The sequence below is a fragment of the Caulobacter sp. FG7 genome (genome assembly GCF_057808875.1).
The window spans coordinates 1-57671 of record NZ_JBMDIW010000004.1 but is presented as its reverse complement, the minus strand read 5'-3'; the positions used below and the strand labels follow the sequence as shown (position 1 = coordinate 57671).

Genomic DNA, 57671 nt, shown 5'->3' with positions numbered 1-57671 from the left:
AGGATTCCATCCTGGCCTGCGCCAAGCACTTCGGGGCCTATGGCGCGGCGGCCGGGGGCCGCGACTACGACAGCGCCGAGCTGTCGGATCGCACGCTGAACGAGGTCTACCTGCCGCCTTTTCATGCGGCGGCGAAGGCGGGCTCCGGTACGATGATGACCGCCTTCAACGACCTGAACGGCGAGCCCACCACCGCCAACGCCGCCCTGGTGCGCGGCGTGCTGAAGACCCAGTGGGCCTGGCCGGGCCTGGTTGTCAGCGACTGGAACGCCATCCTCGAACTGATCAATCACGGCATCGCCGAGACCCCCGTCCAGGCCGCCGCCCTGGCGCTGAAGGCCGGGGTCGACATGGACATGGCCAGCGGCGTCTACGCCGCCCACCTGAAGACCGCGATCGGGCAGGATCCCTCCCTGCTGCCGCTCCTCGACCAGGCAGTGACCCGGATCCTGACCGCCAAGATGCGCCTTGGCCTGTTCGACGATCCCTACCGCTTCGGCGACGTCGAGCGCGAGAAGACCATCTTCGTCGGTCCCGAGCATCGCGCCATCGCCCGCGAGGCGGCGCGCAAGGCCGTGGTGCTGCTGAAGAACGACGGCGGCCTGCTGCCGATCGCGCCCGCCGCCAGGAAGATCGCCGTCATCGGCGCCCTGGCGACCGACAACCTCTCCCAGTTGGGCTCATGGAAGGCGCGCGGCCAGGTCGCCGACGTCGCCCCGCTTCTCCCCGCCCTGAAAGCCGCCGCTCCGGCCGGAACCGAGATCGTCCACGTCGCCGGCGCCGGCCCACGCAGCGACGACGAAACGGGGATCCCCGCCGCCGTCGAGGCCGCCAAGGGCGCGGACCTCGTCCTGCTTATGGTCGGCGAGGACTTCGACCACAGCGGCGAGTCGCGCAGCCGCTCCGACCTCTCCCTGCCTGGCGCCCAAAGCGCCCTGGCCCGCGCCGTCCTGGCGACCGGCAAGCCTGTCGTCGTGCTGCTGCCGTCGGGCCGTCCGCTCGTCGCGCCCGAGGTGCTGGAAAAGGCCCCGGCGGTGCTGGCCACCTGGTTCCTCGGCGTCGAGGCGGGGCCGGCCCTGGCCGACATCCTGTTCGGCAAGGCCGCGCCGGGCGGCCGCCTGCCCGTCGGCTTCCCGCGCGCCACCGGCCAGTCGCCGACCTACTATGCCCATGTCCCCACCGGCCGCCCGGCCGATCCGGACCTGGCCAAGGACACTGTCCGCTACCACGACATCGACATCGGCCCGCTGTTCCCGTTCGGCCATGGCCTGAGCTACGCCAGCTTCGCCTATTCCGACCTTGCGCTGGATCGCGACAGCATCGCCCCGACCGGGACGGTGAAGGTGTCGTTGACCGTCGCCAACACCGGCGCCGTCGCCGCCGACGAGGTGGTGCAGCTCTATGTCCGCGACCCGGTCGCCAGCGTCGCTCGACCGGTCAAGGAACTGCGCGGCTTCGTACGCGTGACCCTCAAGCCCGGCGAGCGCCGGCGCGTGACCTTCACCCTCTCCGCCGCTCAGCTGGCGATCTGGAGCCCGGAAGGCTGGCGGGTCGAGGCCGGCAAGGTCGAGGTCATGATCGGTTCGTCCTCGGCCGACATCCGCCTGCGCGCCGCCTTCGCCATCGCCGCGCCCGGCAAGGCCCGCGAACCGGCCACCGCCATCCCGACACCGGTCAGCGTGGTTTAGGGACCGATCGAGCGGTGGGTGATCCTCGTCCTTCGACAAGCTCAGGATGAGGATCATTCATAGGCTCAGGCGGAAGAAAAACCTCATCCTGAGCCCGTCGAAGGACGAGGTTTTTCTTCCGAGAGCTTACCCCTCCCCCGCCCAGGCGGCCCGCCGCTTCAGCTCCGCCTCGCTGGGTTCCTGCACCATGAACGAGCCGGTGCGCACCGGCCCGTCGCGGCGGTAGCGGTTCACGACGACGCCGGTGTCGGCCAGGATCGAGCCGGTCAGGGTCCAGGCCCCGGGCGCGGCGCCCTCGTCGAACAGGCGGCGGCCGGGTCCCAGCAGCAGCGGGAAGACCATCAGCTGCATCTCGTCGACCAGGTCGGCCGCCAGCAGGGCGTGGACCAGCTGCGCGGAGCCCTGGGTCAGCAGGTCCGGGCCCGCCTCGCCCTTCAGCTCCCGCACGCCCCGCACCGCGTCCGGCCCGACGAGGCGGCTGTTCTCCCACGGCAGGGCCAGGCCCGGATCATGGGAAGCGACATGCTTGGTCGTGGCGTTGAAGCGCTCGGCGATCGGGTTCTTCGGATCCTGGTAGGGCCAGTGGGCGGCGAAGATCTCGTAGGTGCGGCGGCCCAGCAGCAGTTCGAACGGCGCCTCGAACAGCGACATCACCGCCTGGCCGGTGACCGGGTCCGAATAGGGCGCCACCCAGCCGCCGTGGGCGAAGCCGCCGCGCCGGTCCTCGTCCGGTCCGCCCGGCCCCTGCATCACCCCGTCCAGGCTGACGAAGGCGGCGACGATCAGCTTTCTCATGACCCTGCTCCCTGGTGGTTCGCGGCAAGGACGAGTGGAGACGGCGCGATCCTACATCAGGGACGACCTCCCTTCCCCCTTTGATGGGGGAAAGGGCCGGGGATGGGGGTGACAGCGGGTCAGGAACAAGCGCGGCATCCAACGCCGCACTCACCCCCACCCCTGCCCCTCCCCCATCAAGGGGGAGGGGTTATGCGACCCGACGCCGATAGAGGTAGTCGTCCGGCAGTCCCATGCGCCGGGTGGACTCCACGGCCGGCGAGCCCTTGATCGGCACCTTGTCGGCGCTCGCTCCGGCCAGCCGCACCAGCCGTCGCTCGACGCCGTTGAGGTCGAAGGCCTCGCCCAGGCCCAGCCGCGCGCGCACCTCCACCGGCGTGATCGCCACCGCCGCCCGCACCAGCGGCTTCTGGATCAGCCGCAGCGGCCCCGGCAGCAGCGGGGTGCTGGTCATGATGTCCAGGAATTCGAAGACGATCTCCGAGGGCTCCAGATTGGGCAGCATCAGCGCCAGCTGCTGCTTCCACGCAGCCTCCGAGGTCGGTGCGCCGGTCGCGCCATAGAGTCGCGCGCCCGGGGCCGCCTCGGCGAAGGCCGCGTCGCGCTCGACCTGGCTCAGGGCGTGGGCATAGGCGTGATAGGCCTCGATGAAGCCGAAGCTGGCGGTGGCCTGCACCCAGTCCAGCAGCGCCGGGTCGTTGGCCTGGTAGGCGACGCCGGCCGGTGTCTGGCCGGTCACGTGGCCATGCATGCGCACCACGCCGGCGATCATCTTCTCGGCCGTCTCGCGTGGGCCGTAGACCGTGACCATCGCCGCCAGCCCCGTACGCTTGAGACGCTTGAGGGGCTGGGCCTTGAAGCTGGAATGGTCCCAGACGCCCGAGCGCACGCGCGGCTCGGCCAGTTCCAGGATCACCGCCGTGATGCCGCCGACGAACAGCGACACCGGGTTCTTGAACACCCGCCACGACACAGAGTCCGGCGAGGTCAGCGCCGCCGCGCCGAGCGGCGCGGAAAAGTCGATCCTGGGCCCCTCGTCGGGCGCCAGCAGTCGCGCCGCGGCTCGCGAAAGGGGATCGGCCATCAGTTCACCCGTCGCTCTCGCCCCGCCCAGTACGGTTCGCGCAGCTGGCGGCGCAGGATCTTGCCCGAGGCGTTGCGCGGCAAGGCCTCGACGAAATCCACGCTCTTGGGCGCCTTGAAGTGCGCGATCCGCGTGCGGGCGAAGGCGATGATGTCGTCGGGATCGGGCGTGACGCCGGGCCTGGGGGCCACCACCGCCTTGACCGCCTCGCCCCACTTGTCGTCGGGCACGCCGATCACCGCCACCTCGGCCACGTGCGGATGGCCGTAGACGGCGCTCTCCACCTCGGCCGGATAGATGTTCTCGCCACCGGAGACGATCATGTCCTTCACCCGGTCGTGGATGAACAGATAGCCGTCCTCGTCGAGATAGCCGGCGTCGCCGGTGCGCAGCCAGCCGTCGGCGTCGATGGTCGCGGCGGTGGCCGCGTCCAGCTTCCAGTACCCGGCCATGTTGGACCCGCTGCGCACGGCGATCTCTCCCACGGTGTTCGCGGGTAGAACGCCCCCGGCCTCGTCGAGGATGCGCAGCTCGACGCCCGGCATCGGCAGGCCGGCCGAGCGCATGCGCTTGTTGCCGGCCGGATCGTGGTCCTCGGGCGGCAGGTAGACCACCGTGCCGGTGGTTTCGGTCATACCGTACTGCTGGACGAAGCCGCAGCCGAACACCTCGATGCTCTCGCGCAGCAGGTCCAGCGGAATGGGGGCCGCGCCATAGAGGATGTAGCTGAGGCGCGAATAGTCGATCTCGCGCGCTCTGGGCAGCCGCACGACGATCTGCAGGGCCGCGGGCACCAGGAACATCTTCGACACCCGGTCGTGCTCGATGAAGTCGAGCACCTTGGTCGGATCGAACTCGCGCGCCACCACGCCCTTGGCGCCGTTGAACAGGCCCACCAGGCCCCAGCCGGTGCCGCCGATATGGGCCACGGGCATGGCCACCAGGCTGACGTCGTCGGGCCCCCAGACGTTCCAGTCCATCGGCGCGCGCTCGGCGGCGGCCTTGCGCATGGCCAGCAGGTTGTCGTGGGTCAGCATCGCGCCCTTGGGCTTGCCCGTCGTGCCCGAGGTGTAGAGCTGCAGCACCACGTCCGACGACCTCAGCGGCGTGGCCGGGTCGGCGTCGTCCTGGGCGTCGCGCCAGGCGGTGAACAGCGGCAGGTCGGCCGGGCCGCCCGGCTCCATGGCCACCACCGACGGCGCCGGCCCGTCCAGCAGCCTGGCCACCTCGCCCACGTGATCGACCAGTTCGGGGCCGACGAACACCATCTTCGCCTCGGTGTCGGCGACGATGTAGGCGATCTCGGCGGGCGCCAGGCGCCAGCCGATCGGGGCGGTGACGATCCCGGCCTTGGCCGCGCCCAGCAGCATCTCGAAATAGAGGTCGCTGTTCTTGCCGACATAGGCGATGCGGTCGCCCGGCTTCAGCCCCTGCGCGACCAGGGCCCGGGCCACTTGGTTGGTGTGCCGGTCCAGGTCGGAGAAGCGGGTGTCGCGCCCCTCGAACGAGAAGGCCACGGCGTCGGGCCGCTCCTGCGCGTGGTAGCGGGCGACGTCTCCCAGCGTGGGCATGCGGGCGAAGTCGACGGCGGCGGCCTCAGTCATCCGAACCTCCCTGCGCGCCGTCTGTCGCGGCCGCTCGGATAACATGGTTTTCGTCGTGACCCGGGGTAAGTCAACGGTAGCGGGAAACCCGCGTTTGGTCGCGCCGCCGACCGGCTCTAAGCTGTCGACTCGAACGCCCCCGAGGAAACCTCCGCCCATGACCAGCTTCCTCCTGCGCCGCGAGCAACGCGGCCTGCTGATCTCGGTGATCCTGGGGCTGATCGTCGCCCCGCTGCTGCTGCTGCTGACCACCTGGGAGATCCAGCGCGAGTTCACCCGCGGGCGCGTGCTGCGCGAGGCCGTCGACCACTCCTACGAGCAGCGCATGCAGCTTCAAACGCTGTTCTCCCTGCTGCAGGACGCCGAGACCGGCCAGCGCGGTTTCGTCATCACCGGCCAGCAGCGCTTCCTCGAGCCCTACGACGCCGCCCTGCGACGGCTGCCCAGCCACCTGGCGTCGCTGCGCGCCCTGCGCCAGCGCGACGTCGGCGACCTGACCGCGGGCGACGATCCCGTGTTCGACCGCCTCGTGGCCCTGATCGAGCGCAAGCAAGGCACCATGGCCGAGGGCATCCGCCTGCGCCGGGACGAAGGCCCCGACGCCGCCCGCACCCTGGTCTCCAGCGGCCAGGGCAAGGTGATCATGGACGAGATCCGCGTCGTCACCGGCGAATTGCAGGCCGCCGACAAGGCCGCCCTCGATCGGCGTATCGCGGCCAACGACGCCCTGACCAAGCGCACCGAGCGCCTGACCCAGACGCTGTTCATCGTGCTGGTGGTGTTCCTGCTGGCCGCCTTCCTGCTGCTGTCGCGCCAGATCCGCGCCCGCCAGCAGCTGTTCACCGTCGCCCAGGCCACGGCCGGACGCCTGGACGCCATTCTCGACAACGCCCAGGACGCCATCGTCACCCTCAATCCCAGCGGCACGATCGAGACGGTCAACAAGGCCGCCGAGGAGATGTTCGGCCAGCCGCGCGAAAGCCTGCTGCGCAAGGCCCTGGCCCAGTTCATCGACCTGCCCGACCGGGGCGAGCTGTTCATCCGCCAGCTGGCGGGCGCCGATGACCTGACCAAGGGCGTGCTGCGCGAACTGACCGGCCGCCGCGCGGATGGGACCACTTTCCCCATCGAGGCCTCGATCGGCCTCGTGCGCCTGCCCGAGGGCGAGCGCATCGCCGCCTCGATCCGCGACATCTCCGAGCGCCGCCGGGTCGAGAAGCTGAAGGCCGAGTTCGTCTCCACCGTCAGCCATGAACTGCGCACGCCGCTGACCTCGATCGCCGGGTCGCTGGGCCTGCTGGTCGGCGGCGCGGCCGGCGCCCTGCCCGAGCGCGCCGCGCGCCTGCTGGGCATCGCCCACTCCAACTGCCAGCGCCTGGTGCGCCTGATCAACGACATCCTCGACATCGAGAAGATCGAGTCAGGCCAGATGGAGTTCGACCTGCAGCCGCTGGACCTGGGCGAACTGGCCCGGCGGGCGGTCGACGGCATGGGGGGTCTCGGCGGCCAGATGAACGTCGCCTTCGAGCTCGACGTGACGCCCGGCCTGCCGCTGGTGCGCGGTGACTCCGACCGCCTGACCCAGGTAGCCGCCAACCTGCTGTCCAACGCCGCCAAGTTCTCGCCGGCCGGCGGGAAGGTTGAGGTCAAGGTCTCGGCCCCACGGCCCGACATCCTGCGCTTCTGCGTGCGCGACCACGGTCCCGGCGTGCCGGAAGCCTTCCGCGACCGCATCTTCTCGAAGTTCGCCCAGGCCGACGCCTCCGACACCCGGGCCAAGGGCGGCACCGGCCTTGGCCTGGCCATCTCGCGCGAGATCGTCCAGCGCCACGGCGGCCGGCTGTGGTTCGAGTCCGAGCCCGGCCAGGGCGCGACCTTCATGTTCGAGCTGGCGACGATCGAGACCCGCGCCCGCCAGCCCGAACCGTCCGACGGCGCGGCCCGCGTGCTGCTGTGCGAGGACGATCCCGACATCGCCGAGATCCTGTCGCAGGCTCTGCGCGAGGCCGGGGTGCGGGTGCACACGGTCGGCGACGTGGCCTCGGCCAGCGCCGTGATCGAGATCGGGGGTTTCGACGCCTTCGTCACCGACGTGCGCCTGCCCGACGGCAGCGGCCTGGATCTGCTGCGCCGCCTGCGCGCCGACGCCGCCACCCGCGACATCCCCGCCCTGGTGATCTCGGCCGAGGCCGCAGAGGGCCGTGGCGAGGCGCTGGACGTCGTCGACTGGCTGCAGAAGCCCATCGACCTGGACCGCCTGCGCACCGCCGTGCACCGCGCCGTCAACGGCCACGCCGACGCCCGCCGCATCGAGGTGCTGCACGTCGAGGACGACCTCGACGTCCACGCCGTGGTCCGCGACGCTCTGCAGGAACGCTGCGCCGTCCGCCACGCCGACAGCGTCCGCGCCGGCCGCGCCGCCCTGCAGGACGCCCGGCCCGACGTCGTCATCCTCGACCTTGGCCTCGGCGACGGCAACGGCGTCGAGCTCCTGGGCGACCTGCACGACGGCGGCGAGGAGCCCGTGCCGGTGATCGTCTTCTCGGCTCAGCCGCTGGAGGACAAGGCGCTCGCCGCCTCGGTAGACGCGGTGCTGACCAAGTCCAAGACCACGCTGGACCAGCTGGCCCGAACTGTGCGCAAGCTCGCCGCGGACGCCGATTCCAAGAGACGCCGATGACCGACCTGAAGCTCCTGTACGTCGACGACGAGGCCGACATCCGCGAGGTGGCGACCTTCTCGCTGGAGCTCGATCCCGGCATCGAAGTGCGTTCGGCCGGCGGCGGCGTGGAGGCCTTCGCCATGCTCGACGGCGACGCCTGGCGCCCCGACGTGGTGCTGCTCGACGTGATGATGCCCGACATGGACGGTCCGGCCGTGCTCGAGCGCCTGCGCGAGCGCGGCGACCTGGACGGCGCGCCGGTGATCTTCATCACCGCCCGCGCCCAGGCCGAGGAGCGCGCCCGCCTGCTGGGCTTCGGCGCCGCCGACGTCATCACCAAGCCGTTCGACCCGATGACCCTGGCCCAGGACGTCCGCGCCATCCTCGCCCGATGACCACCGCCGATCCCCTCGCCCCGCTGCGGGCCAAGTTCCTGGTCCGCGTCGCTGACGACCTGGCCAGGCTGCGCGCGGCCGACACCTCGATGAAGGACCGGCACTACATCGTCCACCGCCTGGCCGGCGCGGCCGGCGTGTTCGGCTACGGCAAGGTCACCGACCTCGCCCGCGACCTCGACGACCTGCTCATCGACCAGGGCGAGGCGCCGCCCGAAGCCTTCGCCGAACTGATCGCGGCGCTGGAGGGGCTGGGCTAGAGGCGGGACTTCCGCCCCTCGCCGCTGCGGGCCGCCCCATTCGGCTTCCATGCCCTCGGCCCGCCCGCCACCACAGCGGTCATGGAACAGCTCTTCGCCCCCACCCTCGCCCTGCACATCGCCTGCGGCCTGGCCGCCGCCGCCGTGGGCCTGGCCCCGATCCTCACTCGCAAGGGCTCGCGCCTGCACCGGCTGTCGGGGCGAGCGTTCGTCGTCCTGATGGGGGTGATGCTGGCGGCCGCCTGGATGATGACGGCGCTGCATTTCAACGCCTATTTCACCGCCCTGTCGGCGACGGCCAGCCTTGGCCTGTTCTCGGGCTATCGGGTGCTGCGCCGCAAGCGGCCCGACCGCGATCGGGCCCAGCGGACGACCGCCCTCGACTGGGTCGCCACCCTGGCCGTCGTGGCGATCGGCGCCTGGGTGCTGGTCCTGCTGCTGGCCGGCGACAGCGACGCGCCGCGCGCCCCGGCCGTCGCCCTGGTCTGGGGCGCCTTCCTGATGGGCGGCTGGGACCTGTGGCGCTTCGCGCGGCCGACGGACTGGCCGTTTTCGCCCGACCTCTGGACCTACGAGCATCTTGTGAAGATGCTGGGCGCCTATGGCGCGGTGCTCAGCGCCTTTTCGGGCAACTTCCTGACCTTCCTGCCGACGCCGTGGAGCCAGCTCTGGCCGACCTTGCTGTTCCAACCGATGGCCGTGATCTGGATCGCGGCCCTGGCCGTCCGGCGGCGGCGCGCATGGTCGCCCGCCTGAAGGCCGCGCCGACCGCCGCCTGGGTCTGGGCCTTCACCGCCTACAGCTGGACGGTCACCACGATCAGCGCCGCCTGGTTCGCCCGCCGGCTGGCGGCGGCGCGCGGCGAGAGCCTGTCCGTGGCCGCCTCCCTCGCCTGGCAGGGCGGGATCTACGCCGCCTGGCTGCCGGCGGCGGGGATCGTCTGGCTGGTCCTGCGCCGGTTCGGGGCCGGGGCGCGCGGGATCGCGGCGAACTTCCTGGCCGGCCTCGCCGTCGTGCCGCTGGAGGCCCTGGCCGCCAGCCTGATCGACCGCGCCTTCGTCGGCGGCGAGGCCCCTCTCGGCGTCCGGGTGCTGGAACGGACGCCGGTCTGCCTGCTGCTCTATTCGGCCGTCGTCGCGGTCGGCCTGGCCGCCGCCCACCACCGCCGCGCCCGTGAGGCACGGGAGCGCAACGCCCTGCTGGAGACCGCGCTAGCCGAGGCCCGCGCCGTCGCCGCGCCGGCTGAGGCGGCCGAACGGCTGATGGTGATGTCGGGCGCGCGCCGCATCCCGGTCGAGGTCTCGGCCGTCGAGTGGTTCGGCGCGGCCGACAACTACGTCGTCGTCCATTGGGCCGGCCGCGAGGGCCTGCTGCGCGCGACGCTGCAGAGCCTCGAGGCGCGCCTGGACCCCCGCCTCTTCGCCCGCGCCCACCGCTCGTCTCTGGTCAACCTGGCGCATGTGCGCGAGGCCAGGCCACTGTCGGACGGCTCCTGGCGGCTGACCATGGCCAGCGGCGACGAGGTGGTCACCAGCCGGACGTATCGCGATGCGCTGCTGGAGCGGCTGGGAGCTCCCCTCACCCCGTCATCCCGGCCGTAGCGAAGCGAAGAGCCGGCTACGCGCTTCCGGGATGACGAACATCGGGACCAGACCGATCAACTTCCCGGGCAGTTCACATGCGCCTCGGTCGGCTCCAGGCGGATCTCGCGGAAGGCCAGCTTGAAGCCGGCCCCAGCCGACAGCACCACCGGCGAGGAGATGCGGCTCATGTCGGCGCCGGCGGCCTTCAGGCACGACAGCTTGATCTGGGTCTTGCGCCATTCGCCCACGGGCGCGTCGGCGAAGATCTTGGTCACATCCACGCCCCCGGCGCAGCCCTCGCCGCACGAGATCGAGAAGCCCACCGGCCCCGGCGTGCGCTCGTCGACGCGATAGGTGAAGGCGATCGACAGATCGCCGGTGGTTTGGCGGGTGAGATCGGCCGGCGGGCCGTTGACCAGCAGGGCGCCGGGTCCCGTCCAGGTCGCCAGGCGCGCGTCCTCCTGGGCGGCGGCGTCGATGGCGGTCAGCTTCACCCCGCCGGCGGTCGACAGCAGCCACGGCGCCGGCGTGCGGCCCGAGACGAAGTATTTGTCGACATTGACGCTGGCGCCGGAGACGCCCGACACCTCGCCCAGCGTCGCCACCTTGCCCGGCTTGGCGTAGCTGAGGCCATAGCCATAGGCGAACTGCGGGTCGTAGCCCTTGTCACCCTTGTTCAGCGGCCCCTGGTCGGCGGTCTTGGGCCAGCTGAACGACAGCTTGCCGGTGAAATCGCGCCTGGACTTGCCGTCCTTGCCGGCGACCAGAACGTCGGCGACGCCGCCGCCTTCCGAGCCCGGCAGCCACGCGGCGACGAAGGCGTCGGAAGCATTGATCTCGGGGTTCACCCACAGCGGACGCCCCGACAGGAACACCGCCACCACCGGCACGCCCTGGGCCTTCAGCTTCTTGAGCAGGGCCAGGTCGGTCTTGTCGCCGGGCTGGTATTCCAGGTGCTGCAGGTCGCCCTGGAACTCGGCATAGGGCGTTTCACCGAACACAACCACGGCCACGTCGGGCTTGTCGGTGAAGGCGCCGTCCTTCGACAGCGTCGCCTTGCCGCCCGAGGCCTCGACCGCCTCCTTCAGGCCGCTCCAGATCGACTGGGCGCCGGGGAAGTCGGCATTGGTGTTGCCCGTGCCCTGCCAAGACAGGGTCCAACCGCCGGCCGCCTTGCCGATGTCGTCGGCGTCGCCGGCCACCAGCACCTTCGCGCCGGCCTTGATCGGCAGCACGCCGTCGTTCTTCAGCAGCACCAGCGACTTGGCCACCGCCTCGCGGGCCAGGGCGCGATGGTCGGGCGCGCCGACCCGCTCGTAGCGACCCTGCACCGGCGGGGCGACGCGGTCGAACAGGCCCGACTTGACCTTCACCCGCAGGATGCGACGCACGGCGTCGTCCAGGCGCGTCATGCCGATCTCGCCGCTCTCGACCTGCTTGAGGGTATTGTCGAACAGGCCCTGCCAACTGTCGGGCGCCATATACATGTCCAGGCCCGCGTTCAGGGCCTGCGGACACGAGACGTTGGAGCAGCCGTCGACCTGGCCGTGGGCGTTCCAGTCGCCGACCACGAAGCCGGTAAAGCCCATGCGGTCCTTCAGCACGTTCGTCAGCAAGGTCTTGTTGCCGGTGTGCTTGACGCCGTTCCAACTGGAGAACGAGGCCATCACCGTCAGGATGCCGGCCTCGATGCTGGGCGGATAACCCTGGGCGTGCAGGCGGACGAGATCGGCCTCCGACACCGGGGCGTCGCCCTGGTCCTTGCCGTTCAGCGTGCCGCCGTCCGCGAGAAAGTGCTTGGCGCTGCCGGCGATGCGGCCGGCCTCCAGCGCCTTTCCAGACACGAGCTTGCCCTGCAGGCCCAGCGTCATGCGACCAGCATAGCTTTTGACGATCTCCGGATCCTCGCCATAGCCCTCGTAGGCGCGACCCCAGCGGTCGTCGCGCGGCACGGCCACCGTGGGCCCGAAGGTCCAGTCGCCGCCGGCCACGGCCACCTCTTCGGCGGTCGCCTTGCCGATGCGCTCGATCAGGTCGGGATCGCGGGCCGCGCCCAGGCCGACATTGTGCGGAAAGAGCGTGGCGCCGACCACGTTGTTGTGGCCGTGCACGGCGTCGATGCCGAACATCAGCGGGATCGGCACGTGGCCGTCGCGGGTCTCCAGCGACACGGCGCGGAACAGGTCGACAAACTCGGCCCACGCCTTGGGACCGGCCTTGTCGTCGCCATTGGGGCCCGAGCTGCCGCCGGCAAGGATCGAACCCAACGGGTACTCGCGCAGTTGCTCGGGACGGATCGAGCCGATGTCGGCCTGGATCGTCTGGCCGACCTTCTCGCGCACCGACATCTTCGCCATCAGCGCGGTGATCTTCGCCTCGGTCGCCGCGTCGGTCAGGGCCGCGGGACTCTTGACCACAGGCCAGGCGGCGACGTTCGCCGCAGCCTTGCCGGCGGGGGCAAGCACCTGCGCGCTCGCGACGCTCGTCAGGCTGGTGGCGGCCAGAAGGGCCAGGGCGGAAAGGCGGAACGGCGTCACGGGCGGCCTCGATCGAAAAAGGAGCGCGACGGCCAAGGGGAAAGAGGCCGCCGCGCCCGAACACGCCACGGGAGCAGCGTAGGGCTTCGAGGCGGCGGCTGGCCGACGGGCGCGCGTCGGCTCCCGGGCCATGCGCACGCGCATGGATCTGGCCTCCCGCTCGCGGGGTCGTCTGCTTGCGACCGCCTCACCAGACAACGAGACAACGTTGTCTTACTTGATGTCAACACGCTAATATTTGTCCACTTGAGGACAAATTGGCCACAACCCTTTCCACGAAAAGCGATTTTCGCGACACATGGAGCAGTGCGAATTTCTGACAACGATGTCTTACTTTGATTGAAAGCGGCATCTACTGGCGCCTACAGTCAGGAACCGGCTCGACTCGGCCGCCATGGCCGCGCTATCGCTAACGCCGCGCCGAAAGCCGGCGGCGGGAGCCCGATGCGCAACGTCACCATCGTCCATGTGGCCGAAAGGGCCCGAGTCTCGGTCAAGACCGTGTCGCGCGTGGTCAACAACGAGCCGACGGTCACGCCGGAACTGCGCGAGCGCGTGCAGGCGGCCATCGACCAGCTGGGCTACGCCCCCAACATCGCCGCCCGCCGCCTGGGCGGGTCGCGCTCGTTCCTGATCGTCGCCTTCAACGATCGCAAGCTGACCCTGGAGAACTGGGCCAGCGACCGGGGCAACAACTGGATCGACCGCATGCAGTACGGGGCCATGCTCCGCTGCGACGTGCACGGCTACCACCTGCTGTGCGAGCTGATCGACCTGGAGAGCGACCAGCTGGCCCGCAAGGTCCAGCACGTGCTGTCGTCCCTGCGCCCCGACGGGGTGATCCTGACGCCGCCAAACTGCGAGGACCCGACGGTGCTGGAGGCGCTGAAGCGGGCCCAGATCCCGTTCGTGCGCATGGGCTCGGCCGCGGCCGGCCCCGGCGCCCGCGTGCGGATGGACGACCAGGCCGCCGCCCGCCAGCTGACCGAGCACCTGGCCGGCCAGGGCCACCGCCGCATCGGCTTCGTCACCGGCAGCGCCCGATTCCTGGCCAGCCGCGCCCGCGAGGACGGCTACCGCCAGGCCCTGGCCGTCGCCGGCCTGCCTGTCGACGAGACCCTGCTGGTTCCCGGCGACTTCACCTTCGAGGGCGGGGTCGCGGCGGCCGAGGCCCTGCTGTCGCGCCCCGACCGCCCCACCGCCATCCTGGCCGGCAACGACGAGACCGCCCTGGCCGTCATGCACGTGGCCCGCCGGCTGGAAATCGCCATTCCCGGCGACCTGTCGCTGGCCACCTTCGACGACACGCCCAGCGTCCGCCTGTCGCTGCCGCCGCTGACCACGGTGCGCCAGCCGGTGGCCGAGATGGCCGCCCAGGCGGTCGACCTGCTGGTCGCCGCGGCCGCCAAGGACGGCAAGCTGTCGCGCGCCGACCACCTGCTGCCTTTCGAACTGGCCCTGCGCGCCTCGACCGCGCCGCCGCCATAAAGAAGCCTTGCCCGCCCGCGACGGGATGTCGCGGGGAGCTTGACCAGCCTGCCGGCGCGCCCTTTCCTCTTGCGACTTCGAATTTGGAGCCGGCAGCGTTTGGCCAGAGACATGACCCAGGTCGACGCCGCCTCAGCCGCCGCCGGACCGCCCACCGTCCGAAGGCGACTGCTGGTCATGGCCCTGTGCCTGGTCGCCCCGGCCATCGTGTTCATGGCCCTGCTGGCCCGCGCCGAGTACGGCCAGAGCCAGGGGCGCTACGAGCAGCAGCTGATCGCCACCACCCGGGCCCTGGGCCTGGCCGTCGACCGCCAGCTGGCCCTGGGCCAGAGCACCCTGCAGGCCCTGGCCGTCTCGCCCGCCCTGGCGGCCGGCGACCTGGAAAGCTTCGAGCGTCAGGCCCGCGCCGCCGTACGCAGCAAGGACGCCTGGATCGTGCTGATCTCGCCGCGCGGCCAGGTAATCAACACCCGCCTGCCGCCCGGCCAGGCCCCGCCCCGCACCGCCGGCTTGCCGCCCGAGCGCTGGGCCGCCGTACGCTCTGGCCGCACGACGGTGTCGAACCTCACCCAGGGCAAGGTCGCAGGCCAGCCGATCGTGGCCATCGACATGCCGGTGATCGTCGACGGCGAGCTCTACGACCTGGCCTACATCCAGACCCCGGCCGCCTTCGCGCCGCTGTTCGCCGCCCAGGGCGTGCCGCGCAGCTGGACGGCCAGCATCGTCGACCGCAACGCCCGCCTCGTGGCCCGCTCGCGCGACCAGGAGAAGATGCTGGGCCGCTCGGCCAGCAAGCCGATGCTCGAGGCCATGGCCAAGGACAATGACGGCGTGCTCGAGACCTACACCCTCGACGGCACCCCCACCCTGTCGGCCTTCAGCCGCTCGCCGACCTACGGCTGGAGCTTCATCGTCGGCGTGCCGCGCACCGAGCTGGAGCGCGCCAACCTCTCGTCCCTGGCGCTGCTGGTGGTGGCGGGCCTGGCCCTGCTGGCCATCGGCGCGGGCGCGGCATTGCTGTTCTCGCGCGGCATTTCCGGCGAGGTCCGCGCCCTGGTGGCGGACGCCCGGATCATGGCTTCGGGCGGCGAGATGCCGGCCCAGACCACCGGCGGCCTGCGCGAGATCGGCGAGGTGCGCGAGGCCCTGCACGCCACCTCTCGCCAGCTGCGCGCACGCGAGGCCGAGGAAAAGCGGGCCCAGGCCCGCCAGCAGCTGATGATCAACGAACTGAACCACAGGGTGAAGAACACCCTGGCCACGGTCCAGTCGCTGGCCCTGCAGAGCTTGGGCAAGGGAGAGGCCGTGCCCGGCTTCGACGCCTTCAACGAACGCCTCTACGCCCTGGCCCGCGCCCACGATCTCCTGACCCGCACCGTGTGGGAAAGCGCCGACCTGACCGACCTGCTGCGCCAGACCCTCGAACCCTACGGCGACCGCGCCCACATCGAGGGCCCGCCGGCCGCCCTGCCGCCCAGCGCGGCCCTGGCCCTGTCGATGGTGTTCCACGAACTGGCCACCAACGCCTCCAAGTACGGCGGCCTGTCCACCCCGGCCGGCCGGGTCGAGGTCACCTGGCGGCGCGACCCGCTGGACCCGCACCGCCTGGCCCTGCGCTGGGTCGAGAGCGGCGGTCCCAAGCTGACGGGCCCGCCCAGCCGCAAGGGCTTCGGCTCGCGCCTGATCGCCGCCAGCCTGCGTAATGAACTCAAGGGCGAGGCCCAGTTCGACTACCTGCCCACCGGCCTCGTCTGCACACTGACGGTCCGCACCGCCGGCGCCCAAGCTTTGGGCGAAGACGGCCCCGCCACCGACGCCTGAACGGGCAGCCGCGCGCGCCCACGCCTGGCGCCGGCCGGGCGCTTGACCAATGTTCTTCGGTTCATCGTGATGGTCGATCCGCTCAGCACCCATCCTGGGGCGCCGTCGGATCGATCATATTGCCTCGTCGCGTAGATTGATCTTCCATGACGCCCGGGATGCGGCCGCCAGAGCCGCGACCACTCAGGGAAGACCATGATCGCCACCGACGACTCCGTCATGCTGCCGGCCCGGCCCGAGCCGATCCCACTGGATCCGGCCCGCACGGCGGTGATCGTCATCGACATGCAGAACGCCTACGCCTCCAAGGGCGGCTATCTGGACCTGGCCGGCTTCGACATCGGCGGCGCGGCAGCCTGCATCCAGCAGATCAAGGGCGTGCTGGAAACCGCCCGCGAGGCCGGCGTGCAGGTGATCTATTTCCAGAACGGCTGGGACGACCAGTACGTGGAAGCCGGCGGCCCCGGCTCGCCCAACTGGTGGAAATCGAACGCGCTGAAGACCATGCGCACCAAGCCGGAGCTGCAGGGCAAGCTGCTGGCGCGCGGCCAATGGGACTACGAGCTGGTCGACGAACTGGCGCCGCAGCCGGGCGACATCTGCCTGCACAAGACCCGCTATTCCGGCTTCTTCAACAGCCAGCTCGACAGCGTGCTGCGTTCGCGGAACATCAAGAACCTGGTCTTCGTCGGCATCGCCACCAATGTCTGCGTGGAGTCGACCCTGCGCGACGGCTTCTTCCTCGAATATTTCGGCACGGTGCTGGAGGACGCCACCCACCAGGCCGGCCCCGACTTCGTGCAGAAGGCCACGCTCTACAACATCGAAACCTTCTTCGGCTGGGTCTCGACCGTGGCCGACTTCAAGGGGGCGTTCGGGCAGCTGGCTCCGCGCTGACCCCCTCCGGCCCTCCGGGCCACCTCCCCCAGAGGGGGAGGATCCAGGAGCGCCGCGCGGATGCTCCCCCTCTGGGGGAGCTGTCGCGGAGCGACTGAGGGGGTCTTCCCACCGATCAACGACAAGAGAGGAACACGATGCCCAAGACCGTCATCACCCCGCCCGGCACGGGCACGCCGATCGCGCCGTTCTCGCCGGGCGCCCTGGCCGACGGCGTGGTCTACGTCTCGGGCACCCTGGCCTTCGACAAGGACAACAACGTCGCCCACGTCGGCGACGCCGAGGGCCAGACGCGGCAGGTGCTGGAGACCATCAAGTCGGTGATCGAGACCGCCGGCGGCACGATGGACGACGTGACCATGAACCACATTTTCCTGACCGACTGGGCCAACTACCAGACCATCAACAAGGTCTATGCCGAGTATTTCCCGGGCGACAAGCCGGCCCGCTACTGCATCCAGTGCGGCCTGGTGAGGCCCGACTTCCTGGTCGAGATCGCCACCGTCGCCCACATCGGCAAGAAGTGATCGACGCCGTGACCTCGGGAAGCGTCGACGGCATCCACTACGAATTGCACGGCGGGCCCATCGCCGGTCGTGAGGTCGTGCTGATGTCGTCGGGCCTCGGCGGCTCCGGCAGCTTCTGGGGGCCGCAGATGGCGGCGCTGACCGCGCGCTGGCCGGTGGTGCTGTACGACCACCGCGGCACGGGCCGCAGCGTTCGCGAACTGCCGACCGACAAGCCCTACGCCGTGGCCGACATGGCCGACGACATGGTCAAGGTGATGGACGCGCTGGGGATCGCCAAGGCCCACGTCGTGGGCCACGCGGCCGGCGGCAATGCGGGCCTGGCGCTGGCGCTCTCCCACCCCGACCGCCTGGGCAAGCTGGTCGTCGTCAACGGCTGGTCGCGGCCCGACCCGCACATCAGGCGCTGCTTCGACACGCGCCTGCACCTGCTGAACGACACCGGCCTAGCCGCTTACGTTCACGCCCAGGCCCTGTTCCTCTATCCGGCGACCTGGATCTCGGAGAACAGCGAGCGCCTGGCCGCCGAGGAGCCGCACCACGTGGCCGGCTTCCCGCCCAGGGCCGTGATGCTGGCCCGCATCGGCGCCCTGCTGGCCTTCGACGTCGACGACCAGCTGCCGCAGATCACCCACCCGGTGCTGGTCAGCGCCACGGCCGACGACATGCTGGTGCCGGTCACCTGCGCCCATCGCCTGGCGCAGCGCCTGCCCAACGCCGTGCTCGACGTGCTGCCCTGGGGCGGCCACGCCTCGACGGTGACCGATCCGGAAGGCTTCAACGCCTCGCTGGTGAAGTTCCTGGAGGGGGCGTGACAGGCATCGCCAACCAGATCCTCCCCCTCTGGGGGAGGTGGCCCAGAGGGCCGGAGGGGGGACCTTTTCAGCTGCCTGGGAGGCGGCCGATCCTGCCCCTCCCCCCTCAGTCGCTTCGCGACAGCTCCCCCAGAGGGGGAGCATCTTTCTCATCGCACCAAACGCCACGCTCATAAGGGGGCACTAACACCATGCAGGTCGGCGTCTTCATCCCCATCGGCAACAACGGCTGGCTCATCTCCGAGACCGCGCCGCAGTACCTGCCGAGCTTCGAGCTCAACAAGACCATCGTCCAGAAGGCGGAGAGCTACGGCCTCGACTTCGCGCTCTCGATGATCAAGCTGCGCGGTTTCGGCGGCAAGACCGAGTTCTGGGAGCACAACCTCGAGAGCTTCACCCTGATGGCTGGCCTGGCGGCCGTGACGCAGAAGATCAAGGTCTTCGCCACCGTCGCCACCCTGACCATCCCGCCGGCGATCGTGGCGCGCATGGCCTCGACCATCGACTCGATCGCGCCCGGCCGCTTCGGCATCAACCTGGTCACCGGCTGGCAGAAGGCCGAATACAGCCAGATGGGCCTGTGGCCCGGCGAAGGGCACTACACCGACCGCTACAACTACCTGGCCGAATACGCCACCGTGCTGAAGGACCTGCTGGAGACCGGCGTCTCGGACTTCAAGGGCAAGTATTTCACCATGGACGACTGCCGGGTCAGCCCGCACCCCAAGGAGACCAAGCTGATCTGCGCCGGCTCGTCGGACGAGGGCCTGGCCTTCACCGCGCAGTATGCCGACTACAGCTTCGCCCTGGGCAAGGGGACCAACACCCCCACCGCCTTCGCCTCGGTCAACAAGCGGCTGGAGGCGGCCGCCGCCAAGACCGGCCGCGAGGTCGCCTCGTTCATCCTGTTCATGGTCATCGCCGACGAGACCGACGAGAAGGCCCTGGCCAAGTGGCAGAAGTATCGTGACGGAGCCGACCAGCAGGCCCTGGCCTGGCTGACCAACCAGGCCGCGCCCAACGCCGCGGCGGGCGCCACCACCAACACCGCCCAGTTGGCCGCGCCGGAATCGGCGGTGAACCTCAACATGGGCACCCTGGTGGGGTCTTACGAAAGCATCGCCCGCATGCTCGACGAGATCGCCGAGGTTCCGGGCACCGGCGGGGTGCTGCTGACCTTCGACGACTTCGTCCAGGGCATCGACGACTTCGGAACCAAGATCCAGCCGCTGATGAAGTCGAGGAAGTAGGGACAAGAAGACCCCCTCAGTCGCTCCGCGACAGCTCCCCCAGAGGGGGGAGCATCTATGCCGCGCTGACGAGATCCTCCCCCTCTGGGGGAGGTGGCCCAGAGGGCCGGAGGGGGCTCGCCGCCAGGCGGGTCCTTCCTAGTCCAGCGTCATCATGTCGATCAGCTTGACCCGGAAGATCATCACGCTGTTGGGCGGGATCTCGCCGGCGGCGCGTTCGCCGTAGCCGAGCGAGGGCGGCACGAACAGCGTCCATTCGTCGCCGACCTTCATCTTCGGCAGGGCCTCCATCCAGGCCGGAACCAGGCCGCCCAGCGGCGCGATCATCGGCCGGCCGCGCGCGAACGAGCTGTCGAACACCGTGCCATCGACCAGCTTGCCCTCGTAGTGGACCTTGATGATCTCGCCTTCCTTCGGCGAGGGCGCGTCCTTCGCGCCCGTGGTCGTGACCTTATATTGCAGGCCCGACGGCAGGGTGATCACGCCCGGCTGCTTGGCGTTGGCCGCCAGCCAGGCGGTGGACTTGGCCAGGTTGTCGGCGGCCGGGCTGGCCGTGACGTTCGGGGCCGGAGCCGGGGTCGGCGCGGTCTGGGCCAGGGCCGGAGCGGCCAGAGCGATGGACAACCCCAGGGCGATGAGAGCGGTGCGCATGTTTGAGCGACTCGTGTTATCTATGCGACGAAATGTCAGAATAGACATTCGGCTGGACGAGAGCACACTAAAAACCGAGGGCTCGTGTTCAGCCAGAAGAAGAACGGCCATTTTCTACTTGGACCGTTCTTCGCTCGTCGGGAAGGAAACGTCATGGCCAGGGCTACTGGCGGCTCATTGAGCGGGGCGCATTGGTGGCAGCGCCATCCGATGTTCGCGCTCTTCGTCGGCTGGGTGGTGATCGGCTCGCTGGGCCTCGCCGCCGCCGTTCAACTGTGGCCGGTTCTCGCGCGCTTCACGCCGCTCGCCTGAAGGCACGCGCCGCAAACTCCAGGAAATACGGCCAGTTAGGCGCGGGCGCATGCCCCTCCGCGCGTTGGCGAAAACAAGATCACCGCCCGCCGTCAGCGGTCACGGGCGGCGTCTCACTTCCCGTCCGCCCGGGCGTAGAGGCCCAGCATGGTTCCGACGAAGCCGCCGGCGACCTTGGTCGACAGGATGGTTCCGTCCTGCTCCTTGGCCAGGCTCGCCCAGGCGCCGTCGCCGGTCGCATAGGAAAAGTCATAGAGCCCGCCGCGCGCCTCGATCCGCAGCCGCACCGGCGCGCCGGCCGCGACGTCCAGCGGCGCGCGGGCCACGACCAGACCGTCCACCGGATCCTTTTCGCCCGCCCGCTTCTCCAGCCGCACCTCGGGCCGCCCGCCTTGGCCGCCGGCCACGGTCAGGGCGTAGAAGAAGGCGTCGTTCTGCAGCGCCACGATCCCGGCCCGGTCGCCGTCGCCCCTGGGAGCGAATCGCACCGTCGTCTCGGCGCTGGCGTTCATGTGCTGCTGGCGGCGCGCCCAGATCGACGGCTGCTCCAGCCCGCCCAGCCGGTCGGGCCGCGCCTGCAGCACCAGCGCGCCACCCTTCAGCTCCCACCACCGCCCCGACGGGATCCGCATGGTCATCCAGTCCAGGCCCAGGGCCTGGCCGTCGAAGGTCTCGCGCACGGTGAAGGCGCCGGTGGTCGGCGTCTTCGGCGACGATCCCACCGGCAGGTTCGGCCGTCTGGCCGCATAGGGGATCGCCGTCTTGGCCGGCAGGATCACCGGCCAGCCGTCCTTCCACTCCACCGGCAGCAGGAAGGTCTCGCGGCCGGTGTTGTAGGCATCGTCGCCGTATGGCCGCACGGCCAGGAAGGTCGCCCACCACGCGCCGTCCGGGGTCTGGACGAGGTCGGCATGGCCGGCCGAGGTGATCGGATGGGCGCGGTCCCTGGGCAGGTCGCGCTGGGTCAGGATCGGGTTGCCGGCATAGGGCGCGTAGGGGCCCGCCACGGTGTCGGACCGCAGCACCACCTGCGAATGGCCCTCGGCCGTGCCGCCCTCGGCGGCGGTCAGGTAGTAGCGGCCGTCGACCTTCTGGATATGCGGCCCCTCGATCCAGATCGGCTTGGTGGAGGGATCCACGCCCCCGTCGACCAGCACCGAGCGCGGCCCGACCATCTTGCCGGCCTTGGGGTCGTACTCTTGAATCCAGATCGCCCGGTGGCCGTCATAGCGCGAGGGCCCCTGCGGCGGGCCGTTGTTGACGATCCACCCCCGCCCGTCGTCGTCGAAGAACAGCGAGGTGTCGATGCCGTCGATTTCCGGCAGCCACACCGGATCCGACCACGGCCCCTTCGGATCCCTGGCCGTGACCAGGAAATTGCCGCCGCAGTCGACGCAGGTATTGAGGATGTAGAACACCCCCGCGTGCTCGGTGATGGCCGGCGCGAACACCGCCCGCGACATGGCCAGCCGCTTGAAGTCCAGCTGGCTAGGCCGGTCGATGGCGTTGCCGATCTGGGTCCAGTTCACCAGGTCCTTGCTGTGGAACACCGGGATGCCGGGGAACCAGGCGAAGGTCGAGTTGACGAGGTAGTAGTCCTCGCCCACCCGCGTCACGCTGGGGTCGGGATAGAAGCCCTTCAGGATCGGGTTGGCGTACTGGCCCGGCGCCAAAGGGGCATCGGTCGGGTCCTGGCCGCTGTAAGTGAAGTCGTCGAAGGCGGCCGTGCCGGGCGCGAGCGGACCGGCCTGGGCGACGCCGGCCAGCAGCGACAGAGCCAGGGCGGGCGCCAGGGTAAGACGCAGCAGCATGACCGCCCTCCCCTCAGCGCGCCGGCGCGTCGCGCAGGGCCTGGGCCACCGCCTGGCGCAGCGGCTTGGGCGCATAGGCGTCGTCATAGAGCGCCGGCCGCTTGGGGGCCTTGTCCTGGCGCAGCCACTGGTTCTGCAGCCACGAATACTTGTCGACCATCCCCCAGGCCAGAAGCTCCTTGGTCTGGCGATAGCTCAGCATCAGGTCGAGATAGGCCTTGCCATAGGCCGCCACGGCCGCGTCGCGCTGCGCAAAATCGACCGGCAGGCCCTTGTCGTGGACGTCGAACTCGGTGAGCGCCAGCTCGAAGCCCATGCCGACCGCCTCATCGACGAAGGCCCGCCATTCCTTCTCCTGCGGACGGCCGAAACCCGTGAAGCTGTCGGCGTTCTCGGCCCCGATGTGGCTCTGGATCCCCAGCGCGTCGACGGGAACATCGCGTTTGCGGAAGCCCTCCAGCAGCTTGAGCACGCCATGGCGGTGCTTCTCGTTGCCGGCCTCCCAGCTCATGTAGTCGTTGTAGACGAGGCGGGCTTTGGGTGCGGCCTTGCGGGCCAGGTGGAACGAAGCGTCCAGCACCGGCTCGACCCCGCCCATGGCGTCGGAGAAGACCGTGCGGCGCAGGGCCCCGTCGGCGGGATCGACGGTCTCGTTGACCACGTCCCAGGAATAGATCTGCGGGTAGTGGGCGCACACCGTGTCGATGTGTTCGGCCAGCATGGCCTCGACCCGTGCGGCGGGCTTGGGACCGAAATCGTAGTCCTTCAGCCAGGCCGGGAACCACTGCGGGTGATGCCACAGCAGGGTGTGGCCGCGCAGGCCCGCGCCGTGCTCGGCGGCGAAGGCGGCGATGCGGTCGGCGCGCTGGAAGGCGAAGGTCTTCTCGGCCGGGCGCAGCACGTACCACTTCAGCTCGTTCTCCGGGACCAGCACCCCGCACTCGTCGGCCAGGATGGCGCGGTAGCGGGCGTCCTCGAACGAGCCGGTCAAGGATCCCGGCGGGCCCGCGCCGACGGCGCTGCCGAAGACAAGGCCCTTCTGGGCGGCGAGGGACTTGAGCGGCTGGATCTTGCTCTCGGCCAGGGCCGGCGAAGCAAGGGCGGCGGCCGCGGCGCCGAACAGGGCCTGACGACGATCGATCATGCGGAGGCTCACTCAAAGAAGCCGCGCACCGCCCGAGCACGCCGCCGGCGTGCTCGAAACCCCTTGAACGCGAAGCGTCGACACTGACGCCTTCGGAGAGCGATGCGCGGATGAAGTCGGCAGGAGAAACAGGCGCGCGGCGAAGAGCGAGGGCCGCGCGCCCGGGTACGCGGTACTAGAAGCTGGCGCGCAGCACGAAGGTGTAGCGCCGATCGTTCATGAACCAGGAGCGGCCCGTCTTCAGCAGGTTGCTGTCGAGCACCTGGGTCGTGCGGGTGGTCTCGTTCAGCAGGTTCACCGCCTGCACCCCGACCTTCACCTTCGGATTGACGGTGTAGAAGAACGAGCCGTCCAGCTGGCCGGTGGCCTCGTTCATGATCGGGGCGTAGGGCACGATCACGTCGCGGACGGTGAGCAGGAAGTCCGAGCGCCAGTTGTAGGCCAGGCGCGCCGAGACCGGCCCCTTCTCGTAGATCGCCGCGAAGTTGACGTTGTGCTTGGACAGGCCCTGCAGCGGCAGCTTGCTGGTGTCGACCGTGGTGATACGGCCGGCGGCCACGTCGGGGTCGGTCGCCGACAGGGTGCTCTGCGGGACGCCGCTGCTTTCGATGTAGCTATAGTTGGCGTTGATGCCGAACCCGTCCAGCGGCTTGGGCAGGAAGTCGTAGAACTGCTGATAGCCGATCTCGAAGCCCTTGACCGTCGCCTTCTTGTCCGAATTGCCGGGCGTGGTCACCAGCACGTCGAACGTCGCCCCGTTGTTGGTGAAGGGCACACGCGCGGTCGTATTGGTGGCGACGTCGGTCAGCTCCTTCCAGAAGGCCGCGAAGGTCAGCGAGCCGACCGGCGCGAAGTACCATTCCACCGAGGCGTCGACGTTGGTCGACTGGGTGGGCTTCAGGAAGGGGTTGCCCACCGTCACGTTGCCCGACGGCTGGCCGCCGGTGATGCCGTCGAAGTTCGTGTTGAGGGCCAGGTTGTAGTAGTTGCGGGTCAGGCCGATGTCTGGCGGCGTCATCGTCTTGGAGACGCCCAGGCGGTACTGCAGCCCGTGCGGGGCCATGACCTTCACGTTCAGGCTGGGCAGCCAGTAGTCGAACGAGGCCTTGGCCGTGCTCGGGGTCAGGGCGCCGTTGGCCCAGGCCCGGGCCGCGGCCCGCACCTGCCGCGTCAGCGAACAGAACGACGACGGGCTGAACGGCTGCTTCGGCTCCGGCAGGGCCTGCCAGTTGGTGAAGGCCAGGGTGCAATCGGCGTCGGTGGCAAGGCTGGTCGAGATCGGGAAGGCCAGGTAGCCGGTCGCCTCGCGGTCGGTCTTGGTATAGCGCAGGCCGATGTTGCCGCTGATCTTGTAGTCGCCGACATCGCCCTTGAAGCGGGCCATCAGGTAGGCGGCCTTGGTCACCTCGTTGACCGGGTTGATCTCCTGCGGGCGGAACGGCGTGCCGGCGGTGACGCCGCAACGCTGCGCCAGCGGCACCCAGTTCTGCGGACACCTCTGGCCGGTCTGCGCGTCGAGCACTGTGCGGTCACGCCACTCGTCGCCGACTGACAGCAGGAACTGCGAGACCGAGCCGTAGTTGTCGACCAGGTTCTGCGAGAAGAACAGGCGCGGATCCGACCCCGTCGGCACGCCGGTCTTGCCGCGCAGGAAGTTGTCGAAGGCGTAGGCCTCGACAAAGCGGGTGCTGTTGGCGCCGCCGGCCGTGTTCGGGTTGCCGTTGATGGGATCGTCCATCCACACCGGGCCGCCGCTGCCCCAGATTTCGCTGACCACGCCCCAGTTGTAGGCCGAGAAGCGGGTGGTCTGGTCGCGTTCCGACCAGCGGGCGCCGCCCTTGATCGAGTCCAGCCAGCTGTCGTTGTTGAGCTTGTATTCGACGTCGATCTTGACCGCGTCCTCTGTGCCTTCCGACTGCTCGATGTGGTCCATCGCCGAGCGCCAGAAGTTGTTGTACGGGTCGCTGAGGCTGGTGTGCGTCCCGCGGGCGTAGGACGGGCAGTTGTTGTTAAACGGCGCGCAGTTCGACACCGCCGTGCCGCTGGACGGGGCGGTGAACTTCACGTCCGGCAGGTCGCTGCCGTTGAGGGTGATCGAGGCGTTCTGGAACGTCGAGCCCCACATGCCCATGCTGATCGCGTCGACCTTCGAGTCCACGTGCTGGGCGTCGAACAGCACGCCCCAGTGCTCGTTCGGCGTCCACTTGAAGTTGAAGCCGTAGTCGGTGGTGATGTTGGTCGTGTTCTCGTCGCGGCGGACGTTGTTGGACTGCAGGCCGTTGATCGGCGTGCGCGGGTCGGACCCGTTCTGGTCGGCGCGCCAGCCGGTGCTGCCGGTGATGATCCCGTTGGTGAAGACGCCGTCCTCGTCGAACGAGAAGGTGGTGCCGTCGGCCGGGCGCGAGTCGCCGTTGCCGGCCACGTTGTCGGTGGCGATCTCGACCGCGTGCTCGGTCCACTTCACGGTCGACTTCGAGCGCAGGTACTGCAGCGAGGCCTGCATCGTGCCGTCGTTGCTCTTCCACTGGATCGCGCCGGCCTGGCCCTGGCGTTCACGGTCGTTGGTGGTCGAGCGGAACGCCGCCCCGCGCGGGAACCACACGCCCTTCGTACCATTGCCGCAGTCGGCGCTGGAGACGCCCAGGTTGGTGCGGCAGCCGAAGTTCGACACCTGGATGGCGTCGCTGCGGCTGGCCAGCTGCGAGTTGACGAAGCTGGCCAGGACGCCGACCTCGCCGAAGCTGGTGTCGAAGCGGTCGCTGTAGAGGAACGAGTAGGTCGGCTTCCATTCCTTGACCATGTCGCCGTAGCTGGCCTCGGCCGACATCGACAGGATGCGCTTGTTGCTGTCGAACGGCAGGCGCGTACGCAGGTTCACCGTGCCCGAGATGCCGCCCTCGATCAGGTCGGCCGAGGGGCTCTTGAACACGTCGACGCCGCCCATCAGTTCCGACGGCACGTCGGCGAAGCTGAGGATGCGGCCGTTGTTGGCGGTGAAGGTGTCGCGGCCGTTCAGCTCCGAGCGCACGAAGTTCAGGCCGCGGACCACGACGCCCGAGCCTTCGACCGAGAAGTGGTCGGGGTCGACGCCGGCGGCGAAGCGGTTGATCGACACGCCAGGGACGCGCTGCAGGGCTTCGGTCACCGAGCGGTCCGGCAGGGCCCCGATGTCCTCTGCGGTGATCGAGTCGCCGATGATCTCCGACGACTGCTTCAGCTGCTGGCTGCTCTTGAGGCTCTGGCGGATGCTGGTGACGACCACCTCGTCGACTGTGTCCTCGGTGGTCTTGCCGCTGGCCGGGGCGGTCGTCTGGGCCAGGGCCGACGCCCCGAACACCAGGCTCAGCGCCAGGGCAGACGCCCCGCACTTCAGGCCGAATTTCAGGTTGTCGCCGAGAGTCTGGCGCCCACGCGTCGCGGACGCTCCGTTGACGGAGCTCATTCTTGTATTCCTCCCCAGGTGCGGCAACGCGGTAGCGCTACCATTGGTCATATGTCGAGACCATTATTGGTCTGATGATATGGCAAAGGTCGACCACGTCAAGGGCGTTGACATAACCCCGTAACGTCAACTCGATCGCCACTCATCCTTTTGTTTTAAAATGCTTTTCCAGGCAGAAACGGCGCCCGGGCGATTTTTCGCCAGCGGGAAACGTGACAAATGCGGACAGCGCAGTCAATTTACGACCCGCTTGAAACGGCGCTCAAAGCCGTGCGGACATAAGATCTTCAGGGGCGGGAAAGCGTATCATGTCAGACCAACGCGTGAGGTCCGTCGTCGTCGTGGGCGGCGGCACGGCCGGGTGGATGACGGCGGCGGCGCTGGCCAAGACGCTCAGCGCCCAGGGCCTGAAGATCACCCTCGTCGAATCCGAGGCCATCGGCACGGTCGGCGTCGGCGAGGCCACCATTCCGCCGATCCTGACCTTCAACACCATGCTGGGCGTCGACGAGCGCGAATTCATGCGCGCCACCAAGGCCAGCTTCAAGCTGGGCATCGAGTTCGTCGACTGGGGCGCGGTCGGCGAGACCTACCACCACCCGTTCGGGACCTTCGGCCTCGACCTGGAGGGCATCAAGTTCCACCAGGTGTGGCGCAAGTTCGCCGCCTCTGCCGGTCCGATCGGCGACTATAACCTCACCGAGGCCGCCGCCCGCCGCTGGCGCTTCTCCCTGCCCGATCCCGACCCGTCCAAGGTCATGTCGAGCCTGCGCTACGCCTACCACTTCGACGCCGGCCTCTACGCCCGCTTCCTGCGCGGCTTTTCCGAGCAGCGCGGCGTGGTGCGCATCGAGGGCCGCATCGGCCAGGTGGACCAGAACGCCGAGACCGGCTTCGTCGAGGCCGTGGTGCTGGAGGACGGCCGCCGCGTCGAGGGCGACTTCTTCGTCGACTGCACGGGCTTCCGGGGGCTGGTCATCGGCCAGGCGCTGAAGGTCCCCTACCAGGACTGGGGCCGCTGGCTGCCCAACAACCGCGCCGTGGCCATCGGCTGCGAACTGGGCGGCGACGGCCTGACCCCGTTCACCCGCGCCACCGCCCGCGAGGGCGGCTGGCAGTGGCGCATCCCGCTGCAGCACCGGATCGGCAACGGCTACGTCTATTCCAGCCATCACGTCGACGACCAGCGCGCGCTCGACACCCTGCTGGCCAACCTGGACGGCGCCCCGACCGACGAGCCCAACTTCCTGCGCTTCACCCCGGGCCGCCGCGAGCGCGCCTGGGAGAAGAACGTCTGCTCGATCGGGCTTTCGGCCGGCTTCATCGAGCCGCTGGAAAGCACCAGCATCCACATGATCCAGGCCGGGATCACCAAGCTGCTGGCCCTGTTCCCGCGCAATGGCGTCGATCCGCTTGAGGTCGACGAATACAACCGCCTGACCGCCGAGCAGGTCGACCGCATCCGCGACTTCGTGATCCTGCACTTCCACGCCACCCGCCGCGACGATACCGACTACTGGCGCTACCTGTCGTCGATGACCGTGCCCGACAGCCTGGCCCGGCGCATGGAGCTGTTCGCCCATCGCGGCCGCTGGTTCCCGTCGGAATACGACCTGTTCCACGAGCCCAACTGGCTGGCCGTGCTGCTGGGCCAGGGGATCGTTCCGCAGGAATGGGACCCGCTGGTCGACAGCCTGCCCGAAAACGAGGTTCGCCAGCGCCTCTCCCACCTGTCCGCCCTGATCGCCCGCACCGCCGAGGCGATGCCGGACCACGCCCAGTTCGTCGCCCGCTACTGCGGCGCGGCTCAAGGAGTCGCCGCATGAGCAACGACCGCATCCGCCACGTCGTCATCGTCGGCGGCGGCACCGCCGGCTGGATGACCGCCGCCGCCCTGGGCCGCTTCCTCAAGGACGGCGTGACCAAGGTCACGGTCATCGAGAGCGAGGCCATCGGCACGGTCGGGGTCGGCGAGTCGACCATCCCCCAGATCAACATGTTCAACCGCATGCTGGGCCTGGACGAGGACGACTTCCTGCGCCGCACCAAGGCCACCTACAAGCTGGCCATCGAGTTCCGCGACTGGAAAGCGATCGGCCACACCTACCACCACCCCTTCGGCCCCTATGGCGTCGACATGGAGGGGGTGTCGTTCCACGCCTACTGGCTGCGCTACCAGGCCATGGGCGAGGCCGCCGACCTCTCCGAATATTCCCTGCAGTCGCTGGCGGCGGCCCAGGCGAAGTTCCAGCGGCCGACGGGCCAGAAGAACTCGCCGCTGGGCGACATCGCCTACGCCTTCCATTTCGACGCCGGCCTCTACGCCCGCTTCCTGCGCGACTACGCCGAGGCCCGCCACGTGCGCCGCATCGAGGGCAGGATCACCGACGTCGCCCTGCGCGGGACCGACGGCTTCGTGGAATCGGTGACGCTGGAGAACGGAACCGTCGTCGAAGGCGACCTCTTCATCGACTGCTCGGGCTTCCGGGGCCTGCTGATCGAGGGCGCGATGAAGAGCGGTTTCGAGGACTGGTCGCACTGGCTGCTCAACGACCGCGCGGTGGCCGTGCCGTGCGCCTCGGGCGGCTCGACCGATCCGGTCACCCGCGCCACCGCCCGCCCGGCCGGCTGGCAATGGCGCATCCCGCTGCAGCACCGCATCGGCAACGGCTACGCCTTTTCCAGTGCGCACATCAGCGAGGACGAGGCCACGGCCTACCTGCTGGCCAATCTCGACGGCGAGGCCCTGGCAACGCCCTGGACGCTGAAGTTCAAGGCCGGCCGCCGCAAGAAGAGCTGGAACAAGAACGTCGTGGCCATCGGCCTGTCGGCCGGCTTCATGGAGCCGCTGGAAAGCCAGAGCATCCACCTGATCCAGGTGGGCATCTCGCGCCTCCTGGCCATGTTCCCCGACCGGCGGTTCCAGCAGCCCGACATCGACCGCTACAACCGGGTGATGACCTTCGAGTACGAGAAGATCCGCGACTTTCTCATCCTGCACTACAAGGCCACGCAGCGCTCGGACACGCCCTACTGGGACTATCTGCGGCAGATGCCGATCCCCGACTACCTGGCCGACAAGATCGCCGTCTTCGAGAGCCACGGCCGGATCTTCCGCGAGAACGAGGAGCTGTTCAACGACACCTCCTGGTTCGCGGTCATGGTCGGCCAGGGGCTGAAACCCAAGGGCTGGGACCCGATGGCCGACGTCATGAGCGACGACCTGCTGCGCGCACGGATGAACGAGATCCGCACCGTCATCGCCCGCTCGGCCGAGGCCATGCCGGATCATATGACGTTCGTCGCGGATCGGGTGGCTGGGGCGCAGGCGGCGTAAGGGCGCAGCGTGGTCCTCGTCCTTCGACAAGCTCAGGATGAGGACCATTTCAGGTTCGGCGATACAGTCGAAAACCTCACCCTGAGCTTGTCGAAGGGCGGGGTTTTCACCCCGCCCCCTACCCCGCGAAGAACCGCGCGAAGCCCTTGTCGGTGACCCTCGCCAGGGCGGCGCGGTAGTCGTCATAGGCGGCCGCGTCAGGACCCACGCGACCGAAGGCCGGCTGCTCCACACGGCGCAGCGGCACGAAGGCGATCGGCGCGGCGGCCGGGGTCAGGTGGCTGCCCTGGCCCACCTGCAGCGTGGTCAGCATGCCGTACATCTCGCCGCCGATCGCCGGACGGCCCAGGATGACCAGGCGAAACTGCCCCTGCTCGTTGGTGACCAGGTAGGTGTGGCCCGACTGGTTCGACAGCGACACCGCCCCGCGCTGGGTGAACTCGGCGTCCTGGCGCGCGGCCTCGCGGAACACCAGGCTCGAGGCCGCGTCGTCCCAGACGATCTCCGTGCGATAGGCGTAGACGGCGGCCGAATCCTCGAACGACGGCCGCAAGGTCAGGTACTCGCCCTCCAGCCAGGTCACCGCCGGCCGCGAATAGGCGCCCAGGGCCTCGGGGGCGAGACCCGTCACGGCGACGGGAGAGGCGGGCGCGGGCGCCCGCAGCGGCTGCTCCAGCGCCTCCTCCAGCCGGATGGTCGTGGCCAGGGTGAACGGCCGGCGACCGCTGAGGGCCTTTTCCAGGGTCGAGATGCTGATCCGGGCGCGGTCGGCCAGTTGCTGGCGCGACATTCGGCGGCGCGCCAGCGCTTCGCGCACGCGCGCGGCGATGGCCAGGCTCTGCTCGTCCGGCAGCTCGGCTTCCGGCGCCAGGGTCATCGGCAAGGCCTCACGAATCCGCACATTTCCGCACAATGCGGCGCCGCTCCGGGCGCGGCAAGCCCACCTCCGGACAAGCTGCACGGATCCCTCACGAAGATTGCAAATCCCGCCGCTCGCGGCGGCGCCGGCATGTGACCACAAGGGAGATCACCTGCTTTCGAGCCCCAAGGAGATCCGTCCATGTCCGCTCAAGACGTCGGCGCGCCCAAGCCCCGCGTCGCCTCCGGCGCCCGCCCCGCCCGGTGGTTTCTCATCCTCTGCGAAGCCTTCGCCCTGGGGCTGCTGCTGCTTGTGGCCCTGGCCGGAACCGGCCGCGCCGCAGAAACCGGCGAGCCTGCCTCTGGCGGCCTGATCATGCGCGCCAAGGGCGGCGACCAGGTGGTCGAGGCCGTGCGCCTGGGAACCGACATCGACATGACCGTCAGCGGCCTGACCGTGCGCGGTCGCGTCACCCAGGCCTTTCGCAACGACACCGGTCGCTGGGTCGAGGCCGTCTACGTCTATCCCCTGCCCCAGGACGGCGCGGTCGACACCCTGAAGATGGTGGTCGGCAAGAAGGTGATCGTCGGCGAGATCAAGAAGCGCGCCGAGGCCCAGGCCATCTACGACGCCGCGAAGGCGCAGGGAAAGAAGGCCGCCCTGGTCGAGCAGAACCGTCCCAACATGTTCACCAACGCCGTCGCCAACGTCGCGCCTGGCGAGACGGTGCTGGTGCAGATCGAGTACCAGGCCCCCGTCGCCGTCTCGGCCGGCGAGTATTCGCTGCGCATGCCGCTGGTGGTGGCCCCGCGCTACGCCTCGCCCGGAACGGCGCCGACGCCCGAGAGCCGCGCCGCGATCGTCGACCCCAAGGTCGCCGGCGCGATCAACCCGCTCACCCTGACCGTCCACCTGCGCGCGGGCTTCCCGCTGGGCGCGGCGGCCAGCGCCACCCACGCCGTCGACGTCCGCGACGAGAAGGGCGGCAAGGTCGTCACCCTGTCCAAGGGCCAGGTTCCGGCCGACCGCGACTTCGTGCTGACCTGGAAGCCCGTGCCGCTGGCCGCGCCCAGCGTCGCCCTGTTCCGCGAGAAGACCGCCGGCGCCCACTATGTGCTGGCCCAGGTCACCCCGCCGATCGCCGCCCGCGCCGGCCCGCCGCCGGCCCGCGACATCATCTTCGTCATCGACAATTCCGGCTCGATGGGCGGGGAGTCGATGCGCCAGGCAAAGGCCGGCCTGCTGTACGGCCTTTCGAACCTCAAGCCCGGCGACCGCTTCAACGTCGTGCGCTTCGACGACACCCTGACCGTGCTGTTCGAGGGCGCCGTCGCCGCCGACGCCGCCAACCTGGCCAAGGCTCGCAAGTTCGTCTCGGGGCTGGAAGCCACCGGCGGCACCGAGATGGTCCCGGCCATGGCCGCGGCCCTACGCGACGAAAATGGGCGCGATGAGAACGGCCGCGTGCGCCAGGTGGTGTTCATGACCGACGGCGCGATCGGCGACGAGCAGGGCCTGTTCGACACCATCGGCGCCGGTCGCGGCCGCTCGAAGGTGTTCATGGTCGGCATCGGTTCGGCCCCCAACAGCTACCTGATGACCCGCGCCGCCGAACTGGGCCGGGGAACCTTCACCCACATCGGCTCGACCGACGGGGTCGAGGAGGCCATGCGCGCCCTGTTCGACAAGCTGGAGAGCCCGGTGGCCACCAACCTCGTGGCCCGCTTCGAAGGCACGACTTCCGACGCCGCCCCGGCCGTTCTGCCCGATCTTTATCGCGGCGAGCCGGTCACCCTGGCCGCGCGAGTGGAAGACCTGGACGGCGTGCTGACGATCAGCGGCGTCATCGACGGCCGCCCCTGGCAGACCCGGATCCGCCTGCGCGACGCCGAGGCCGGCAAGGGGATCTCCAAGCTCTGGGCGCGCCGCAAGATCACCGACGCCGAGGTCGCCCGCAGCCTGGCCCAGATCACCGAGGACGAAGCCGACGCGCGGGTGCTGAAGCTGGGTCTCGACCACGGCCTGGTGACCAGCCAGACCAGCCTGGTGGCGGTCGACAAGAGCCCGTCCCGCCCCGCCGACGCCCCGCTGCTGCGCAGCGACCTGCCGCTGAACCTGCCGGCCGGCTGGGACTTCGACGCCCTGTTCAACCGCAAGGCCGCCGTGAGCGGGAGCGGCGACGCGCCGGCCGATCCCGAGCAGCAGATCGCGCAGCTGGACCTGCCGCAGACGGCCACCGATGCGCCGATGCTGATCCTGACGGGTCTTGGCCTGATGATCCTGGCGCTCGCCCTGGGCGCCGGCGGCTGGATGCTGGGCCGGCGGAGGAACGCGGCGTGAGCCGGCTGGCGACCATGCTGGGAGCCGCCCGCCGGCGGCTCCCCTTCCTGCTTCCGGCCCTGGCGGCCGGAAGCCTCGGGCTGGTGCTCTGCGGCCAGGGCCTTTGGATCCATGCCAAGGCCGCCCTGGCCCAGACGCTCTTGGAGCGGGCCTTCGACCAGAGCCTCCGCCAGGGCGGCGCGCCGGTGCGCCCCTGGAGCTGGGCCGACACCTGGCCCACGGCGCGCATCGTCTTCCCGCGCCAGGGCGAACAGGTCATCGCCCTGGACGGCGCCAGCGGCCAGGCCCTGGCCTTCGGCCCCGGCCACGTGGCCGGCACGCCCCGGGCCGGCGACCGCGGCACGGCCGTCTACGCCGCCCACCGCGACACCCACTTCGCCGTGCTGGCCAGGGTCAGGCCCGGCGACCCGATCCTGGTCGAACGCGCCGACGGCAAGGTCGCCCGCTTCGAGGTGGTCGGCGCGAAGATCGTGCGATGGGACGCCTCGGGCGTGGATCCCCGCGCGCCGGGACGGGGCCTGGTCCTGGCCACCTGCTGGCCGCTGGACGCCAAGGCCCGCGGACCGATGCGCTACGTGGTGATGGCCAAGCCCGTGGACGCAAGCTTGACCTTGTCCGACCTACAACATCGCAAAGGTATGACCACCTTGACACGATAGGCCTTACCTCGTAGCCGTTCACCCCTGTGACCGCTACCAGTCGTATCGCCGCGCAACGGCGGACGGCGGCGGTCGATGCGAAAAGCGCGAAAAGCCAAAAGCGCAGGGGAGTGAATGATGTCGTCCAGCCACCGCACGCGCGGAATCCGCCAGGTCCTGATCGGGGCCACTTGCCTGACCACCGCCCTCGTCGCCCTGCCGGCCCTGGCCCAGACGGCGCCCGCGCCGCAGGCCGCCGAGCCCGATGCGGTAGAGGAGGTCGTCGTCACCGGCTATCGCAAGAGCCTGGCCGACGCGACCAATGCGAAACGCGAAAGCGTCGCCTTCACCGACTCGGTCTTCGCCGAGGACATCGGCAAGTTCCCCGACCTCAACATCGCCGAGTCCCTCAACCGCATCCCCGGCGTCCAGCTGACCCGCGAGATCAACGGCGAGGGCCTGAACGTCACCATCCGCGGCCTGGGCACCAACTTCACCAAGATCCTGCTGAACGGCTCGCAGATCGCGGTGGCCTCGTCGGGCCGCACCGACAGCCAGAACCAGAACCGCGAGGTCGACCTCGACCTCTTCCCGACCGAGCTGTTCACCCGGCTGGACGTGCACAAGACCCCGACGGCCGGCATGGTCGAGGGCGGCGTCGCCGGCGTGGTCAACATGCGCAGCGCCCGCCCCTTCGACTATAAGGGAGGCGGCCAGCTGATCTATTCGCTGCAGGCCGGCAAGAACAACCAGGCCGACGACATCAGCCCGCGCGGCTCGCTGATCGCCTCGAAGACCTGGGAGACCCCGATCGGCGACTTTGGCCTCCTGGGCGGCGTCGCCATCGCCCGCACCAAGAGCACCACCACCGGCTTCGAAAGCGTCGGCTGGTCGAACGCCAACATGACCTGCACCGGCTGCAACGTCACCGGCGGCAACAACTTCAACTGGGCCTCCACCGTGCCGGCCGGCGTCGCCTCCAACGGCCTGACGCCGGGCCAGACCATCGACAACGCCCTGCTGGCCGCGCTGAACCCCGGCACGACGCTGCAGCAGCTGTCGGACGCCCAGCTGCCGCGTCTTGGCCGAGACTCCTGGTCGTCGGGCGAGCGCGACCGCGACTCCTACGTGCTGTCGGCCGAGTGGCGCCCCAACGACCAGCTGAACGTCTATTTCGACACCCTCTATTCCAAGGGCAGTCGCTCGTTCGAGCGCATCGACATGAACTGGGTGGTGCGCAACTCCAACTTCATGGTCCCGGTCGGCGTGAAGGTGAACGGCGAGGGCGTGGTCACCGAGGGCACGTTCCTGAACTCGCAGTTCTTCCTCGAGTACCGCCCCTACGAGGAGGACGTCGAGGTCCTGAACCTCAATCCCGGCTTCACCTGGCGCCCCAACGACTGGATCAAGCTGGACGGCCAGGTGAACTGGAGCCGCAGCGTCTTCTTCCGCGAGGCGCCGACGGTGCTGTTCAACACCCCGCTGAACTCGGGCCTGAACGTCACCTACGCCAACGGCGGCGGCGACTATCCGTCGATCAAGGCCAACAAGGACCTCAACGACCCGGCCCTGGGCTGGGTGTGGGCCGGCGGCCGCGTCAACGTGCAGGCCGAAAAGCGCGTCACCCAGACCAAGGGCGCCCATTTCGACCTGACGCTGGGCGACGACAAGGGGACCAACTTCAAGTTCGGCGTCGCCTATGACGACGTCGGCCGCACGATCACCGCGCTCGACAACTCCGCCCGCTGGCAGGCCTTCACCTGCGGCGGCGGCGGGGTGACGCCGCAGAGCCCGGTTCCCGCCCCCGTCCCGGCCTGCGACGGCCGCGCCGGCTCGGCCATCCCCCAGGCCAATCTCGCCAGCTACATCAAGCAGGGCCCGCTGGGCTTCATCACCTTGGACAAGGACCGGTTCTTCGCCGACAGCAACTATCAGGCCTTCCTCGACAGCGCCCAGTTCTCGGCCGCCGCGGCCACCGGCGCGGCCTCGGGCCTGATCCGCGAGAAGACCACCGGCGCCTATGTCGAGGTCAACGGCGCCACCCAGGTGCTGGACCGCGACCTGCGCTTCAACCTGGGGGCCCGCTACTATTCGACCGACCAGACGATCGAGGGCCCGCAGACGGTCAACGGCGTGCTGTCGTTCCTGTCGCGCACCAGCAACTACGACGGCCTGCTGCCTTCGTTCAACGTCGCCTGGAACCTGCGCGAGGACCTGATCCTGCGCGCCTCGGCCTCGCGCACCGTCACCCGCCCCAACCCCAGCGCCATGCTGCCGGGCACCACCTTCTCCGACCCCTCGGCCCAGCAGGCCAACCAGGGCAATCCGAACCTGCAGCCCTATACGTCCAACAACTTCGACATCGGCGGCGAGTGGTACACCGGCGGCGCCGGCTATATCGGCGTGGCCCTGTTCCGCAAGGAGCTGACCGGCTTCACCGTCAACGGGACCAACACCATCCCGTTCAGCCAGCTGGGCGTGCCCTTCGACCAGCTGACCAACCTGCAGCAGCAGGCGATCAACAACCGCGGCGGCCCGGCCGCGGCGACGGTCACCGTGCAGCAGCAGATCAACGCCGACGGCGTGCTGACCATCCTGGGCCAGGAAGTCACCTGGGTGCAGCCGCTGGACTTCCTGCTGGACGGCGCGGGCTTCACCGCCAACGCCACCCACGTGGAGCAGAACGCGCGCGGCAACGGAGCCCCGGCCCAGGCGGTCGGCATCTCGCCGTGGACCTACAACGTCACCGGCTACTACGAGAAGCACGGGGCCACGGTGCGGCTGTCCTACGTCTGGAACGACGCCCAGATCTCGTCGGGCCCGGGCCAGAACGGCATTCCGGTGGCCACCATCAACACCGACGCCCGGGGACAATGGGACCTGTCGGCCAGCTACCAGTTCGACAAGCTGCCGACCCAGCCGCGCGTCAGCCTCGACGTCATCAACATCACCGAGGAGGCCCAGCGCAGCCCGTTCCAGTGGGACAGCGCCGCCTACACCTACTACCAGCCCGGTCGCCAGATCATGCTCGGGATCCGCGGCAAGTTCTGACCACCTTCACATGTTTCGCGTGGCCGACCTTCCCAGCGCCATGCGGTTTTGGCGGCGCATCCTCCCCGGATGCGCCGCTTTTTTTGACCATCGTTCGCAAATGCGCTCTAGGTTGCGTCCATGGACTTCGAGCCCGGCCCGCCTTCCGAAACCCTGTCCGAACCGCCCAAGCGCCGTGGTCCCGGCCGTCCGCGCGACCCGGAGGTGGAAAAGCGCCTCAAGCGCGCGGCGCTGGAGGTGCTGGCCCAGCACGGCATGTCGGGCCTGACCCTTGAAAAGATCTGCGACAAGGCCGGCGCCCCGCGCGCCACCTTCTATCGCCGCTGGGCCACGCCGATGCAGGCGGTGGGCGAGGCCTTCAACGAGGCGTTCCTGTTCGAGACCCTGCCCGACACCGGCGACGTCGTCGCCGATCTCGTGGCGCTGGGCCAGGCGATGATCGACCTCTACAACGACCCGGTCGTCGGGCCCTGCATGAGTTTCCTGATCGCCGAGAGCCGCGTGCGGCCCGAACTGTTCCAGAACGGCCAGGAGGACTTCCAGCGCCGCCGGGCCTACAACCGCCAGGTCGTCGAGCGCGCCATCGCCCGCGGCGAGATCCCCGCCGACACCGACGCCGACCTGATTATCGACGCCCTCAGCGGCCTGGCCCTCAACAATCAGGCCACCCGCAGACCGCTGACGCCGCAGATGATGGAGTTCGTGGTGCGGCGGCTGCTGGGGCTCTGACCCCCTCCTGCCCTCCGGGCCACCTCCCCCAGAGGGGGAGGATCTAAACAACGCCACGCCAAGAAGATGCTCCCCCTCTGGGGGAGCTGTCGGCGAAGCCGACTGAGGGGGCTCTACGCCCTCTTGCAAACAAACCAACCAAGCGGTATCTTACACACCTCCCCACCCGAGGTCCCGCGTGTCCGTCCCCGCCTCCACCTACGCCTTCCTCGCCGGCGCTATCGCCGCCGAGGTGGCCGGCACCACCTTCCTGCAGAAGTCCGAGCAGTTCACGAAACTGCTGCCCAGCCTGGCCACCGCCGGCCTCTACACCCTGGCCTTCTTCCTGCTGTCGATCGCGCTCAAGCACATGCCGCTGGCCGTCGCCTACGCCATCTGGAGCGGGGTCGGGATCGTGCTGACCGCGATCATCGGCGCCGTGCTCTTCCGCCAGATGCTCGACCTGCCGGCGATAATCGGCATCGGCCTGATCGTCAGCGGCGTCGTCGTCGCCCAGCTCTTCTCGCGCACCCTGGGGCACGGATGAACACCACCGCCTACAACCGCCCCAAGCAGCCCGAGCAGGTGCGCCGCGCCCTGCTGGAAGCCGCCGTCGCGCTCGCCGAGGAACAGGGCCTTGGCGGCATCACCGTCCAGGCGGTGGCCGAACGCGCCGGCGTCACCAAGGGCGGGCTGTTCCATCACTTCGCCAATAAGCAGGCGCTGATCGACGCCGTCTTCGACTTCATGCTCGAGCAGATGGAGGAGGCGCTGGACCGCCTGATCGCCCAGGACGAGGGCGGCCACGGCTCGTTCACGCGCGCCTATGTGATCTCGACCTTCGAATGCTGCGACCAGGCGCTCAGCGGCCAGGCCCTGACCATCTCGATGGTCACCGACCCGGCGCTGCGCCGCCGCTGGCGGACCTGGATCGACGAGCGCCTCGTGCGCCACGCCGACACCGACGCCGACCCGCGCCTGGATGTCGTGCGCCTGGCGGCCGACGGCTACTGGTTCGCCCGCGTGCTGCACGACGGCGACCCGGGGGTCGAGTCCCCCGAAGCCCTGCAGGCGCGCCTGATCGCCATGACCCGGGAGGCTTGAGGATGGGCTTCTTCCGCACCCACTGGGCGCTGCTGGCGACGGAGACGACCGACGAGGCCCCGCCGGAACCGGTCACGCCCCAAGCCCCGCCGGCCGAGCCGCCACTGGAGACGCCGACGGCCGCCTGACCCGTTGCCACGGCGTCTCCGCCCTGCCTAAGCTCGACCGCGCCTCGGGGGGCAGACCATGATCAATCCGACGCTGCGAGCGGGCCTCAGCCTGCTGTTCTTTCCCGATGGAAAGATCGATCGCAGAACCTTCACGGCCGCCATCCTTCCCGTCTACGCGGCCTGGTACGGTTATTGGCTTCTGCTTGGCGCCGTCGACGCCGAAGGCACGGCGTTCCTGCTGAACAAGATCGGGCTGGTCTACGGATTGCTGGCCTATATCGGCTTCTGCCTGCACCTGAAGCGCCTGAACGACGCCCGCTGGACGCCCGCCATTCTGGCCTTCGCCTACGCCGGCGCCGCGGCCGCGCCGTTCGTCGGCATGGGGTTTGGCCTCTCCTGGGCGTCCGAAGCGCTGAAGGGCCAACCGTCGATGGAGAATCTGAACTATCCCATCGTCACCGCCGAAATGCTGTTCAAGGGCGCGATCGCCGGAACGAAGGCCGCGGCCGTCCTCTGGCCGCTCTTGAGCTTGGCGCTCGCCCTGCCGCCGTCACGCGCGCCGGCCGCCCCCAGCCCCGATGCGCGCAGCCAACCGGCTCGACACCTGATCTAGCCGCCCGCAACAACAGCTTGCCGGAGCAGAGATCCGTGAAGGTCATGTTCTCGGCGGCCTTGATGCGCCAGGCGCCGCCGCGCTCGACCAGCACCGCCATCCGCAGCGCCTCCACCTCATGGCCCCTGGCCGGATGGGCCAAGTTCGTCGTCCGGTTCGAGCAGAAATGCACCGCCGCCACGCCCAGCGCATCAGGGGCGTGCGCCAATAATCGGCTCGACTTTCGCGAGACCGTCGCGCCAAGCTGCCACCAACAAGTCAGCCCGCTGGAAACGCCCGTTGTCGCTACGCCCGTCCACTCTCCTGGCCCCTCTGGCCGTGCTGTTCTCGCCAGCGGGCCACATCGGCCGCCGAACTTTCGCGCTGAGCATCCTGGCCGTCTATGCGCTGTGGTACGGCTATGCCCCGCTGATCAGCCTGCTGTCGGCGACGGTGCTGCCGTCACGGACGGCCAGTTCCCTCTATCTGCCGCTCCTGATGGTGCTGAGCTATGTCAGCCTGTGTCTGCACATGAAGCGGCTCGGCGATGCGCGCCGGGGCCTGTCCAGCTTCGGGATCATGTGCGCGGTCAGCTTCGCCGCGCCGGTGGTGGCGACTATCGCCGCGCTGGCGCATGCGGCCCTGGCGTTGAAGGGCCAGCCGACGGCCGGGAACCTGAACTATCCCATCATCGGCGGATTGTTGCTGTTCAAATGGGTGGCGCCGGTCCTGGTGCTGGTCGCGATCAGTTGGCCGCTATACAGCCTGTGGGTGGGCCTTGCGCCCTCCAGCCGCGCGCCTTGGAAAGAAGTCCTCGCCCAGGCGCAGGCGGCCGAAGCCGCCTGAGGCGCGCTAGAACAGCACGCCCTTCTCCAGCATGCCGTGCACGCCCTTTTCGCCATTGACCGTCTGGGTGACGCGGAAGTCCACCGCCAGCGAGCAGAACTGATAGGCCTGCACGCGGGTCAGGGCCGAGCGGGCGCAGATGAAGTCGATCATGCCGCGCAGGGCCTGCTTCATGGCCAGGTCCAGGTCCTCGTTGAAGCCCATGACGATGTAGTGGGTCGGCGTCTCGGCGCGCGGCCAGGTCGCGACGCCCACGTCGGCGGTCTTGTGCAGGATGAAGCTGAAGGTCCCGGTCAGGCCCATCTCCAGGGCGTTGACGCAGACCTCGCCGTCCCCCTGGCGTCCGTGGCCGTCGCCGGCCGAGAAGTTGGCGCCCGGAACCCAGACCGGCAGGAACAGCGTCGCGCCCGCGCCCAGCTCCTTGTTGTCCATGTTGCCGCCGTGCTCGCGGGGCTCGCGGCTGGACAGGCGGCCGTACCTGGCCGGCGGGGCCACGCCCATGGTGCCGAAGAACGGACGCAACGGCAGCTGCGGTCCCCACTCCGGCTTGCAGACCCCGCGTGTCTTGTCGACGGCGATGTGGCTGACATAGCGGTCGGGGAAGTCCTCGGGGATCGTGCCCGCCAGCGGCCGCACCGCGCAATAACCCCAGTCGTTGTTGGGCTCCACCGCCTCGATGCGCACCTCCAGGGTGTCGCCCGGTTCGGCCCCGGCGATGGCCACCGGCCCGGTGAGGATGTGCGGCCCGATCCGGTCGAGCCTGGCGTCGTGGATCGCCTGCAGGGCTGGCGGAATGGTCAGCCAGGACTCCGGCCCCGGCATCACCTCGGGCCCGCCGGACACGCAGTCGAAGGTGACGCTGTCGCCCGGCTGGATGGTCAGGACCGGATCGAAGGCCGCGTCGAAGATGCCGAAGCGGACGGTTTCCGGAGTGGAGGCGAGGTGGTGATGCATGGCGAAGCGGGGACCGAAGGCTTGAAACAGCCTCCACTCTCCGGCCGCGCCGCCGCCGGCGCGAAGCCCGCGCCGCCCCTTGCGGCGATGCTTTGCGAAACCTGCCTCCGCTCTGGGCGCCGGCTGCACCGAGGTCGCGCATTCGGCAGGCGATCGCCTCAGCTTAAGCGCTTGAAAAACCCGCGCTGGCGGCGTTATCGTCAGCTGGCTATGAAGTATTCAATTACTTCCTAGCGTGAGTGACTTCCCATGTCGGGCGGCGATCTGTCGGCCTTCCAAAACCTCACCGACGCCAAGGTCGCCGCCTATCTGGATCGCCGCAGCGCCGAGCTTGGCCTGCCCGTTCCCGAAAGCTGCCGCGCCGGCGTCGCCGAGAACCTCGCCCTGCTGCGCGACCAGACGGCCCTGTTCGCGGGCCTGACGGATCCGTCCTCGGCCGTGGAGGTGTTCGAGCCATGAGCTTCGACACCGTCCAAAGCCTTGGCCGCGCGCTGCGCGAGGGCCGCACCACCGCCCGCCAGATCGCCCAGCGCGCACTGGCCGCCGCCAGGGCCGAGCCGTTCAACGCCTTCACCGCCGTCTTCGAGGCCGAGGCCCTGGCCCAGGCCGATGCGGTGGACGCCGCCTTCGCCGCCGGCGTCGACCTGGGCCCGCTGGCCGGCGCGCCCTTTGCGGTCAAGAACCTGTTCGACGTGGCCGGCCACGTCACCCTGGCCGGCTCCAAGATCCGCCGCGACGCCGCTCCCGCCATCGCCGACGCCACCGCCGTAGCCCGGCTGAAGGCGGCCGGCGCGGTGCTGGTCGGGGCGTTGAACATGGACGAGTTCGCCTACGGCTTCGTCACCGAGAACGCCCACGACGGCCCTACCCGCAACCCGCACGACCCGGCCCGCATCGCCGGCGGCTCGTCGGGCGGCTCGGCCGCGGCCGTCTCCGGCGGGATCGTTCCCCTGACCCTTGGCTCGGACACCAACGGATCGATCCGCATTCCCGCCAGCCTGTGCGGCGTGTTCGGGATGAAGCCGACCCTGGGCCGGCTGTCGCGAGCCGGGACCTTCCCCTTCGTCCATAGCCTGGACCACATCGGCCCGTTCGCGCGCACGGCCGCCGACCTCGCCGCGGCCTACGACGCCCTGCAGGGGCCCGACCCGCGCGACGACCTGTCGCCGCCGGTCGCCGACCCGCTGTCGGGGCGCCTGGACGCCCTGGCCGACCGACCCCTGCGCGTGGGCGTGCTGGGCGGCTGGTTTCAGCAAGGCGCCTTCCCCGAGGTGGTCGAGGCGCTGGAGATCGTCGCCGACGCCCTGCAGGCCCGCCGCGACGTCGAGCTTCCCGGCGCCCAGGCCGCCCGCGCCGCCGCTTTCGCCATGAGCGCCTCGGAAGGCGGCCATCTGCATTTCGACGACCTGGCCGCCCGCGCCCTCGACTACGACCCGGCCGTGCGCGACCGGCTGCTGGCCGGCGCCCTGCTGCCGGACGAGGTCGCCGACGCCGCCCGCCGCTATCGCCCCGTGTTCCGCGACGCGGCCCGCAAGCTGTTCGAGGACTTCGACCTGCTGCTGGCGCCCGTCGCCCCCTGCCCGGCCCCGCCGATCGGCCAGGCGACCATGGAACTGGCCGGCGCGCAGGTTTCGGTGCGCAAGACCCTGGGCGCCTACACCCAGCCGATCAGCTATATCGGCCTGCCGGTCGTGGCCGCGCCGGTGAACCGCCCCGGCAAGGCGCCCGTCGGCGTGCAATTGATCGCGCCGGCCTGGCGCGAGGACCTGGCCTTCGCCGCAGCCCTGCGCCTCGAGCGCGCCGGGGTGATCGCCGCCCATCGCCCACCGGAGTTCAAAGGATGATCGTCAACGACCCCGAGGTGCTGGCGCAGGTGACCGCCGCCGTCGACGCCTATGAGACGGCCCTGATGACCAACGACGTCGAGGCGCTGGACGGCTTCTTCCGCGACGCCCCCGAGACCGTCCGCTACGGCGTGGCCGAGAACCTCTACGGCTTCGAAGAGATCGCCGCCTTTCGAATCGGACGGGCCGGCGGCTCGCCGCTGCGCGAGCGCCTGCGGACCGAAATCACCACTTTTGGGCGTGATTTCGCGATCGCCAACGTCGAATTCCTCAGAACCGGGGCAAAACAGCCCGGCCGCCAGAGCCAGACCTGGCTGCGCACCGAAAACGGCTGGAAAATCGTGTCGGCGCACGTTTCGCTGCTTCAGGGGGGCGCCGACCAACGCCTTGCGCAGTAAGCGAAAGACGTTCCGACCAAGGACAATAAGTAAGTATGTCCTGACTTATGACCTAGTTTTGGGCGCCCTTGTCGCAGCGTGGTCAAATAGTGACAGCCCCTGAACAAACTTCACGGAGTCGATACCGAGTCGTCATCAAGCCTTTTGATTTCGGCGACGCCATTGTGCATTGCACCCCGCAACCGGCTCCTCCACCGGTGTTCGAAGGGGATTTCGACATGACCAATCAAGCCAAGCTGCGCTCGGGCGCCGCGTTCGGCGCTCTCCTGCTGGCCGCCGCCGTCGCGGCCCCGGCCTTCGCCCAAGAGACGCCGGTCGCCCTCGACGACGTGATCGTCACCGCCCAGAAGCGCTCGGAAAACATCCAGGACGTGCCGGTCTCCGTCGCCGCCGTCTCGGGCGAGAAGCTGGCTTCGATCTTCGCCGCGGGTGAAGACGTTCTGGCCCTGTCGAGCCGCGTCCCCGGCCTCTACATCGAAAGCTCCAACGGCCGCGCCGCCCCGCGCTTCTACATCCGCGGCCTGGGCAACGCCGACTTCGACCTGGCCGCCTCGCAGCCGGTGTCGGTAATCATGGACGACGTCGTCCTCGAGAACGTCGTGCTCAAAAGCTCGCCCGTCTATGACGTCGAGCAGGTCGAAGTGCTGCGCGGCCCGCAAGGCACGCTGTTCGGCCGCAACACCACCGCCGGCATCGTCAAGTTCGACACGGTGAAGCCCAGCGAAGACTTCCGCGCCAACGGTGCGGCCACCTACGGCTCGTACGGCTCGGCCACCTTCGAAGGCGGCGTCGGCGGCGCCATCGTCCCGGGCAAGCTGGCCGTCCGCGCCTCGGCCCTGTACCAGCACCGCGACGACTACATCGACAACAGCTTCACCGGCGTGAAGGACGCGCTGGGCGGCTACAACGAAAAGGCCGCTCGCCTCCAGATCCTGGCCACCCCGACCGAGGACACCTCGATCCTGGCCATCGCCCACACCCGTTCGCTGGACGGCACCGCGGCGGTCTTCCGCGCCAACATCCTCACGGCCGGCAGCAACAAGATCAATTCGAACTTCGACCGCGACAAGGTCAGCTACAACGGCGGCGCCAACAACCCGCAGGAGTACGACTCGACCGGCGTCTCGCTGAAGATCGACCACGATTTCGGCGGCGTGAAGCTGACCTCGATCAGCGCCTATGAAACCGCCAAGGGCCGCAGCCGCGGCGACATCGACGGCGGCGTGGCCGGCGTCGGCCCGGGCTTCATCCCGTTCGACTCCGACACCCAGGACTCCATCGGCGACCTCGACCAGGTCACCCAGGAAATCCGCCTGGCCAGCGACACCGACGGCAAGCTGGCCTGGCAAGTCGGCGCCTACTACTTCAAGTCGGCCTTCACCGTCTCGACCAACCCGTTCTTCGTCGCGCCCAGCACCCTGGAGCACAAGAACACCTCGTGGGCCGTGTTCGGCCAGGGCACCTACCAGGTCACCGACGCCCTGAAGGTCACCGCCGGCGTCCGCTGGACCGACGACGACAAGGACATGGAAGTCCTGTCCTCGCCGTTCGGCGCATCGGCCCCGGTGTCGGTCTCCGACAGCCAGGCCAGCTGGGACCTGTCGGCCTTCTACGCCGTCAACGACGACGTCAGCGTCTACGGCAAGGTGGCCCGCGGCTTCCGCGGTCCGTCGATCCAGGGCCGCGACATCGCCTTCGGCAGCCCGGCCTCGGTCGCCCAGTCGGAAACCATCCTGTCGTGGGAAGCCGGCGTTAAGAGCGAGCTGTTCGAGCGTCGCGTCCGCCTGAACGGCGCGGTGTTCACCTACACCATCGACGACCCGCAGTTCAGCGCGGTCGGCGGCGGCAGCAACTCCAACCGCCTGATTAACGCCAAGAAGGGCGAGGCCTACGGCGTCGAACTCGACGGCGAGTGGAAGGTGACCTCGAACCTGCTGGTCACCGCCGGCTACAGCTACAGCCACACCAAGATCAAGGACTCGGGCCTTGCCGTGGCCGTCTGCGCCCAGTGCACCGTGACCGACCCGCTGAACAGCGCCGGCCAGGCCCTGGTCAACGGCAATCCGTTCCCGAACGCGCCGGAATACATCCTGAACTTCGGCGCCCGCTACAACGTGCCGGTCGGCGCCAATGGCGAACTCTTCGCCGAAACCGACTGGTTCCGTCAGGGCTACACGAACCTCTTCCTCTACGAGAGCAAGGAGTTCAACAGCAAGGACACCTTCGAAGGCGGCCTGAAGCTGGGCTACGCCCGCACCGACGGCGCGTACGAAGTGGCCGTGTTCGCCCGCAACATCACCAACGAGGTGAACCTGCGCGGCGGCATCGACTTCAACAACCTGACCGGCTTCGTCAACGAGCCGCGCGTGGTCGGCATCTCGCTGAGCGCCCGCCGCTAAGCGAACCAAAGCTTGAAGCAAACGGCGGCCCGGGCGTTGAAAAACGCCCGGGCCGTTGTCGTTTTGACATGCCCGCGCCGTCACGGACGGCTAAGGTCGTCGGCTTTCCCGGCCTCCCGCCGGATCCGCAGACAAGAAGACCGATGACGACCAAGATCATCTTCGACACCGATCCCGGCATCGACGACGCCATGGCCCTGCTGTTCATCGAGGCCAGCCCGGCGCTCGACCTGGTGGCCGTGACGACCGTGTTCGGCAACGCCGACATCGACACCACCACCCGCAACGCCCTCTATCTGAAGCAGCGCTTCGGCCTCACCGCCCCGATCTACAAGGGTACGGACAAGCCGCTGGTGCGCCCGCGCAACCCCTCGCCCACCTTCGTGCACGGCGAGAACGGCCTGGGCGACGTCGAACTGACCGGCCTGGTCGCCGCCGAGCCGGAAGCCAAGCCGGCCTACCAGGCGATCATCGACATCGCCCGCGCCAATCCCGGCGAGATCACCCTGGTCGCCGTCGGTCCGCTGACCAACCTGGCCCTGGCCCTCGAAGCCGATCCGGAAGTGGCCACCCTGCTCAAGGGCGTGGTGATCATGGGCGGCGCCTTCGCCGTCGCCGGCAAGCCGGGCAACGTCACCCCCGTCGCCGAAGCCAACATCTGGAATGACCCGGAAGCGGCCGATCGCGTCTTCACCGCCCCCTGGCACGTCGCCGTCGTCGGCCTGGACGTCACCACCCAGGTGATCATGACGCCCGACTTCATGGAGGCGCTGGAAGCCTCGGCCGGTCCGGCCGGCCAGTTCCTCAACGCCATCTCCAAGCCCTATGCGGCCTTCTACGGTGGCCGTGACGGCATCGTCGGCTGCTGCGTCCACGACGCCGCCGCCGTGGCCTATGTCATCGACGAGAGCCTGTTCGAGGTGCGCCGCGGCTCGGTCCGCGTGGTCACCGAGGGCATCGCGCTTGGCCAGACCCTGCAGAAGGTGGAAGGCGAGCTCTTCGGCCCGTCCGCCTGGGACGACCAGCCGATCCACAGCGCGGCGATCGCCGTGGACGCCGAACGCCTGCTGGCGCTCTATGCGCGGACGATGAACGGGGTCGTGGGGTAGGCATAAAGATCCTCCCCCTGAAGGGGGAGGTGTCGCCGAAGGCGACGGAGGGGGAAGTTGCTTCCGCCTCCGCAAACCCTTCCCCCTCCGACCGCTTCGCGGCCACCTCCCCCTTCGGGGGGAGGATCCTGGGGGACGACCCTCGCCTACTTCCTGTACCGCTCCACACCCGCCAGATACGTCCGGGCCACCACCCGGTCGTCGCCCAGCACGGTCAGCGCGAACAGCCGGTCCTCCAGCCCCTTGGCCGCCTGCAACCGGCGCGCCAGCAGCGGCGTCGCGGCGAGGTCCAGCACCAGGAAATCGGCCTCCTTGCCGGGGGCGAGGTTGCCGATACGGTCGTCCAGATCCAGCGCCCGCGCCCCGCCCAGGGTGGCCAGGTAGAAGGCATGGAAGGGATCCAGCGCCTGCCCGCGCAGCTGGCCCACCTTGTAGGCCTCGCCCAGGGTGTGGAGGATCGAAAAGGTCGTACCGGCTCCGACGTCGGTGCCGATGCCTACCTTCACTCCATGCTGGCAGGCGGTCGGCAGCGGAAAGAGGCCCGAGCCGAGGAACAGGTTCGAGGTCGGGCAGAACGACACCGCCGCGTCCTTGGCCGCCAGCCGCTGGAACGCCTCGCCCTGCAAGTGGACGCAGTGGGCGAAGACCGAACGCTTCTGCACCAGACCGAACCGCTCGTAGACATCCAGATAGTCGCTCGCGCCGGGGAACAGCTCGGCGGTCTCGACGATCTCGCGCGGGTTCTCCGACAGGTGGGTCTGCATCCACACGCCGGGATTTTCGGCTAGCACCTGGCCGGCCATCTCCAGCTGGGCGTCGGTGCAGCTGATGGCGAAGCGCGGGGTGACCGCGTAGCCGAGACGCCCCTTGCCGTGCCAGTCGGCGATCAGGGCCTGCATGTCGGCCCGCGCCCCCTCGGCCGTGTCGGTCAGGCCCGGCGGAGCGTTGCGGTCCATCAGCGCCTTGCCGGCGATCAGCCGCATGTCGCGCGAGAGGGCCTCGGCGAACAGGGCGTCGACCGAGCCCTTGTGCACCGAGCCGAACACCAGGGCCGTGGTGGTGCCGTTGCGCAGCAGTTCGTCGACGAAGAAGGTCGCCGTCTCGCGGGCGTGCTGCGGGTCGGCGAAGGCCGCCTCGGCCGGGAAGGTGTGCTGCTCCAGCCAGTCGAGCAGCTGCGCGCCATGGGCGGCGACGATGTCGACCTGCGGGAAGTGGATGTGGGTGTCGACGAAGCCCGGCGTGATCCAGTGACCCGAGAGGTCCTCGACCGGAACATCGGCATGAGCCGGCGCCAGCGCGGTGTAGTCGCCGCACGCGACCACCCGGCCCTCGCTGACGACCAGCAGGCCGTCTTCGTGGAAGGCCACGGCCTCCCCATTCTCCGTCGGATCTCCGGTGAGGTGGAGGATCGACGCCCTATACGCTTGCACGAAGCCCCTCGTCGTTACTGGCCTGGGCGGCTTCCAGCCGCATCAAGAGGTCGGCGGCCACGGAAACCGCGATCACTTCGGGCGCCTTGCTCTTCAGGCCTGCCAGGCCGATCGGGCAGGTCAGGCGGTTCAAGGCCAGTTCGGAAAAGCCGTCGTCGCGCAGGCGGTGCATGAACCGCGCCCGCTTGGTCTTCGAGCCGATCAGGCCGAGATAGGCAAAGCCGCCGCCGGCCAGCCCCGCCGAGGTCAGGGCGTAGTCCAGGGCGTGGTCGTGGGTCAGGACGAGGCCATAGGCCTGCGGCGTCGCGCCCATGGCCAGGGCCGCCAGCTCGGCCGGCTCGCGCACGACGACGCCGGGGATCTCCGCCGCCTCGGGCCGGCTGTCGTACCAGAATAGCTTGAACGGCAGAGGCGCGAAGGCCCGGGCGATCGCCTGGCCCACGTGGCCGGCCCCGAACAGCAGCAGCGGCCGGCGCGGCGCTTCGCTGCGCTCGACCAGCTCGTCGCCGAGCTCCGGGCGCGCCCCACGCGCGGCGGCGGGCGCCCCGCCCAGGCGGACGGCCGGCGGATCGCCGTCCAGCGCCGCTATGGGCGCGATCGTCTTGGTCAGCAGGCCCGGATCGAAGCGCGTGCGCAGCTCGAACGGCTGGTCGGCGTCCATCCGGCGTGCAGCCTCGGTCAGCCAGTCGCGGCTGGCCGCCTCGACCCGTTCGATCATCAGCCGCACCCGGCCGCCGCAGCACTGGGCCAGCAGCGGCCCCAGCGGATAGTCCTGGATGGCGAAGGCGGCCTGCGAGCCGATCAGCATCCGCCGCGCCTGGTTGGTCGCCTGATGCTCCAGATTGCCGCCGCCGATCGTACCCGACTGGCCGCCCTCCCAGACCACCATCTTGGTCCCCGCCTCACGCGGCGCCGAGGCCTCGGTGGCCAGCACGGTGACGAGCGCCGCGTTGTCGTTGGCGTCGAGGCGCGACAGCGCCGCGCGGGCCCAGTTCTTGTGGGTGGAGATCATGGCGCGCGCTCAAGACCCCTCTCCCATGGGGAGAGGGAGGGGCCCGCCGCGAAGCGGTGGGAGGGTGAGGGAGTAAGACGGCTGAAGGTGTAACCCCTCACCCTCCCACGCCTGGCGGCGTGGGCCCCTCCCTCCCCCTCTGGGAGAGGGGCGAGAACGGTCCCCTCACGCATCGGCGGCCCGCCTCCGCACATCCTCGACCGCCATCAGCACCGCCTCCGGCGTCGCCGGCGCATCGAGGTTCGGCATCACCTTGTGATCCCCCACGGAAGCCACCGCCCGGGTGATCGCGCTGAACACCGAGATCGCCAGCATCAGCGGCGGCTCGCCCACGGCCTTGGAGCGATGCACCGTCGGCTCGGCGTTGCGGCCGGGCTCCCAGAGCTTGACGTTCAGTACGCGCGGCCGGTCGCCGGCCGTCGGGATCTTGTAGGTCGAGGGGGCGTGGGTCTTCAGCACGCCCTTGGCGTCGTAGACCAGCTCCTCGGTGGTCAGCCAGCCCATGCCCTGGATGAAGCCGCCCTCCACCTGGCCAAGATCGATGGCCGGGTTCAGCGAGCGGCCCACGTCGTGCAGGATGTCGGCGCGCAGCACCTTGGTCTCGCCGGTCAGGGTGTCGATCACCACCTCGCTGCAGGCCGCGCCATAGGCGAAGTAGTAGAACGGCCGCCCGCGATGGGTCTTGCGGTCGTAGGTGATCTTGGGCGTGGCGTAGAAGCCGGTGGCCGACAGCGAGATCCGCGCGAGATAGGCTTGCTTGCAGAAGTCCGGGAAGCTCACCGTCTCGCCGCCGATCCGCACGCCGTCGGGGGTGAAGGCCACCTGCGAGGGATCCACGCCCCACTTCTCGGCCGCGAACGCGACCAGGCGCCCCTTCAGCTTGCCCGCCGCATCCAGCACCGCCATGCCGTTGAGGTCGGCCCCCGACGAGGCCGCCGTGGCCGAGGTGTTGGGCACCTTGTCGGTGGTGGTCGAGGTGATCTTCACCCGGTCGAGCGGCACCTGGAACGCCTCGGCGGCCACCTGGGCGACCTTGATATAGAGCCCCTGCCCCATCTCGGTGCCGCCGTGGTTCAGCATGATCGAACCGTCGGCATAGATGTGGATCAGCGCGCCGGCCTGATTGAGGTGCGTGGTCGTGAACGACACCCCGAACTTCACCGGCGTCAGGGCCAGGCCCTTCTTCAGGATCGGATTGGCGGCGTTGAACGCCTCGACCGCCCGCTGCCGGGCCTCGTAGTCGCACGAGCGCGCCAGCTCTTCGATCAGCTCCGGCGCGACGTTGTCTTCCACCACCTGGTAGTAGGGCGTCAGGTTGCGGCCCCCTCCTTGGCCATGGGCGCCATAGAGGTTGCGCCGGCGCACCTCCAGCGGGTCCAGCCCCAGGCTTTGCGCCACCGCGTCCATCACCCGCTCGATCGCCGCCATGCCCTGCGGCCCGCCGAACCCTCGGAAGGCGGTGTTGGAGACGGTGTGGGTGCGATAGCGGTGCGAGACGATCTCGACCGCCGGCAGATAGTAGGCGTTGTCGGCGTGGAACATCGCCCGGTCGTTGATGGCCGGCGAAAGATCCGTCGTCGCCCCGCAGCGTGAGGCCAGTTCCAGCCGGATCCCTTCCAGCCGCCCCTCGTCGTCGAAGCCGACGTCGTAGCCGACCTCGAAGTCATGCCGCTTGCCGGTCATGACCATGTCCTCGTCGCGGTCGGGGCGGCACTTGGCTGGGCGGCCGGTCTTGACCGCCGCCAGCGCCGCGGCCGCCGCGAACAGCGAGGCCTGCGTCTCCTTGCCGCCGAAGCCGCCACCCATCCGGCGCACCTCCACCGTCACGGCGTGGTCGGGACGGCCCAGCACGCGGGCGATCAGGTGCTGCACCTCGGTCGGATGCTGGGTCGAGCACCAGACGTGGACGTCGCCCTCCTCGCGCGGGGTGGCCAGCGAGGCCTGGCCCTCGAGATAGAAGTGGTCCTGGCCGCCGATCGCGAACCGGCCTCGAACCCGATTTGGCGAGGCGGCGATAGCCGCCTCGGCGTCGCCGCGCGCCATGCGCTGGCTGGCCTCGATCTTCAGATCCAGCGCCTCGGCCTGCCCGATCGTGATCGCCGCCGGCAGGTCCCCATACTCGACCACGGCCTTGGCCGCGGCCGCGCGGGCGGCGGCGATCGAGGTGGCGGCCACCGCGAACAGGCTCTGGCCGACGTAAATGACCTCGCCGTCGGCGAACAGTCGGTCGTCGTGGATCACCGGGCTGACGTCGTTCTCGCCGGGAATGTCGTCGGCGGTCAGCACCCGCACCACGCCGGGCGAGGCGCGCACCGCCGACAGGTCCATCGACACGATGCGCGCATGGGCCCGCGTGCTCATGCCCAGGTGCACGTGCAGCATCCCGGCCGGCTCGGGCAGGTCGTCGACATAGACCGCCGTGCCCGTCACATGGCGCAGGGCGCTGTCGTGCGGAACCGAGGCGTGCACGCCCTGGAACGGAGTGACTTTCAGAGACGCCCCGGAATCAGCCATGGGCCGCCTCCGCCAGCACGCTGGTCGCCACGCCGGGCTGGGCGCTCTCGATAAAGGCGCGGAGCAGCAGGTTGCGCGCCGTCGTCGCACGATAGGCGGCCGAGGCCCGCATATCCGACAGCGGCGAGTAGTCCTCGTCCAGCCTGGCGGCGGCGGCCTCGACGCTCTCGCGCGTCCAGGGCGAACCGATCAATGCCGCCTCGCAGGCGTCGGCCCGCTTGGGCGTGCCGGCCATGCCGCCGAAGGCCACGCGCGCGTCGATCACCACGCCGTCGACCACGGTGATGGCGAAGGCGGCGCAGACGGCCGAGATGTCCTGGTCGAAGCGCTTGGACAGCTTGTAGACCTTGAAGATCTGGCCCGCCGGGCCGCGCGGCACGATCACCGCCTCGACGAACTCGCCCGGCTGGCGGTCCTGCTTGCCGTAGGCGACGAAGAAGTCTTCCAGCGGAATCTCGCGCAGCTGCTCGCCCCGGCGCAGCACCAGCCGCGCGCCCAGCGCGATCAGGGCCGGCGGCATGTCGCCGATCGGCGAGCCGTTGGCGATGTTGCCGCCGATCGTGCCGCTGTTGCGCACCTGGGTCGACCCCAGGCGCCGCATCATGTCGGAAAGGCCCGGATAGCGGGCGCTGAGGGTCTCGATGGCCTCGACATAGCGCACGCCCGCGCCGATCCGCAAAGCGTCGCCCACCCGGCCGATGGTCTTCAGTTCGGGTACGCGGCCAATGTCGATCAGGGTCTGTGGCGGCTTGCGCAGCTTGGTCACCCACAGGCCGACATCCGTGGCCCCGGCCACGAAGGCGGCGTCGGGATTGGCCTCGGCGGCGGCGGCAAGTTCGGCCAGGCTCCGCGGGGCCAGCCAGCGGCGGGTGACGCCGCGCACCGGATCCTCGTGAGCCAGGGTCAGCATGGCCTGGCGCTGGATCGCCTTCAGCGGCGCGGCCACGTCGGGCGCAGGCTCGCGCACCACCTCGCGGGCGGCGTCCAGGATCGGGCCATAGCCGGTGCAGCGGCAGAGGTTCCCCGCCAGCACGTCCTCGACCGGCGCGCCCGCCCCGCAGGCGCCGACGGCCCGGCCGTAAAGCGACATGACGATGCCGGGCGTGCAGAACCCGCATTGCGAGCCATGCTTGTCGATCATCGCCTGCTGCACGGAATGCGGCTTGCCCGCACATCCCGCCACAGTCTGGGTCGACAGGCTCTCGACGGTCATCACCGCCTTGCCGTCCAGCATCGGCAGCAGCTGGATACAGGCGTTGACCGCCCGCCAGCTGACCGGGTCCAGGTCGTCGCCCGTGGTCAGCTCGCCCACCAGCACGGTGCACGAGCCGCAGTCGCCCTCGGCGCAGCCTTCCTTGGTTCCGGTCCGCCGTAGCGGTCCGCGCAGGTGCTCCAGCAGGGTGGTCGTGGGGTCGACGCCCGCGGCCTCCTGCACCTGGCCGTCCAGCAGGAAACGGATGGTCCCGCCCATCTCAGCTGCCCCGGTAGGTGGAATAGCCGAACGGCGACACCAGCAGCGGCACGTGGTGGTGCTGGCTCGGATCGGCCACGGAAAAGTCGATCGTCACCACGTCGAGGAACGGCGGGTCCGAGACCTTGGCCCCGCTGGCGGCGAAATAGGCGGCGACCTCGAACTCCAGCCGATAGCCGCCGACCTTCAGGGCCTCGCCCTCGACCAGCCGCGCGCGACCATCGGCGTCGGTGAGCGTCGCCAGCAGCAGCACCGGCGGCCCCTCGATCCGGCGCAGCACGCGCACCGCCACGCCGGCGGCCGGCCGCCCGGCGGCGGTGTCGAGGATATGGGTCGTCAGGCCGCTCATCGCTCTTGCTTCCTCGCGCCCTGCGGTGTGGTGGTCATCATACGCTCTTTCGCCTTCCCCCGAAGGCTGGAACCGCCCGCGCCGGCTGTCCAGCGTCGCTGCGATCGCGCCGGCCTCGCGAGCCTCCCAGGCCGCCAGTTCGCCCAGCCACGCGGCGCCCCGCGCCCGCCGATTGAGCGTATATAAGTCTTTTATTACTTACCAGCGCTCGACCGCAGGTCGTCGAAAGCCGCCGGACCGACGCGCCCAGGCCGCAGAATCGCAAAAAATGGGCCCCGGACGCTGCGTAAGGTTGGAAATGCGCGGCCAACCCCGGTAGCTACACGCCCAGACGGACCGCGAGCGTTCCCTCCCCCGAGACGAGCGCGAAAAGACGGCCCGCTTTCACAGCGCTGCGCAGAACACCCGCGAAGGATCGACGATGGACGAGGATTTCCGTAAAGCCGCCCTGGACTACCACCGGCTGCCGCGGCCCGGAAAACTGCAGATCGAGGCCACCAAGCGGATGGCCACCCAGCGCGACCTCGCCCTGGCCTATTCCCCCGGCGTCGCCGCCCCCTGCGTGGCCATCGCCGAAAATGCCGATCTGGCCCGCGACTACACCGCCCGCGGCAACCTGGTGGCCGTGATCTCCAACGGCACCGCCGTGCTGGGCCTGGGCGACATCGGCCCGCTGGCCTCCAAGCCGGTGATGGAGGGCAAGGCCGTCCTCTTCAAGAAGTTCGCCGGCATCGACGTCTTCGACATCGAAGTCGACGCCAAGGATCCCGACCGCTTCATCGAGGTGGTGGCCGCGCTCGAGCCCACCTTCGGCGGCATCAACCTGGAAGACATCAAGGCCCCCGAGTGCTTCGTCATCGAGCGCGCCCTGCGCGAGCGGATGAACATCCCGGTCTTCCACGACGACCAGCACGGCACCGCCATCGTCTGCGCCGCCGCCGTCCGCAACGCCCTGCTCGTCCAGGGCAAGCAGCTGAAGGACGTCAAGCTGGTGACCTCGGGCGCCGGCGCCGCCGCGCTCGCCTGCGTCGACCTGCTGGTCTCGATGGGCCTGCCGGTCGAGAACGTCACCCTCACCGACATCAAGGGCGTGGTCCACGCCGGCCGTGATCCGGACATGCCCGAGAACATGGCCCGCTACGCCCGTCCGACCGACGCGCGCACCCTGCCCGACGTGCTGCCCGGCGCCGACATCTTCCTGGGCCTGTCGGCCCCGCGCGTCTTCAAGCAGGAGTGGCTGCCCCTGCTGGCCGAAAAGCCGCTGATCCTGGCCATGGCCAACCCGGATCCGGAGATCCTGCCCGAACTGGTGCAGGCCGCCCGCCCGGACGCCATCATGGCCACCGGCCGCAGCGACTATCCCAACCAGGTCAACAACGTCCTTTGCTTCCCGTTCATCTTCCGCGGCGCGCTCGACGTCGGCGCCTCGGAGATCAACGAGGCGATGAAGGTGGCGGCCGTCGAGGCCATCGCCGAGCTCGCCCGCGCCGAGGCCAGTGAGGTAGTCGCCTCGGCCTATGGCGGCGCCGCGCCGATGTTCGGCGCCCAATACATCATCCCCAAGCCCTTCGATCCGCGTCTGATCCTGCAGATCGCCCCGGCCGTGGCCCGCGCGGCCATGGACTCAGGCGTGGCCACCCGCCCGATCGAGGACTTCGACGCCTACCGCGCCGAGCTGGAGCTGTTCGTCTACCGCTCGGGCCAGCTGATGCGCCCGGTGTTCGAGCGCGCCCGCAAGGCCACCAAGGCCGCCAAGGTCCGCGTCGCCTACGCCGAGGCCGAGGACGAGCGCGTTCTGCGCGCCGTGCAGACCGTGGTCGACGACGGCCTGGCCGCGCCGGTGCTGATCGGCCGCCGCGACGTCATCAAGGCCAAGGTCGCCGAGATGGGCCTGCGCCTGGACCTGGGCGGCTCGGTCGAGATCCTCGACCCGCTGGCCGACCACGAGGTGTTCGAGCCGATCGTCGGCCAGTACCAGACCCTGGTCGGGCGCCGGGGCGTCCCGCCGCTGGCCGCCAAGCGCCGGGTCGAGGGCCGTCGCACCGTCGCCGCCTCAATGCTGCTGCAGACCGGCCAGGTCGACGCGGCCCTGGTGGGCGGCAGCGGCGACTGGTGGCAGCACATGACCTACGTGCTGCCGATCATTCCCAAGCGCGAGAACGTCGGCCGGGTCTACGCCATGTCGTCGCTGATCCTCGACAACGGCACGCTGTTCTTCTGCGACACCCACGTCAATGTCGAGCCGACCGCCGAGCAGATCGCCGAGATGACCCTGCTGGCCGCCGAGTCGGTGCGCCGCTTCGGCCTGACGCCTAAAGCGGCGTTGCTCTCGCACTCCTCGTTCGGCGCTTCCAACTCGCCGACCGCCCGCAAGATGCGCGAGGCCCTGTCGATGGTGCGGGCCGCCGCGCCGGAGCTCGAGGTCGACGGCGAGATGCACGCCGACGCCGCCCTCTCCCAGGCCCTGCGCGACCGCCTGGTGGGGGACAGCACCCTGAAGGGTTCGGCCAACCTGCTGGTCATGCCGACCCTGGACGCGGCCAATATCAGCCTGACCCTGCTGACGGCCGCCACCGAAGCCCTGCTGGTCGGTCCGATCCTGCTGGGCATGAGCCGGCCGGTGCACGTGCTGACCCCCAGCGTCACTGCCCGGGGCATCGTCAACATGACCGCCCTGGCCGTGAACCAGGCCGCCGCCGAGCGCGCCGCGGCTCAAGGCCTCTGACCCCTCCTCCCCGGCGGCCTCAGGTCGCCGGGGACTTCAGAACGCGAAAAGGCCCCGCCGGAGCCTCCAGCCATCCCAGTGGATGACGGAGGCCCCAGCGGGGCCTTCTTGCATTCAGGCTTCAGGCGTCGATCGCGCGGATCGACGCCGATCGAAGCTTAGAGGATGCGCAGGTTGCCGGCCGAGGTCTTGCCCGAGCGGCGGTCTTGCTCGAGTTCGTAGCCGACTTGCTGGCCTTCGTTCAGGCCGCGCAGGCCGGCGCGCTCGACGGCCGAGATGTGCACGAAGATGTCGCCACCGCCGTTGTCCGGCTGGATGAAGCCGAAGCCCTTGGTGCTGTTGAACCACTTCACGACGCCCGTGCCGGCTTCGCCGGTGCCGCCACCGCCGCCGCCGCCACCGTAGCCGCCGCCGCGCGGGGCGTCGAAGCTGCGTTGCGGACGACGCGGAGCGCCGCCGGCCGGAGCGGCGCCGTGGCCGGTCACACGCAGGTTGCCGGCCGAGGTCTTGCCCGAGCGGCGGTCCTCTTCCAGCTCATAAGCCACTTGATCGCCTTCGTTCAGGCCCGACAGGCCCGAACGTTCAACCGCGGCGATGTGGACGAACACGTCCTGGCCGCCGTCCTCGGGCTGAATGAAGCCAAAGCCCTTGGCCGGGTTGAACCACTTAACGACACCGTTCGCCATCTTATCCTCAAAACCTCAATCGACGGGCCAATTGCCGGCCCGCGTCCTTCCACAGCAACTCATGACGCAAAACTGCGGCACGCGCTATGGCCTTTGCACGGAGAATATCGACGGGAAGCGGCCGCAGGCCATAAAAATTCGCGCGCGAAGGCCCGCCTGTCGCCAAAATACCACTATGGGTGGTAAATTTGAACGTGAAAAAAGGCCGATACAGACCGTATCGACCTTGCGTGCGCCTGCGGAAAGTTTGGGTGCGGGGACAGGATTTGAACCTGTGACCTTCAGGTTATGAGCCTGACGAGCTACCGGGCTGCTCCACCCCGCGGCAGGGGTATTGATCGTGAGGGAGGGTTCTGGACTTGTTGTTCTTTGCTGGATGCATCCTTTTAGCGGACCTGGCGGCGACCTACTCTCCCGCGCCTTGAGACG

At 69.5% G+C, this 57671-nt stretch carries 46 protein-coding genes, 1 tRNA gene and 1 pseudogene (1 of these 48 running past the window's edge); 30 read left to right on the top strand and 18 right to left on the bottom strand.

What is annotated here, in order from left to right:
* On the top strand, positions 1-1688 hold the 3' portion of the coding sequence (locus ACODR1_RS04520) for a glycoside hydrolase family 3 N-terminal domain-containing protein (protein ID WP_488879380.1). It extends 616 nt beyond the left edge of the window; 1688 of the gene's 2304 nt are visible here — the last part of the coding sequence; its start codon lies off the left edge, out of view; the stop codon is at positions 1686-1688.
* Between the two features lie 126 nt (positions 1689-1814).
* Here the strand turns inward: ACODR1_RS04520 and ACODR1_RS04515 are convergent, their stop codons facing one another.
* The 3 genes from ACODR1_RS04515 to ACODR1_RS04505 all read right to left on the bottom strand — a co-directional run bounded on the left by ACODR1_RS04515 (position 1815) and on the right by ACODR1_RS04505 (position 5171).
* Complete coding sequence (locus ACODR1_RS04515) at positions 1815-2483, bottom strand: dihydrofolate reductase family protein (protein ID WP_488879379.1); 669 nt, start codon at positions 2481-2483, stop codon at positions 1815-1817.
* 190 nt (positions 2484-2673) lie between these two features.
* A complete protein-coding gene (locus tag ACODR1_RS04510; protein WP_488879378.1) occupies positions 2674-3567 on the bottom strand; it encodes an oxygenase MpaB family protein in 894 nt (297 codons plus the stop codon).
* Positions 3567-5171 (bottom strand): fatty acid--CoA ligase, encoded by a 1605-nt coding sequence (locus ACODR1_RS04505; RefSeq protein WP_488879377.1) that lies wholly within the window; start codon positions 5169-5171, stop codon positions 3567-3569. Before ACODR1_RS04505 ends, ACODR1_RS04510 begins: the two co-directional genes overlap by 1 nt.
* A 157-nt stretch (positions 5172-5328) precedes the next feature.
* Between ACODR1_RS04505 and ACODR1_RS04500 the strand changes: the two genes are divergently transcribed.
* The 5 genes from ACODR1_RS04500 to ACODR1_RS04480 all read left to right on the top strand — a co-directional run bounded on the left by ACODR1_RS04500 (position 5329) and on the right by ACODR1_RS04480 (position 10089).
* On the top strand, positions 5329-7851 hold the full coding sequence (locus ACODR1_RS04500; protein WP_488879376.1) for an ATP-binding protein: 2523 nt from the start codon (positions 5329-5331) through the stop codon (positions 7849-7851).
* A complete protein-coding gene (locus ACODR1_RS04495) occupies positions 7848-8228 on the top strand; it encodes a response regulator (protein ID WP_101720013.1) in 381 nt (126 codons plus the stop codon). The genes ACODR1_RS04500 and ACODR1_RS04495 overlap by 4 nt, the downstream gene beginning before the upstream one ends.
* Positions 8225-8488: an Hpt domain-containing protein gene (locus ACODR1_RS04490; RefSeq protein ID WP_488879375.1), complete on the top strand. Its 264-nt coding sequence runs from the start codon at positions 8225-8227 to the stop codon at positions 8486-8488. The genes ACODR1_RS04495 and ACODR1_RS04490 overlap by 4 nt, the downstream gene beginning before the upstream one ends.
* An 81-nt stretch (positions 8489-8569) precedes the next feature.
* Positions 8570-9244 (top strand): DUF2306 domain-containing protein, encoded by a 675-nt coding sequence (locus tag ACODR1_RS04485; RefSeq protein WP_488879374.1) that lies wholly within the window; start codon positions 8570-8572, stop codon positions 9242-9244.
* Positions 9229-10089 carry a LytTR family DNA-binding domain-containing protein gene (locus ACODR1_RS04480; RefSeq protein ID WP_488879373.1) on the top strand — a complete coding sequence of 287 codons (861 nt, stop codon included), beginning with the start codon at positions 9229-9231 and terminating at the stop codon, positions 10087-10089. The genes ACODR1_RS04485 and ACODR1_RS04480 overlap by 16 nt, the downstream gene beginning before the upstream one ends.
* A gap of 56 nt (positions 10090-10145) precedes the next feature.
* On the opposite strand, the gene ACODR1_RS04475 is transcribed toward ACODR1_RS04480, so the two are convergent.
* Entirely contained in the window at positions 10146-12608 is a 2463-nt protein-coding gene (locus tag ACODR1_RS04475; protein ID WP_488879372.1) for a glycoside hydrolase family 3 protein, read from the bottom strand.
* A gap of 444 nt (positions 12609-13052) precedes the next feature.
* Between ACODR1_RS04475 and ACODR1_RS04470 the strand changes: the two genes are divergently transcribed.
* The 6 genes from ACODR1_RS04470 to rutA all read left to right on the top strand — a co-directional run bounded on the left by ACODR1_RS04470 (position 13053) and on the right by rutA (position 19406).
* Entirely contained in the window at positions 13053-14096 is a 1044-nt protein-coding gene (locus ACODR1_RS04470; protein WP_488879371.1) for a LacI family DNA-binding transcriptional regulator, read from the top strand.
* A 111-nt stretch (positions 14097-14207) separates the two neighbouring features.
* Entirely contained in the window at positions 14208-15917 is a 1710-nt protein-coding gene (locus ACODR1_RS04465) for a sensor histidine kinase (protein WP_488879370.1), read from the top strand.
* Between the two features lie 195 nt (positions 15918-16112).
* On the top strand, positions 16113-16814 hold the full coding sequence (gene rutB, locus ACODR1_RS04460) for a pyrimidine utilization protein B (RefSeq protein WP_488879369.1): 702 nt from the start codon (positions 16113-16115) through the stop codon (positions 16812-16814).
* A gap of 137 nt (positions 16815-16951) precedes the next feature.
* Entirely contained in the window at positions 16952-17341 is a 390-nt protein-coding gene (gene rutC / locus ACODR1_RS04455) for a pyrimidine utilization protein C (protein WP_488879368.1), read from the top strand.
* An 8-nt stretch (positions 17342-17349) separates the two neighbouring features.
* A complete protein-coding gene (gene rutD, locus ACODR1_RS04450) occupies positions 17350-18156 on the top strand; it encodes a pyrimidine utilization protein D (RefSeq protein ID WP_488879367.1) in 807 nt (268 codons plus the stop codon).
* 191 nt (positions 18157-18347) lie between these two features.
* The gene (gene rutA / locus ACODR1_RS04445; protein WP_488879366.1) at positions 18348-19406 is read left to right on the top strand and encodes a pyrimidine utilization protein A; all 1059 of its coding nucleotides are present in this window, start codon (positions 18348-18350) and stop codon (positions 19404-19406) included.
* Between the two features lie 138 nt (positions 19407-19544).
* On the opposite strand, the gene ACODR1_RS04440 is transcribed toward rutA, so the two are convergent.
* Entirely contained in the window at positions 19545-20057 is a 513-nt protein-coding gene (locus tag ACODR1_RS04440) for an FKBP-type peptidyl-prolyl cis-trans isomerase (RefSeq protein WP_488879365.1), read from the bottom strand.
* A gap of 84 nt (positions 20058-20141) precedes the next feature.
* On the opposite strand from ACODR1_RS04440, the gene ACODR1_RS04435 reads away from it, so the two are divergent.
* Positions 20142-20369: a hypothetical protein gene (locus ACODR1_RS04435; RefSeq protein ID WP_165257053.1), complete on the top strand. Its 228-nt coding sequence runs from the start codon at positions 20142-20144 to the stop codon at positions 20367-20369.
* A 113-nt stretch (positions 20370-20482) separates the two neighbouring features.
* On the opposite strand, the gene ACODR1_RS04430 is transcribed toward ACODR1_RS04435, so the two are convergent.
* The 3 genes from ACODR1_RS04430 to ACODR1_RS04420 all read right to left on the bottom strand — a co-directional run bounded on the left by ACODR1_RS04430 (position 20483) and on the right by ACODR1_RS04420 (position 26766).
* Positions 20483-22180, bottom strand: a complete 1698-nt coding sequence (locus ACODR1_RS04430; RefSeq protein WP_488879364.1) for a glycoside hydrolase family 43 protein — start codon at positions 22178-22180, stop codon at positions 20483-20485.
* Between the two features lie 13 nt (positions 22181-22193).
* Positions 22194-23324 carry an endo-1,4-beta-xylanase gene (locus ACODR1_RS04425; protein WP_488879363.1) on the bottom strand — a complete coding sequence of 377 codons (1131 nt, stop codon included), beginning with the start codon at positions 23322-23324 and terminating at the stop codon, positions 22194-22196.
* A 175-nt stretch (positions 23325-23499) separates the two neighbouring features.
* Positions 23500-26766 (bottom strand): TonB-dependent receptor, encoded by a 3267-nt coding sequence (locus ACODR1_RS04420; protein WP_488879362.1) that lies wholly within the window; start codon positions 26764-26766, stop codon positions 23500-23502.
* A gap of 308 nt (positions 26767-27074) precedes the next feature.
* Here ACODR1_RS04420 and ACODR1_RS04415 point away from each other — a divergent pair, with 308 nt between their 5' ends.
* Both ACODR1_RS04415 and ACODR1_RS04410 read left to right on the top strand, forming a co-directional pair.
* Positions 27075-28592 carry a tryptophan halogenase family protein gene (locus ACODR1_RS04415; protein WP_488879361.1) on the top strand — a complete coding sequence of 506 codons (1518 nt, stop codon included), beginning with the start codon at positions 27075-27077 and terminating at the stop codon, positions 28590-28592.
* Positions 28589-30103 (top strand): tryptophan halogenase family protein, encoded by a 1515-nt coding sequence (locus ACODR1_RS04410; protein WP_488879360.1) that lies wholly within the window; start codon positions 28589-28591, stop codon positions 30101-30103. The genes ACODR1_RS04415 and ACODR1_RS04410 overlap by 4 nt, the downstream gene beginning before the upstream one ends.
* A gap of 118 nt (positions 30104-30221) precedes the next feature.
* Here the strand turns inward: ACODR1_RS04410 and ACODR1_RS04405 are convergent, their stop codons facing one another.
* The gene (locus ACODR1_RS04405) at positions 30222-30980 is read right to left on the bottom strand and encodes a transcriptional regulator (RefSeq protein ID WP_488879359.1); all 759 of its coding nucleotides are present in this window, start codon (positions 30978-30980) and stop codon (positions 30222-30224) included.
* 183 nt (positions 30981-31163) lie between these two features.
* On the opposite strand from ACODR1_RS04405, the gene ACODR1_RS04400 reads away from it, so the two are divergent.
* The 9 genes from ACODR1_RS04400 to ACODR1_RS04360 all read left to right on the top strand — a co-directional run bounded on the left by ACODR1_RS04400 (position 31164) and on the right by ACODR1_RS04360 (position 40351).
* Entirely contained in the window at positions 31164-33302 is a 2139-nt protein-coding gene (locus ACODR1_RS04400; protein WP_488879358.1) for a marine proteobacterial sortase target protein, read from the top strand.
* Complete coding sequence (locus ACODR1_RS04395; RefSeq protein WP_488879357.1) at positions 33299-33961, top strand: class GN sortase; 663 nt, start codon at positions 33299-33301, stop codon at positions 33959-33961. Before ACODR1_RS04400 ends, ACODR1_RS04395 begins: the two co-directional genes overlap by 4 nt.
* A gap of 117 nt (positions 33962-34078) precedes the next feature.
* Positions 34079-36991, top strand: a complete 2913-nt coding sequence (locus tag ACODR1_RS04390; RefSeq protein WP_488879356.1) for a TonB-dependent receptor — start codon at positions 34079-34081, stop codon at positions 36989-36991.
* A 120-nt stretch (positions 36992-37111) separates the two neighbouring features.
* Positions 37112-37720, top strand: a complete 609-nt coding sequence (locus ACODR1_RS04385) for a TetR/AcrR family transcriptional regulator (RefSeq protein WP_488879355.1) — start codon at positions 37112-37114, stop codon at positions 37718-37720.
* A 178-nt stretch (positions 37721-37898) separates the two neighbouring features.
* Entirely contained in the window at positions 37899-38246 is a 348-nt protein-coding gene (locus ACODR1_RS04380) for a DMT family transporter (protein ID WP_488879354.1), read from the top strand.
* A complete protein-coding gene (locus ACODR1_RS04375; protein WP_488879353.1) occupies positions 38243-38803 on the top strand; it encodes a TetR/AcrR family transcriptional regulator in 561 nt (186 codons plus the stop codon). The genes ACODR1_RS04380 and ACODR1_RS04375 overlap by 4 nt, the downstream gene beginning before the upstream one ends.
* Positions 38804-38805: 2 nt before the next feature.
* Complete coding sequence (locus tag ACODR1_RS04370) at positions 38806-38931, top strand: hypothetical protein (RefSeq protein WP_488879352.1); 126 nt, start codon at positions 38806-38808, stop codon at positions 38929-38931.
* A 58-nt stretch (positions 38932-38989) separates the two neighbouring features.
* Positions 38990-39526, top strand: coding sequence for a hypothetical protein (locus ACODR1_RS04365; protein ID WP_488879351.1), 537 nt, complete (start codon positions 38990-38992; stop codon positions 39524-39526).
* A 279-nt stretch (positions 39527-39805) separates the two neighbouring features.
* Positions 39806-40351 (top strand): hypothetical protein, encoded by a 546-nt coding sequence (locus ACODR1_RS04360; protein WP_488879350.1) that lies wholly within the window; start codon positions 39806-39808, stop codon positions 40349-40351.
* A gap of 6 nt (positions 40352-40357) precedes the next feature.
* Here the strand turns inward: ACODR1_RS04360 and ACODR1_RS04355 are convergent, their stop codons facing one another.
* A complete protein-coding gene (locus tag ACODR1_RS04355) occupies positions 40358-41305 on the bottom strand; it encodes an acetamidase/formamidase family protein (RefSeq protein WP_488879349.1) in 948 nt (315 codons plus the stop codon).
* 249 nt (positions 41306-41554) lie between these two features.
* On the opposite strand from ACODR1_RS04355, the gene ACODR1_RS04350 reads away from it, so the two are divergent.
* From ACODR1_RS04350 to ACODR1_RS04330, 5 genes are all read left to right on the top strand, one after another.
* Complete coding sequence (locus ACODR1_RS04350; RefSeq protein WP_488879348.1) at positions 41555-41764, top strand: AtzG-like protein; 210 nt, start codon at positions 41555-41557, stop codon at positions 41762-41764.
* On the top strand, positions 41761-43149 hold the full coding sequence (locus ACODR1_RS04345; RefSeq protein WP_488879347.1) for an AtzE family amidohydrolase: 1389 nt from the start codon (positions 41761-41763) through the stop codon (positions 43147-43149). The genes ACODR1_RS04350 and ACODR1_RS04345 overlap by 4 nt, the downstream gene beginning before the upstream one ends.
* Positions 43146-43547: an oxalurate catabolism protein HpxZ gene (gene hpxZ / locus ACODR1_RS04340; protein WP_488879346.1), complete on the top strand. Its 402-nt coding sequence runs from the start codon at positions 43146-43148 to the stop codon at positions 43545-43547. Before ACODR1_RS04345 ends, hpxZ begins: the two co-directional genes overlap by 4 nt.
* 218 nt (positions 43548-43765) lie before the next feature.
* On the top strand, positions 43766-45946 hold the full coding sequence (locus ACODR1_RS04335; RefSeq protein ID WP_488879345.1) for a TonB-dependent receptor: 2181 nt from the start codon (positions 43766-43768) through the stop codon (positions 45944-45946).
* Between the two features lie 143 nt (positions 45947-46089).
* Positions 46090-47055, top strand: a complete 966-nt coding sequence (locus ACODR1_RS04330; protein WP_488879344.1) for a nucleoside hydrolase — start codon at positions 46090-46092, stop codon at positions 47053-47055.
* A 146-nt stretch (positions 47056-47201) separates the two neighbouring features.
* On the opposite strand, the gene guaD is transcribed toward ACODR1_RS04330, so the two are convergent.
* The 5 genes from guaD to uraH form a co-directional block, all read right to left on the bottom strand.
* On the bottom strand, positions 47202-48485 hold the full coding sequence (gene guaD / locus ACODR1_RS04325) for a guanine deaminase (RefSeq protein ID WP_488879343.1): 1284 nt from the start codon (positions 48483-48485) through the stop codon (positions 47202-47204).
* Positions 48472-49497 carry a xanthine dehydrogenase accessory protein XdhC gene (gene xdhC, locus ACODR1_RS04320; RefSeq protein ID WP_488879342.1) on the bottom strand — a complete coding sequence of 342 codons (1026 nt, stop codon included), beginning with the start codon at positions 49495-49497 and terminating at the stop codon, positions 48472-48474. Before xdhC ends, guaD begins: the two co-directional genes overlap by 14 nt.
* Before the next feature lie 165 nt (positions 49498-49662).
* Complete coding sequence (gene xdhB / locus ACODR1_RS04315) at positions 49663-52011, bottom strand: xanthine dehydrogenase molybdopterin binding subunit (protein ID WP_488879341.1); 2349 nt, start codon at positions 52009-52011, stop codon at positions 49663-49665.
* A complete protein-coding gene (gene xdhA, locus ACODR1_RS04310; RefSeq protein ID WP_488879340.1) occupies positions 52004-53482 on the bottom strand; it encodes a xanthine dehydrogenase small subunit in 1479 nt (492 codons plus the stop codon). The genes xdhB and xdhA overlap by 8 nt, the downstream gene beginning before the upstream one ends.
* Position 53483: 1 nt before the next feature.
* The gene (gene uraH, locus ACODR1_RS04305) at positions 53484-53831 is read right to left on the bottom strand and encodes a hydroxyisourate hydrolase (protein ID WP_488879339.1); all 348 of its coding nucleotides are present in this window, start codon (positions 53829-53831) and stop codon (positions 53484-53486) included.
* 421 nt (positions 53832-54252) lie between these two features.
* Here uraH and ACODR1_RS04300 point away from each other — a divergent pair, with 421 nt between their 5' ends.
* Complete coding sequence (locus tag ACODR1_RS04300; RefSeq protein ID WP_488879338.1) at positions 54253-56556, top strand: NADP-dependent malic enzyme; 2304 nt, start codon at positions 54253-54255, stop codon at positions 56554-56556.
* Positions 56557-56714: 158 nt separating this feature from the next.
* Here the strand turns inward: ACODR1_RS04300 and ACODR1_RS04295 are convergent, their stop codons facing one another.
* From ACODR1_RS04295 to ACODR1_RS04285, 3 genes and pseudogenes are all read right to left on the bottom strand, one after another.
* Complete coding sequence (locus ACODR1_RS04295; RefSeq protein WP_233245359.1) at positions 56715-56909, bottom strand: cold-shock protein; 195 nt, start codon at positions 56907-56909, stop codon at positions 56715-56717.
* Positions 56910-57038: 129 nt separating this feature from the next.
* Positions 57039-57242 (bottom strand): annotated as a pseudogene (locus ACODR1_RS04290) (cold-shock protein); the annotation flags it as partial.
* 248 nt (positions 57243-57490) lie between these two features.
* A tRNA-Met gene (locus ACODR1_RS04285) sits at positions 57491-57567 on the bottom strand.
* Positions 57568-57671 lie beyond the last annotated feature (104 nt).

Bases quoted from the DNA above. Each gene is read 5' to 3' on its own strand.
- ACODR1_RS04495 (WP_101720013.1), top strand. From the start codon at position 7,848: ATGACCGACCTGAAGCTCCTGTACGTCGACGACGAGGCCGACATCCGC.
- ACODR1_RS04300 (WP_488879338.1), top strand. From the start codon at position 54,253: ATGGACGAGGATTTCCGTAAAGCCGCCCTGGACTACCACCGGCTGCCG.
- ACODR1_RS04470 (WP_488879371.1), top strand. From the start codon at position 13,053: ATGCGCAACGTCACCATCGTCCATGTGGCCGAAAGGGCCCGAGTCTCG.
- ACODR1_RS04385 (WP_488879355.1), top strand. From the start codon at position 37,112: ATGGACTTCGAGCCCGGCCCGCCTTCCGAAACCCTGTCCGAACCGCCC.
- ACODR1_RS04330 (WP_488879344.1), top strand. From the start codon at position 46,090: ATGACGACCAAGATCATCTTCGACACCGATCCCGGCATCGACGACGCC.
- xdhB (WP_488879341.1), bottom strand. From the start codon at position 52,011: ATGGCTGATTCCGGGGCGTCTCTGAAAGTCACTCCGTTCCAGGGCGTG.
- ACODR1_RS04390 (WP_488879356.1), top strand. From the start codon at position 34,079: ATGTCGTCCAGCCACCGCACGCGCGGAATCCGCCAGGTCCTGATCGGG.
- rutC (WP_488879368.1), top strand. From the start codon at position 16,952: ATGCCCAAGACCGTCATCACCCCGCCCGGCACGGGCACGCCGATCGCG.
- ACODR1_RS04440 (WP_488879365.1), bottom strand. From the start codon at position 20,057: ATGCGCACCGCTCTCATCGCCCTGGGGTTGTCCATCGCTCTGGCCGCT.
- ACODR1_RS04485 (WP_488879374.1), top strand. From the start codon at position 8,570: ATGGAACAGCTCTTCGCCCCCACCCTCGCCCTGCACATCGCCTGCGGC.
- ACODR1_RS04355 (WP_488879349.1), bottom strand. From the start codon at position 41,305: ATGCATCACCACCTCGCCTCCACTCCGGAAACCGTCCGCTTCGGCATC.
- ACODR1_RS04415 (WP_488879361.1), top strand. From the start codon at position 27,075: ATGTCAGACCAACGCGTGAGGTCCGTCGTCGTCGTGGGCGGCGGCACG.
- xdhA (WP_488879340.1), bottom strand. From the start codon at position 53,482: ATGGGCGGGACCATCCGTTTCCTGCTGGACGGCCAGGTGCAGGAGGCC.
- uraH (WP_488879339.1), bottom strand. From the start codon at position 53,831: ATGAGCGGCCTGACGACCCATATCCTCGACACCGCCGCCGGGCGGCCG.
- ACODR1_RS04350 (WP_488879348.1), top strand. From the start codon at position 41,555: ATGTCGGGCGGCGATCTGTCGGCCTTCCAAAACCTCACCGACGCCAAG.
- ACODR1_RS04365 (WP_488879351.1), top strand. From the start codon at position 38,990: ATGATCAATCCGACGCTGCGAGCGGGCCTCAGCCTGCTGTTCTTTCCC.
- ACODR1_RS04500 (WP_488879376.1), top strand. From the start codon at position 5,329: ATGACCAGCTTCCTCCTGCGCCGCGAGCAACGCGGCCTGCTGATCTCG.
- rutB (WP_488879369.1), top strand. From the start codon at position 16,113: ATGATCGCCACCGACGACTCCGTCATGCTGCCGGCCCGGCCCGAGCCG.
- ACODR1_RS04420 (WP_488879362.1), bottom strand. From the start codon at position 26,766: ATGAGCTCCGTCAACGGAGCGTCCGCGACGCGTGGGCGCCAGACTCTC.
- ACODR1_RS04425 (WP_488879363.1), bottom strand. From the start codon at position 23,324: ATGATCGATCGTCGTCAGGCCCTGTTCGGCGCCGCGGCCGCCGCCCTT.
- ACODR1_RS04405 (WP_488879359.1), bottom strand. From the start codon at position 30,980: ATGACCCTGGCGCCGGAAGCCGAGCTGCCGGACGAGCAGAGCCTGGCC.
- ACODR1_RS04400 (WP_488879358.1), top strand. From the start codon at position 31,164: ATGTCCGCTCAAGACGTCGGCGCGCCCAAGCCCCGCGTCGCCTCCGGC.
- ACODR1_RS04490 (WP_488879375.1), top strand. From the start codon at position 8,225: ATGACCACCGCCGATCCCCTCGCCCCGCTGCGGGCCAAGTTCCTGGTC.
- ACODR1_RS04480 (WP_488879373.1), top strand. From the start codon at position 9,229: ATGGTCGCCCGCCTGAAGGCCGCGCCGACCGCCGCCTGGGTCTGGGCC.
- rutA (WP_488879366.1), top strand. From the start codon at position 18,348: ATGCAGGTCGGCGTCTTCATCCCCATCGGCAACAACGGCTGGCTCATC.
- ACODR1_RS04335 (WP_488879345.1), top strand. From the start codon at position 43,766: ATGACCAATCAAGCCAAGCTGCGCTCGGGCGCCGCGTTCGGCGCTCTC.
- ACODR1_RS04430 (WP_488879364.1), bottom strand. From the start codon at position 22,180: ATGCTGCTGCGTCTTACCCTGGCGCCCGCCCTGGCTCTGTCGCTGCTG.
- hpxZ (WP_488879346.1), top strand. From the start codon at position 43,146: ATGATCGTCAACGACCCCGAGGTGCTGGCGCAGGTGACCGCCGCCGTC.
- ACODR1_RS04375 (WP_488879353.1), top strand. From the start codon at position 38,243: ATGAACACCACCGCCTACAACCGCCCCAAGCAGCCCGAGCAGGTGCGC.
- ACODR1_RS04370 (WP_488879352.1), top strand. From the start codon at position 38,806: ATGGGCTTCTTCCGCACCCACTGGGCGCTGCTGGCGACGGAGACGACC.
- ACODR1_RS04505 (WP_488879377.1), bottom strand. From the start codon at position 5,171: ATGACTGAGGCCGCCGCCGTCGACTTCGCCCGCATGCCCACGCTGGGA.
- ACODR1_RS04465 (WP_488879370.1), top strand. From the start codon at position 14,208: ATGACCCAGGTCGACGCCGCCTCAGCCGCCGCCGGACCGCCCACCGTC.
- ACODR1_RS04410 (WP_488879360.1), top strand. From the start codon at position 28,589: ATGAGCAACGACCGCATCCGCCACGTCGTCATCGTCGGCGGCGGCACC.
- ACODR1_RS04515 (WP_488879379.1), bottom strand. From the start codon at position 2,483: ATGAGAAAGCTGATCGTCGCCGCCTTCGTCAGCCTGGACGGGGTGATG.
- ACODR1_RS04510 (WP_488879378.1), bottom strand. From the start codon at position 3,567: ATGGCCGATCCCCTTTCGCGAGCCGCGGCGCGACTGCTGGCGCCCGAC.
- ACODR1_RS04345 (WP_488879347.1), top strand. From the start codon at position 41,761: ATGAGCTTCGACACCGTCCAAAGCCTTGGCCGCGCGCTGCGCGAGGGC.
- xdhC (WP_488879342.1), bottom strand. From the start codon at position 49,497: ATGATCTCCACCCACAAGAACTGGGCCCGCGCGGCGCTGTCGCGCCTC.